A 57,671-nucleotide genomic window follows, 5' to 3' on the forward strand; every position below is an offset into this window, starting at 1 on the left:
ACTGAGCGAAGCGAGGGAAGCGGCTGAAGCCGTGCCCGCGGAAAGCGTCCGCCTGGAGCGAAAATCCGGATTAGCATTTGTGGTCCGGATTTTTTTCTGCCAATCAGGTCACACTAATTGATAATCATTATAAATATTGCCATTCAACCATTGATGGTTCAAGAGTTGTTCACAAAAACTACAGAATTCGACATCGTTATATGGTATAATCGATATGTTTAAAAGAACGGGAGAGGTGTGAACACCCAATGTATACAATCGTAGTCGGTGTCAATCACCGGACGGCTCCAGTAGAAATAAGAGAAAAGTTATCTTTTGTTGAGACTGACTTGCCGCGGGCAATGCAAACTTTGCAAAAAGAGAAAAGCATATTGGAAAACATCATCATTTCTACGTGTAATCGGACGGAAATTTATGCAGTAGCGGATCAAGTCCATACGGGACGTTACTACGTAAAACGGTTTTTAGCCGATTGGTTTAACATGGAGCTTGAAGATCTTTCCCCTCATTTGCTTATTTATGAAAATGATGCAGCAATCGAACATTTGATGAGAGTAGCTGCTGGAATTGATTCGATGGTTCTTGGTGAGACACAGATTTTAGGACAAGTCCGTGACAGTTTCTTGAAAGCACAAGAAATTGGAACGACTGGAACAGTTTTTAATGAACTATTTAAAAGAGCGATTACGGTGGCTAAACGCGCGCATTCCGAAACGGCAATTGGAGATAATGCAGTATCCGTTTCCTATGCAGCTGTTGAACTTGGAAAGAAAATTTTTGGTTCATTACAACAGAAACATATCGCCATTTTAGGTGCAGGGAAAATGGGCGAGCTTGCTATTAAAAATCTGCATGGTAGTGGTGCAGGAAAGGTCACGGTCATAAACCGAACACTTTCTAAAGCTGAAGAAATGGCTGAACAATTTGGTGGTGTTGCCAAATCGATGCAAGAGTTACAATGCTCATTACTTGAAGCGGATATATTGATTAGTTCTACAGGTGCTACAGACTACGTCATTGACTTTGAACTGATGCAAATGGTGGAGAAACTTCGTAAAGGGAAACCATTCTTTATGGTTGACATAGCAGTTCCTCGAGATCTGGACCCGCGTATTGGAGAGTTGCCAAATGTCTTCGTGTATGACATTGACGACTTACAAGGGATTGTTGAAGCGAATTTAGCAGAGCGTAAACGGGCTGCGGAAGAAATTGGCCTCATGATTGAAGAGGAAATCGTAGTATTTAAAGAATGGATTGCAACTTTAGGTGTTGTACCACTTATTACAGCCTTACGGGAAAAAGCGAATGCAATCCAATCTGAAACGATGGATAGTATACTAAATAAAATGCCTAATTTGTCAGAGCGTGAGAAGAAGGTATTGAATAAACATACGAAGTCAATTGTCAACCAGCTCTTAAAAGAACCGATTCTACAAGCGAAAGAACTGGCAATGGATGGACAGGCTACAGAAAAGTTGGCGTTGTTTAAACAGATATTTGGTTTGGAAAATGAGCCGGTTTTTCAAAACGCACGACAAGCAGAGGAACACGTTAAAACGAAAAAAAATGTAAGCGTACAAGCAAATCCAATTGCATAAATCTTTACCTGTTAGTGGAAGCGAACACAATGATGATGCGAAGAACTTGTTGCATTTCCATCTATTTTAAAAACATGAGGGATGAAATACGATCTTCATGTGAAAGGCAGAGAGTGCATCATGGCTGAATTAACAATGGCGAGATTTCATGAAGTGATCGTCATTCTTTATGCGGTGAGCCTTGTTTTTTATTTTGTTGACTACTTGAATAAAAACAGATTGGCTCACCGCAGTGGTTTTTTCATTTTATCGATCGTATATATGATGCAAAGCGGCTACCTGCTATGGCGACTTGTTGAGACCCAACGTTTACCAATCCTTTCCCTTTACGAAGGGATTTATTTTTATGCATGGCTACTGATCAGCTTATCAATGGTTCTTCAACTTGTTTCGAAAGTCGGTTTTGCCGTTTTCTTTTTGAATGGAATAGGCTTTGTATTTATGACGATCTATACATTTGCACCTTTACAGCTTGAGCAGTCGCCAATTGGCGATTCACTTATATCCGAATTATTAATTATTCATATAACTTTTGCAATCTTTTCTTATGCAGCTTTTTCCATGTCTTTTGTTTTCTCAATTCTCTACTTGTTAGTTTATAAGTTGTTGAAACAGAAAAAATGGTCTAAGCAGTTTGGACGCTTACCTGCACTTCAAACTTCTTTGACAGGTATGAAAGCCTCCATTTATGTAGGAATACCAATCTTATTTGTTAGTTTGATCTTAGGGACACAGTGGGCATTTGTTGCACTGGATGATTGGTCACTTACAGATATTAAAATTATTGGCTCATTTTTTATCATTTTCATTTATAGTTTAGTATTGTTCTTACAACGAAGAGGTAAACTGACAGCAAATGATTTTGCTTGGGCGAACGTCTTCGCTTTTCTATTTGTTATCGTCAACTTTTTCTTAGGGAGCAAGTTGTCCCAATTCCATTTTTGGATGTAAGACGCAAACAGAAACACTTACTCGTTTTTATGAGCAATTAATAAACTTACCACCGGAAGGAAGATACAATTGAGAAAAATCATCGTAGGTTCACGAAGAAGTAAGCTTGCATTGACACAAACAAATTGGTTCATCGATCAGATGAAGGCCGCAGGAGCTCCTTTTGAATTTGAGGTGAAGGAAATCGTCACAAAAGGTGACCAAATCCTGGATGTTATGCTATCCAAAGTCGGTGGTAAAGGCTTGTTCGTAAAAGAAATTGAACAAGCATTGTTTAACAAAGAGATCGATTTTGCAGTCCACAGTATGAAAGATATGCCAGCCGTTCTTCCGGAAGGATTAACGATTGGTTGTATACCGCCACGTGTTGATGCACGGGATGCTTATATCGCAAGAGGGCATGTTAAGTTCATGGACTTGCCGATCGGAGCAGTTGTCGGTACATCGAGTTTACGTCGTAGCTCACAATTACTCTTGCTACGACCTGACTTGGACATTAAATGGATCCGCGGCAATATTGATACGCGTCTTAAGAAAATGCAAGATGGCGAGTATGACGCGATTTTATTGGCTGCAGCTGGTTTGAAGCGTATGGGCTGGAGTGACGATGTCGTGACAGAGTATATGTCGATTGAAGACTGTATACCTGCAGTTGGACAAGGAGCTTTAGCGATTGAATGTCGCACAGAAGATACAGAGTTGCTAACGGAATTGAAAAAAATGTCAGATGACAAAACGTGGAATGAAGTTGATGCTGAGCGAACGTTCTTATCCGAAATGGATGGATCTTGCCAAGTCCCAATTGCAGGGTTTGCACACACTGTTGGAGAGGAAATAACTTTTACAGGTTTTATCGCTTCTCCTGATGCGAAACAAGTCTATAAAAAAACAGTCAGTGGAAAAGATCCGATTGCGTTAGGAAAATCTGTTGCATCTACTTTGCGTGCGGAAGGTGCTGCCGAAGTCATCCAGAAAGTGAAGGCTGAAATGGATGCCTAAACGGTACCCTTTGCAAGGTGAAACGGTCATATTTACCGGGACACTAAAATCACCAGATGCGCTAGAACTTGTGAAGGAATATGGAGGCAATCCTCATTCTTTACCACTCATCCAGGTGAACGAAATTGAACAAACAACAGATAATGAGCGACTGTTGGAAGCCGCACACTATGATTGGCTTATTTTCACAAGCCAAAATGCGGTTCAGGTGTTTCATGAAAAAATGCTTCGTCATGCTATAAAATCTGCACAAATTCCATGTAAAATTGCTGCGGTAGGTAGCCAGACTGCTTCTGCTTTAGAGAAGATCGGGTTTACTGTTTCTTTTATCCCTACAACTTTCAGTGCGGATGTGTTTGTCCAGCAGTTTAAACCAGAAGGAACAAACCTCTTACAAGTACTGTTTCTTAGAGGCTCTCTCGCAGGAAGTATTATACGTGAGGAATTGCCGTTTCAAGTGGAGGAATGGACAGTTTATGAAACAGGTGCGAAGCCCGCTTCTATCATTTCGATTGTGGAATTGTTAAAAACGGAGAAGCACTGTACAATTTTATTTGCTAGCCCATCTGCCGTGCATGTTTACGAACAAGGCGCTGCACCGATAATCGGTTGGGAAGGGTTCACGATAGGCGCAATAGGGCATGTAACAGAAAAAGCGTTGCTTGCTGCAGGAGCGACCGTTCACGTGAAACCAGAGACCTATACGTTAAAGGAACTCGTCAACGCTTTGGCGAGGCGAAAGGAAGTAATTCAATGACACAGCTACAATTTCGACGCAATCGACGTCTTCGTAATTCTTCTACATTACGTTCGATGGTAAGAGAGACACACTTACGTAAAGAAGACTTCATTTACCCTTTATTTGTAATTGAAGGGGAAAATGTTAAAAACGAAATCAATTCAATGCCCGGTATTTATCAATTATCACTTGACCGACTACTAGAGGAAATGAAAGAAGTGCATGCATTAGGCATTCCTTCCGTCATTCTTTTCGGTATCCCGGCAGAGAAGGATGCAGTTGGAACAGGTGCCTACGCCGCTGAAGGAATTGTGCAACAGGCAACACGTCTCATTAAAGAAGCGTATCCTGATCTTATCGTCATTGCAGATACTTGCTTATGTGAATATACCGATCATGGTCATTGTGGTGTTGTCCATGGCGACAAAGTATTGAATGACCCATCGTTAGACTTATTAGTAAAGACGGCAATTAGTCAGGCTGAAGCGGGTGCCGATATTATTGCACCATCCAATATGATGGACGGATTTGTCATTGCGATCCGACAAGGTTTGGACGCTGCAGGCTTTGAACATATTCCAATTATGTCCTATGCAGTAAAGTATGCTTCTGCTTATTACGGTCCTTTCCGTGATGCGGCTGACTCTGCTCCGCAATTTGGTGATCGGAAAACGTATCAAATGGATCCGGCAAATCGTATGGAAGCGCTTCGAGAAGCGGAATCAGATGTTGTAGAAGGTGCAGATTTCTTAATCGTCAAACCTGCATTATCGTACTTGGATATTATGCGTGATGTGAAAAACAATGTGTTATTGCCTGTAGTCGCTTATAACGTCAGTGGAGAATACTCCATGGTGAAAGCAGCTGCACAAAACGGTTGGATTAACGAAAAAGAAATTGTGCTGGAAACGTTGACGAGTATGAAACGTGCAGGTGCAGATCTCATTATGACATACCATGCTAAAGACGCAGCGCGTTGGTTGGAGGGAAACTGAATGGGTAGAAACTATGAACAATCCAAACAAGCTTTTGCTGAAGCGGTTCAGCTTATGCCTGGAGGGGTGAATTCTCCAGTTCGTGCATTTAAATCGGTCAATATGGACCCGATTTTCATGGAAAGCGGAAAAGGACCAATCATTACCGATATCGATGGGAATGAATATATCGATTATGTGTTATCATGGGGTCCGCTTATTTTAGGTCATACCGATGAGGATGTCGTTGAGGCTATTAAAAAGGTTGCTGAAACGGGTACGAGCTTCGGTGCACCGACGCTATTGGAAAATGAATTGGCACAAATCGTTATCGATCGAGTTCCATCCATCGAAGTTGTTCGTATGGTTTCATCGGGAACAGAAGCGACGATGAGTGCACTACGGCTTGCTAGAGGGTACACAGGAAGAAACAAAATCTTGAAGTTTGAAGGATGCTACCATGGGCACGGCGATTCATTGCTTATTAAAGCGGGTTCCGGTGTTGCAACACTCGGTCTTCCAGATAGTCCAGGGGTGCCTGAAGGAGTAGCAAACAATACAATTACGGTCGCATACAACGACTTAGACGGTGTCAAGCAAGTGTTTGAACAATTTGGCGATGACCTTGCGGGTGTTATTGTCGAACCGGTTGCAGGGAACATGGGTGTTGTTCCACCAGAACCTGGTTTCCTTGAAGCATTGCGTGAAATGACAGAAGCAAATGGCACGCTACTCATTTTTGATGAAGTAATGACCGGCTTCCGTGTAGATTACAATTGCGCACAAGGATATTTTGGCGTAACACCTGACCTTACTTGCCTTGGTAAAGTCATCGGTGGAGGCCTACCAGTCGGCGCATATGGTGGTAAACGCGAAATTATGGAAAACATCGCGCCAGCAGGAACGGTTTATCAAGCAGGAACACTTTCAGGAAATCCACTCGCTATGACAGCTGGTATCGCGACATTGAAAAAATTGACGCCTGCCTCCTACGATCATTTTAAAAAGCTTGGCGATCAATTGGAAGCGGGCTTCCGTGAAGCAGCGACGAAATACAATATTCCGCATACTGTTAACCGTGCTGGGTCTATGATTGGCTTCTTTTTCACGAACGAAAAAGTTTACAATTATGACCAGGCAAGAACATCGGACTTGAAACTGTTTGCAGAATACTTCCGTTTGATGGCGGAAGAAGGCATATTCCTACCACCATCCCAATTTGAAGGCATGTTCTTGTCCACTGCACATACAGAAGAGCATATTGAAAAGACGGTTCAAGCTTTCCATAAAGTATTTGCACAATTAGCGAAGTAAGATAAGCTAGGGCACACATTTGAGTGTTGCGATTGAGACCTGATACTAAACAAAACCGTGTGAGAATCCAAGACATGAAAACTTGGTTTCACACGGTTTTTGTGTTGATGCAAAATGAATCATATAGATTTCTTGGTTAAATTTAAAGTTAAACGTGTCATTCTTTTCCGCGCAACTTCTACTTTCAGTTACTTCGCATATAATGGCAAAGGAACGATACTGGGGAGGGAATCGGAGAATGAAAACATTACAATGGAATATGGAAGAAGTATTTTATTTCCCATCTGAAGTTGGCGTCCCTTCAGAAAATGGGACAGTCAAAGTGAAAGCAGGATTTACTGAAAATCGAACGGACGATGCTGTACGATTGACAGGGATCTATCATATTGCTGCAAATGTCGATTTTGCTGAAGGTCAACGACAGGACGTCTTACCGGAAGAAACCGTCTATGTAGATGATGTGGAATTGGACGGACAATCAGGGTATTTTGAGTATGCTGTGCCATTATACGTGGATTTACCACCTGAAGTGACGCAGCCTTTAAAGGTGGAGGCGACGGATGTCCAAACTGCAACCGATGAAAACGGTGCATTTAAAGTTTCTTGGTGTGTTACATGCTCGTACGATGATGCGGTCGCTGAAGCGGAAATTGAAGAAGAGGCGGTGGAGGACAAGGCGACAGCGCAGCATTCAGCAGAAGCAACTCAAACAGAAGCCTTTGACCAAAAGCACCAAGCGAGTCAGGAAGTGGCAGTGTATGACAGCAGTTCGCTAACGACAAAAGATGACGTACTGTCATACATCGCCACATTGCCTGATGAATGGACGTCAACCACTTTTCGTTCAAATGATGTCTTTGTACAGCAGGAAAGCTAATCCAGCGAGTATGCATAATAATAAAAAATCACCTGTCGTCGGTACGATTAAAAGGCGGATCAATTGAAAAATGGCAATTGGGATAATGATCCCTTTGCAATAAAATCTTGTTTTTCGTAACCATGGCGGTAGTAAATACGGGTTGTAACCTCGTCTCATCATTTCATCCTTTCTAATTGTACTTGACGCAAGCTCCTCCAGTCAGCTACAATAAGCGTAACTAGATAATGATGCGTTGATTGGGATAGTACGCAACATCATTCATTTCAGAGAGGGTCTGGTCGCTGAGAGGGCCTATGAATGGGTTGAAGAAAGTCACCCAGGAGCAGTTTCCGTGAAATTACGTAGCGGGAGCCGGTTTGAAGCCGTTACTTGTTATTGAGGTGCAAATGATCGCTATTTGCACGAATAAAGGTGGTACCACGGATAACTCCTTCGTCCTTTTCGACGAGTGGAGTTTTTTTGTTGCCGTTTTTATGCAAAAGCGTATCAGACAAGTCACAAGGAGGAGTTTACATGTCAACAGAAAACATTTCGATGCCAACAAAATATGAACCGCAATCAATTGAAGCAGGTCGCTATGAATGGTGGCTTCAAGGCAATTATTTTGAAGCGCAACCAAAGAGCGGAAAAGAGCCGTACACAATTGTCATTCCACCACCAAACGTAACGGGTAAACTACATTTAGGGCATGCTTGGGATACGACGCTTCAAGATATTTTGATCCGTATGAAGCGTATGCAAGGCTATGACGCGTTATGGTTACCGGGTATGGACCATGCGGGCATTGCGACACAAGCGAAAGTGGAAGAAAAACTCCGTGCCGATGGAATTACACGTTATGATTTGGGACGTGAAAAATTCCTTGAAGAGACATGGAAGTGGAAAGAAGAATATGCAGGGCATATCCGGGCACAATGGGCAAAATTAGGCCTTGCACTTGATTACTCAAGAGAGCGTTTCACGCTAGATGAAGGTCTTTCTAAAGCAGTACGAGAAGTGTTCGTAAAGCTGTATGAGAAAGATTATATTTACCGTGGCGAATACATTATTAACTGGGATCCAGCGACGAAGACGGCACTATCCGATATCGAAGTGATTCACAAAGACGTGCAGGGTGCATTCTATCATATGCGCTACCCACTCGCTGATGGAACAGGTAGTATTGAAATTGCTACGACGCGTCCTGAAACGATGTTAGGGGACACGGCAGTCGCAGTACACCCAGAGGACGACAGGTATAAGCATTTAATTGGCAAGATGGTGAAATTACCGATTGTCGGAAGAGAGATTCCAATCGTTGCGGACGATTATGTCGATATGGAATTTGGAAGTGGCGCTGTAAAGATTACACCTGCTCACGACCCGAACGACTTTGAAATTGGAAACCGTCATGACCTTCCTCGTGTACTTGTCATGAATGAAGACGGCTCTATGAATGAGCTTGCTGGCAAATATAACGGAATGGACCGTTTTGAGTGCCGAAAAGCAATCGTTAAGGACTTGCAAGAGATGGGTGTGTTATTCAAAATCGAAGACCATATGCATTCTGTTGGACACTCGGAAAGAAGTGGGGCAGTCGTCGAACCGTATTTGTCGACACAATGGTTTGTACGCATGGCGCCTCTTGCAGAAGAAGCGATTAAACTTCAACAGAGCGAAGGGAAAGTCAACTTTGTTCCAGAGCGATTTGAAAAGACGTATTTGAATTGGATGGAAAATATCCACGACTGGTGTATTTCACGTCAATTGTGGTGGGGCCATCGAATTCCTGCTTGGTACCACAGAGAGACAGGTGAAGTATATGTAGGGCATGACGCACCAGCTGACATCGAAAATTGGCATCAGGAGGAAGACGTACTTGACACTTGGTTCTCCTCTGCGTTGTGGCCGTTTTCAACGATGGGTTGGCCGGATGTAAACAATGAAGAATTCCAACGTTATTATCCGAACGCTGCCCTTGTAACAGGATATGATATTATCTTCTTCTGGGTTTCTAGAATGATCTTCCAAGGACTGGAGTTTACGAATGAACGTCCGTTTAAAGATGTGTTAATACACGGTTTAGTGCGAGCTGAAGATGGTCGCAAAATGTCTAAATCACTTGGTAATGGTGTCGATCCGATGGATGTGATTGATCAATACGGTGCAGATGCTTTGCGCTACTTCCTGGCAACAGGCTCTTCTCCAGGTCAAGATCTACGTTATTCAACAGAGAAGGTTGAAGCAATTTGGAACTTCGCCAATAAAATTTGGAACGCATCCCGTTTTGCGTTAATGAATATGGATGGCATGACCTATGACGAAATCGATTTGACAGGTGAAAAATCCGTTGCGGATGCTTGGATTCTTACACGACTCAATGAAACGATCGAACAAGTAACAAAACTTGCAGAGCGTTATGAATTTGGGGAAGTGGGCCGTGCATTGTACAACTTCATCTGGGATGATTTCTGTGACTGGTACATTGAAATGGCGAAATTGCCATTATACGGTGAAGACGAAGCGGCGAAGAAAACGACTCGTTCGGTACTCGCATATGTTTTAGACAACACAATGCGTTTGCTACACCCACTTATGCCGTTCATTACAGAAGAGATTTGGCAAAACTTGCCTCATGAAGGCGAGTCCATCACAGTTGCGGCATGGCCGGTAGCTGATCCAGCGTTGACGGACACTGCGAAAGCGTCAAATATGAAATTACTCGTCGATCTCATTCATGCGGTCCGTAACATCCGTGCTGAAGTGAATACACCGATGAGCAAGAAAGTTCCACTTTATATTGCGGCGAAAGACGAAGCAGCAGTAGCTGTTTTGGAAGCGAACCGTAATTACATCGAGCGCTTCTGTAATCCAGAAACACTTGAAATTGGCGTCGGCATCTCGGCACCAGGCAAATCAATGTCAGCTGTTATCACTGGCGCTGAACTATTCCTTCCTCTCGAAGGTCTTCTCAATATCGATGAAGAAATCGAACGTTTGAAGAAGGAACTTGCGAAGTGGGAAGGCGAAGTGAAACGTGTCCAAGGCAAGTTATCGAATGAACGGTTCGTTTCAAAAGCCCCTGAAGCTGTCGTTGAAGAAGAACGTGCGAAAGAGAAAGATTATCTAGAAAAGAAAGCAGCCGTCGAACGCCGTATCGAGGAACTGCAAGAGATTTAAATGGAATGAGAAATCGAAGTTGAGTGCATTTGCTCAACTTCGATTTTTTTTATCGCGAGAGAGTGAGTTCTAAGTTTATTGGCTTGGACTGCATGCATCCGTTTGTCTGGCGCCGAACAAATTTGTAAATCAAAAATCGCATGAAACTAATTTCCCGTTAGCTTCATGCGATAGATAAGACGAACTAGTATTACACACTGTCCAATTTCCGAAATGCAAGGAATGAAAGAATTACGCCCAAAAAGAGGAGTCCATAGGGCAAAACAATATGCTCAATCCTAGGGTCTAACAAGAGAATGCCACCGACGATTGAAAGATGCAGTCCAAACAACATTGCGCCTACTGGCGAGTTGGACTTTTTCATTGTCCGGACGAAAAAGATCGTTGCAAAAACGAAAAGTGGTACGCCTATGAGAAGTGTTACAAACACAGTAACCATGGGGCTCATTGTATCATCCTTTTCTAAATAATCATCAATTACTTCAACGTATTCACGATGTATGCTATTAATTTCTCAGCAACTGAAAAATCATGCGTTACATACAGAGAACGTGCGCCGACGGGGTCTTCAATTTCATTTAAGAGCCAACTGCCATCGGGACGTAGCAAAAAATCGATTCCAATATAATCGCTTTTTAATGCACGAGCAATCTGTTGTACTTCTGTCACTTGATCGTACGACAAACAATATTTTTCTACGGTTCCGCCTAACGTAAAATTTGATTTGAAAGATTGCACACCTGTGCGTTTTACCGCACCAAGCACTTCATCACCAAGCATGAAAACACGTACGTCTTGCGCATTCGTTTCAATGAATGGTTGATAAATGAATTGTAACTGAGGGTTTTGTGTTGCGACATCTAATGCTTCTTGTCGCGAGTGACAAAGGTAAACGTTATTTCCGCCATAGCCATCGACCGATTTTAGGACAACCGGGTACGAATCGATTTCGTCAATTGCCTGTAATTTTCTTGTCGGTACACTACGTATGCCAAGCAACGAAACGAATTCATACGTCTTTAACTTGTCATTCGCAATTTCATTCACTTGCGAGCGATTAATAACCCGATGGCCCATTGACTCCCATTTGTAGGCCAAAGCAGGTGTGCGATCGCGGAAAAGAACGAAATCTGCTCCTTCACATGGTCGTTCATCATCTACGATTAGTCGTAATGAAATTCCTGCAGACTTGGCGTGTTGTTGTAAATCTTCAATGAAGGCGTAATTGCGTTTTGCTTCAATGGAAGAGTAGTAGAGATACCCTTTCATGAAAGCGTCCTAAGGATGTAGGCAATCATCCGGTCCGCGACGTTAATGCCTGTTACAGTGTAGATGTTGCGAATATGAGCAGCTGCATTCACTTCGCAAACGAGTGGCTGTTCATTCTCTCCAAACAATAAATCCACGCCTGCAAATTCAGCACCGACTGCTTCTGCTGCCCGAATTGCTATTGTCTGTTGTTCCTTTGTCAATTCGATGACTGTTGCGACCCCGCCGTTTGTAATGTTTGCACGAAAATCTGTTTGAGATGAACGATGCATAGCCGCAACAACTTCGCCACCAACAATATTGACACGGATATCTCTTCCTCTACTCGTTGCGATGAATTGCTGAAACACATAATCGACGCCACGCAATGCATCCACTTTTTCAAAGAAATCTTTTTCTGTTTCAATTAAATACACTTTCATCCCGAAAGAACCGTGACCTTCCTTAATGATTAACGGTAAGCCTAATGTTTTAAGGACTTTTTCGTAATAACCTGAACCTTCAATTGTAAAATTCGGATACACTTTTGGGGCAATAATTGTTTCAGGCATTGGGATGTTATGCGTTGCCAATTGAATGTATTGTTTCGCTTTATTGTCACATGTTTCAATGACGACAGGGTCATTAAACACCGCAATTCCAGCATTTTTTAAGTAGGTTGCTAATAAAATATCCTTATCTAAAAAAACAACAAAATGAGGGGGGGAGGCCAACTCTTCATGCAGATTCATTAGGACTTCATAGTTCTTTTTTATAAATGCTTGCACACCTGCGCGCTCAGCAGCTTCTTTCATCAGTTCCGCTTGATCGCGAAATTTATCGCTCGTCAAACTACCATTATAAATAATCCAACAACTTTTCATATCAATTCCTCCGCACATGCTATACTTTACCTAAGCTGATTCTATCATAAGGAGCGAGACAATTGATTCCTAAACTTAATGAGTATAAAGAACGATTTAACATACAAAGTGCAAATGAAATTAAACCCGGCTTAGCAAGCATTCAAGCAGCGTTGCAGAAAGTAGAGAATCCTCAAAGAGATTTACAGTTCATTCACGTCGCAGGCACGAACGGAAAGGGGTCTACTGTCGCGTTCATGGAGTCAATTTTAAATGAGCATGGCTATACGACAGGCGTGTTTTCATCACCCGCGATACAGGATGTACATGATCAAATTCGTATTGCAGGTCGTCCAATTGCAACAGAAGAGATGGACAGTACCTTTGAGAAGATTAGAAGAGCGGGTATTAGCGGTATGCTGACAGACTTTGAGTTGTTGACTGTAGCTGCATTCGTTACATTTGAACGGTTACGACCTGATTATATTCTCCTGGAATGTGGGATGGGAGGCCTGCTTGACAGTACGAATGTCGTTACTCCACTTGTGTCGGTCATTACGTCAATTGCGAAAGATCATGAAGCTTTTTTAGGCACAACGATTGAAGCAATTACTACACAGAAGGCAGGCATTATTAAAGAAGGCATTCCTGTTGTAGTAGGAGAAGTGCCTGTAGAGGCTGAGCAAATCATCCGATTGAAAGCTTTAGAAACGAAGAGTGAAGTTGTTGTATACGGAGAAGATTTCTATATGGATGAAGACAAGCACTTCCATGGGTGTCTACAGGTCTTTATTCCAAAAAGAGAGATGAAAGGTCCGCATCAAGCAATTAATGCTTCACTTGCAATTGAAGCATTAGGGAAAGCGGGTATCTCATTGCATGAAAAACAAGTCGCAAAAGGCATTGCAGAAACATCTCTACCTTTTCGTTTTCAAGAAATCAAACCGGGTGTGTTTGTTGATGGGGCCCATAATCCAGCCGCTGCAAAAAGATTGACCGAAACAATCGAACGTCAATTTCCAGGTGAAAAAGTGGATTTTGTTGTGGGGATGCTAAAAACGAAAGATGTAAAAGCAACGTTGGATGAACTTATACCGGTCGCAGCAAGCTTTACGTTTGTTACATTCCAGCATCCACAAGCTGCAAGTGTAGAGGAATTATTGGAGAATTGTCAATATAATAGAAAAAAGGTGACAAACGCCGACGATAATACTATAATACTAGTAAGGGGAGGTTCAAGAAAGAAGATAGTAGTAGGTTCTCTCTATTTACTTACAAGTCTTTTGGACTATAAATACTAATTTACTTCGTAGAATGATTCTTAAAGGTGAGGGGTGTTTGGTAGTTGTCTAAGGAGACGAAGGTTACACTTTTTCATTTCATCGTGTGGTTGCTAATCGTGCCACCTGGAATCACATTTCTTTTGGCGACACAAATGCCTAAAACGGTTTCACCATTGTATGTCACGTTGTTTGTCTTGTTTGGTTTGTTGACTGTTCTGTTTCCGATTAAGAAAAACGGCAATACGGTTACATTGTTAATGTGGATTACGCTCCCTTCGTTTTTATTATATGGACTTGTAATCGAAGTTATTGTTATGCAACTATCCATACTTGGCGCACTTATTTCTTCAAAAAATCAACAGCAAACGATTCAACGTTTCTTTGTAAACTCAACAATGATGTTCATGTTATCGCTTGCTAGTGCGGCTGCTTTTCATCTTGTGGGTGGACAAATCGGTTCGCTTGAATTTTGGCCAATGTTGCTGAGTGTAATTGTTTATCGTTTGACATACACAACAACAAACTTAGGGTTTATCCAACTGTATATGAGGTTGCGAAAAATGAAATTGCCTTTCTCCGCTAAAGAGATTGGTGATGAATATGCTACAACCGTGCTTATCTTACCTTTAGCTCTATCCTTGTACTTCATGTTGCAAATTGTCGGGATTGGCACATTTTTATTAATGGGTTTACCGTTTTTTTGTACAATTGGTATGATACGGATGTATAGTCAATCGGAAAAAGTGAACGGGTTACTTGAGAATGCCGGAAGTATCGGTACAGAACTATCGTTGTTAACGGATAGAAAACGTGTAACAGAGCAATTCGTTCAACAAACGTGCAAGTTGTTCAATGCGGATAGTGTGTTGTTTTTTAAGTATTATGAAGGATGGTTGGAATTGGAGATTGCATTTGCAAAAGATCGATTTGTCGAGTTGCATTATGGTTCGATTCCAGTAGGTGAGGGTGTGGTCGGGAAAGTGCTTGAAACGAATGAGCCGGTCATTTGTTCCAAAAGAAAGGAATGGCAAAATTTCGCCACAGAATTTGTACCGATGGAATTAGAGAGTATGCTATGTATTCCGCTATCACATAACGGTCTAACGATAGGCGTGTTATCACTAGGTTCTAATCGTCGAAATGCATTTAAAGATTACCAACTAAAAGTATTAGAGTTATTAGGATCGTATTATATTGTAGCGCATGAAAAATCGGGTTATGTACAAGAGGCAAAAGTAAAAAGTGAGCGGTGTGCTTTAACAAATCTTTATAACTATCGCTACTTGGAAGAACAATTGCGTATAGAAATGCAGCGTATCCATACGGGGGAACTCGACCAATTGTCACTTGTCATGTTGGATATTGATCGGTTCAAAGGGGTCAACGATACATACGGCCATCAATGTGGGAATGATATACTTTGTCAACTCGCGAGCATTCTAGAACAGGAAATTCCTCCAAATGGTACCGTAGGGCGATACGGAGGAGAAGAATTCGTTTTCATTTTACCAAGTTATTCAAAGCAGGATGCATTGGAATTTGCTCATGCGATACGTCACCGCATAAAGGAGCATCCGTTTACGATAATCCCGGACCTAGCGGAGAACAAGCAGACGATTGAGTTATTCATTACAACAAGTATTGGCGTTTCAAATGCGCCAACCGACACAGACGAAGCCATTTCGTTGTTTCGAAATGCAGATCGAGCATTATATATTGGTGCAAAACAGTCGGGCAGGGACAGGGTTGCGGCGTACAGTAAATAATTGGTCGGGGGGTCTCGTGAATGAAGATGACAATTACACAAAGACGAATCATACATGTCATGTGGCTTTGTATTGTGCCGGCGGCGTTTTACGTGGCCTATCAGTTTTATCCGGCCAATGAAATTGACTATTCGAACTTACTGATGCTTGCATTCGTTCTTCTTGCAATTATGAATTTGCCGATTGCTTGGCAACATGTATCCATGACGCTGGAACGTTGGGTCCTCTTTACTGTGTTTTTTCAGTATGGAATTATTGCGGAAATGGTTTTCATGCAAGTTGGAATGATCATGCTGATTTTTACATTGAAATCTTCAACCCCTAAACTATTACGATTTACATTTAACTCTATTAACTTTGCAGTCACTTCGTTACTCAGTAGTTTCGTTTACTATGCAGTTGGCGGTTCCTTGGAGTATATGTCGTTTAGTACATTCATGATCGCCGGGTTCGTCTATGCTTCGGTCTATTCATGGTTCAATAGTTTATTGCTCACCGCTTTCTTTCGGATCTTCAAACAAGAGACGGGGAAAATGGGCAAAATTATCATCTGGGACTATGTAACGTCTATTCTTCTGTTGCCCTTTGCCATCATTAGTTGTTATTTGTTTCAGCAGTTTGGAAACAAATCGATGTTATTAGTTGGTATCCCTTTCATCCTTGTACTCCTTGTTACAAGAAGTTATTTGAGGTCGAACCAGCAAAACGAAGTATTATCATCTGCGGCCATGATTGGACATGAGCTTGCAGAACAGTTACGTGTGGATGAAGTGCTTCATTCGTTTCTCGGAAAAATAAAAACGGTCATCCCTTATGAAAGTGCGTACATTATTGACCGTCGTATCGGCGAGCAGTTGGTCCTTCTCACTTCGACTGAGTGTGTGGACTACGTGGAGGGCCCTCAAAAGGTTTTGGTCCCTCCAAAGAAGACAGAGCAGGATGGTTTGAGTAGCGGACGCACGAAGAAATATTCTACACGCAAAGATTTACAAACACTACGAGGATTTACATTCCCAATTGCTGTTGAAAGTGCCATGACTGCACCCATTGTTCGATATGGAAAAACGGAAGCCTATCTTCTCGTAACGTCGACACGGGAATATGCTTTTAACGATGTTCCTACTAAAATTGTGGATTTGTTAACAGGTTATTTAGCTGTAGCCGTTGAAAAAGCACGTTATTACGAGCGGACAGTAGAGAAAAGTGTGAAATGTGGGTTAACGGGTTTATATAATTTCCGTTATTTAGATGAAAAGATGGACGAAGAACTCGTACGATACCATACAGGAGAAATCGGAACTCTGTCGACAATTATTTTAGACATTGATCGATTCAAAGGAATTAATGATTCATATGGTCACCAAAGTGGAAACGACTTATTAGTTGCTTTTGCTTCCATTTTGCAGAATTATACTCGTGACGGAGTGACATTGGCGCGTTATGGTGGTGAAGAATTTGTCTTCATTTTGCCAGATTGGTCAAAGGAAGCAGCAATTGCTTTAGCGGAAACAATACGAAAAGAAGTAGAAGAGACGACGTTTACCATACTTCCGGACTTATCGCCAGATCGGGAGCCGACAATTGTCCAAATGACTTGCAGTATCGGAGTTGCTTCCCTTCCGGAAGATGCTGCGGACGGCAAAGATCTTTTACGGAACGCAGATCGCGCTCTTTATATTGGTGGTAAACAAGCAGGAAGAAATAAAGTAGGCGTGTATGAGGAAAACCCGAAAATCAATGCAGCAACATAAAGTGTGTCGATAAACAGTGTAAGACCAATTACGAATTGTAATGGTTTTACACTGTTTTTTTTGAATGAAAGCTTATACAATTTCATCCGTCTTGTGTCGTTCATTCTATGAATAAATAACTAATTTCGTTGTGTAGTTGCTAAGTTCAACCAAGTTTTGTATGCTGTAAGTAATAGATTTACAGAAAGGGCGGATTCCTGTGAAAAGTAGAAGGAATGTAATGAATTCACAAGGAATGACACTTGTAGAAGTGTTGGCAGCTCTCGTGTTGTTAGGCATTGTCTTCGTCGGTTTTATGACCATTTTTCCACAAATGACGATCTTTAATAATAAAACCGAAACAAAATTGAAAACGATGAATGAAGCTCGAATTCTGTTAGACGATTTTAAACAATCCAGTCATACATATAGCGATTTTAATAATGGAAGTAAGTATGTGGAGCAAGAGGGGACTTGGACCAAAGTCGTTCCAAGTGGAAATGGTTTATCTACCACTTACCGAATTACAAAGTCCCGTGATGTAGCTTCGGATGGGTTAACTGGACAAGTAAATCTCCATCAGGTCTATATTGCCATTCAAAAGGATGGGAAAGTAAAAAGTGAAACATTTGGCTACATTGAAATTGCAGATGAGTAAAAAAGGGGGGGCGATGATGGCTAAACAACAAGGCATGACGCTCATTGAAGTCCTCGTTACGCTTGTTCTAACGTCTTTAGTCATCATGCTCATTTGGACGACCATTTTGACGAGTATGAAATATAACGTGATGGAGTCCAAAAAGATTCGGATGCAACAGGAAGTTAACTACCTCATTACAAAAATTCAACAAGTACACCGTAAAAACGATTGTTATGAACTGCAAATAGAAGAGACACGTGTAGAAATGTCAAGCTGTCAGGGGGAGCTCCTTTATGGAGAGACGTTTAGCAATGGCTTTGGCTTTGAACCACAAAGCATCTCAGACATTCAACCGAGAGAAGTCAATTTAGATTTGTCTATCACGATTTTTGACTTGACGAATGAAGCGCAAGGCAAACAAAGAAGTCTCACAGTGGATACAGTCTTTGCTAGATATAAAGACCAATAAGTTAGGAGGAGCGACGATGAAAAGGACAACCAATGAACAAGGTTACGCATTATTGCTCGTTCTATTTTTAATATTTTTTATTCTCCTCGCGAGCGCTGTATTCATCAAAGGTTCTATTAGCAATGCAAAGCAAGAAAAGAAAGTAGATATGAATCATTTATCCGTCGTGGCGGCTGAGATGGGTGTGGACTATTTTACTGCTGCCTATACAAATCAGTATTATGCAATCTTACATAAACATTTGGAAACGTATAGAAGTCAATTTCAATCAGAGAAAATAAAGTTGGAAAAAGATTATAAAAACAAACCGGAAGAGTTGAATAGACAAATAGAATTGTTAAGAAGAAAATTAAGGGGGGAATTAACTAAGAAGATAGAACAGTCCTTAAAGGATACTGTGATAGCAATTCCTCAAAAAGATATTCACTTCATGAAGAAAACAAGTGATTTAGACGTTATAAAGAGTAGTGATGAGGGAATTACTATTCAAGGTATCGTTCGTGGTGAATACGAGAGTGGTAAAGAAGCCCCTTTAAATTATCTACTAACTTTCCGCATTCCAGCGGATTGGACAGGTGCGAGTACTAGTGAAACTATTCCTACTGGGCTACGGTCTTGCCCAAAAGGTGATGAAATAGAAGGAAAGAAGTGTGTGATTAACAGTAATGGAACGCATCAAAGAAAAGAGCTAGAAATCGAAGAATCACAAGTCTATGTTACAAGTAACTTAATGATAACTGAGGATTTCGATATTGAAGAGAATTCTAAAGTTGTAATTAATGGATTTTTAAAAGTACATGGGAAAAAAAATGATGAAGATGAAGGCGAATTTGATATCGAGGATTCTGAAACCTATGTATCCCAAGATGTCGATGTTAAAGGTGAATTAGAAATGGAAAATGCTTATTTGTATGTTGGTAAAGATTTGATGGTTTCAGATGACTTGGAATTAGAAGATGACTCTAAAATTTGTGTGGAGAAAAATGTGAAAATTAGTGGCGATATTGATATTGAAAAAGGGTCCATAATATATTATAAAGGTAATCTTGTACAACCAAAAAGTCATAATAGAATTATTAAGTTAAGTGAGAGTGAATTTAATAGTCAGTGTAAGGTGATTTCAAATACTCCTGAACAAACAACATGGGATCCACCTAACGTTTCTGTAAACTATTAAAACAGTATTGAATAGAGGTGTATGATGAGAAAATCAATCATTGGAGTTAGCATCGTGGTCATTATAGCTTCAGCAATATACGCACTTAACGCCACAAATGTGCTTGCTAGTTCTATTTTTTCAACAAAGGAATTTTCTGATCATACGTATGTTGGTCCGTTCTCCGTATCCAATGTGAAAGTAAAGAAGGCAAAGGAGCAACTTGCCACAGATTTTGCGTTGTTACAACAACAAATGCAAGTCGATGTCATGTACCAAGACTATTCGGTCGTACTTCCTGAAGAGCTCATTTCTTTTGATGTTGAGCAATCCATCGAGCAAGCTGAATCAGGGAAGGACAATCCAATCATTGCGCACGTGAATCAGGAAGGACTAGAGACGGTATTACGCAATGAACTTGCAATTTTGTCGTTATCTGACGCATCCATCACGGCAATTGCTAAAGGAATTGAAGGGGAATTGGTAACAGGAATTATCCCTCAAACAGTTGACTTGGTCGACTACATACAAGAAGAAGATAAGAGAATGGCCGAGGTCGCTACAGCTACTTATGAAATGAGTCATGTGAGTCCATCTTTTAGTCGAGCAATAAAAGCGCTAAATGAACTGACGATTGAACCTTTTGAAACCATTTCATTACTTGAACTGCTCACACAATCTAGTGTAGGTGCACTAACAGAAGATGAATTGCACATGATTGCCTCTTCCTTGTATACGGCAGTCCTTCAAACAAATTTTACAATCGATGAAAGAACGATTGGTACCAGTCTATCCAATGATGTGAAAATCGGTTTTGATGCAACGATCAATGAAGCATTGAATCTGGATTTGAAATTTACAAACCCGAATCGCTCAACTTTCATTCTAAAAACAACATGGCAGAATGGGGACTATCATCTGTCCATTGAAGGACTTCCTTTTTATTACACGTACGAACCATTTGTTTTGGAGGAAGAGAAATTCGATTTTCGAACGATCATACAATACAGCGCGTTCGTTAATCGTGGACAAGTCATCCTTGCGAAAGAAGGAAAAGAAGGTGTGGAAGCGACTGTCCATCGCACAATTTCACATAATGGCGATGTCGTAACAACAGAGCTAATTGCAAAAGACTTTTATGCTCCCCAAGCACGCGTTGAACTACATCCATTACAAAGTGAGACAAACTCTTCGAATACAAATAACACAACGAATGAGAATTCTTCAGCTACAGGGGAAAATGGACAAAACGGTACGAGTGGAGGGTCTGCAACCACGGGCGAAGGAAGCAATGAAGGTATGCAGGATAGTTCTTCAGTAGGTAATCAAGTTGAAACACCCGTTGGAAAACCACCTGCAACAGGTGAAAGCAATCAAAACGGCAACAACGAGCCGGAATATGATAAAAGCGGTCTCCCGCTGACAAGTAAGTGAAAAGAGGGGGTTGCAAATGGCGACAACACGAAAACGGTTAGGCGATTTACTCGTTGAATCCGCGCTAATAACAGACGCTCAACTTCAGACTGCATTGGCAGAAAAACCAAGGGATCAGAAGCTAGGGGACGCGCTTTTACAAAGAGGCTATATTACGGAACAGCAATTGATTGAAGTATTGGAATTCCAGTTAGGCATTCCCCACGTCAATCTATTCAGATACCCTTTCGATCCAAAGTTGTTCAATGTTGTCCCTAAGGACTTTGCGAAACGCAATTTACTCGTACCTCTTAAAGCGGAAGGAGATCGATTGTTTGTCGCAATGTCTGACCCGATGGACTATTTAGCAGTAGATGATTTGCGATTATCAACAGGATTCCATATTGAAACCGCCATCGCGTCGAAAGACGATATATTAAAGACGATTTCTAAGTACTATGACGACGATTCATTAGAAGAGTTTTTCATCGATCAGCCGGATGATGCAAAAGAGCAACAAGACGAATTGACCGATTTGGATTCGCCGATTGTTCGTCTTGTCAATCAACTTCTATCTTCAGCAATTACACAAAAGGCGAGCGATATACATATTGACCCCCAAGAGCATCAAGTTGTCATCCGTTTTCGCATAGACGGCATGCTGAAAACAGAAAGATACTTGCCGAAACATATGCAAGCGATGCTCATCGCCCGGATTAAAATCCTTTCGAGTCTCGATATAACGGAACACCGTGTACCGCAAGACGGGCGCATTAAAGTGACAATCGACTTCAGACCGATTGATTTGCGTGTGTCGACATTGCCGACTGTTTTCGGAGAAAAGGTCGTTATGCGGATTTTGGATTTAAGCAGTTCATTGAACGACTTGACGAAATTAGGATTCAGTGATGTGAACATGAAACGATTTTTAAAAGAAATCGAACGGCCAAATGGGATTGTCTTAATTTCAGGACCGACGGGTTCAGGGAAATCATCGACATTATATGCGGCACTTAATCGGCTCAATCAAGAAGAAGTAAACGTTATCACCGTCGAAGATCCCGTTGAATACCAGCTTGAAGGGGTCAATCAAATTCAAGTGAATGCTACGGTCGGATTGACGTTTGCAAATGGTTTACGTTCAATTTTAAGGCAAGATCCTGATATTGTGATGGTTGGTGAAATCCGTGATCGGGAAACTGTTGAAATTGCAATCCGCGCTTCCCTCACTGGGCATCTCGTATTAAGTACGATTCATACGAATGATTCCATTGCGTCAATTACGCGTTTAATTGACATGGGTGTGGAGCCGTTTTTAGTAACAGCTTCTGTCAATGCAATTGTCGCGCAACGTCTTATCCGGCGCGTCTGTCGGGATTGTGGCAAGCCGATGCCAGCCTCAAATCGTGAAAAAGAGATTTTTGCAAAACGTGGGAAGTCGATTGAAACGATTGTTCGAGGACCTGGTTGCGCAGCTTGCAATATGACGGGATATCGCGGCAGGATTGCAATTCACGAAGTACTTGTCATCAATGATGAAATGCGGGAAGTCATTAATAATCATGGAACACCTGCACAGCTTCGTGAAATTGCAATGCGTAATGGCATTATCTTCTTAATAGACGACGGACTCGAAAAAGTACAACAAGGTATGACAACAACCGAAGAAGTGCTTCGTGTAGCACTCATCGAATAGAGGCGATAGTATGACTGAAACACTTAACGCAGTGTTAACAAAAGCGGTAGAATTGAAAGTTTCCGATATTCATTTAACTGTCGGACAGCCACCTGTTTTTCGGATGCATGGTGAGTTGAAGCGTTATGGCGATGTACCGGTCGACGAAACGTATACAGAAGCAGTGGCGAAAGCGACCATCCCTGCGAAGTTGTATGAGACTTTCGTAGAAAAAGGCCAAATCGATTATTCGTATGAATTAAAAGGAATCGCACGTTTTCGGGTAAATGCTTTTCAGCAAAGAGGCGCGATCTCACTCGCATTCCGAACGATTCCAACAAATATACCATCCATTGACGACCTGCAAGTACCGAATGTCTTAAAACAATTGGCACAAACGCCTCAAGGACTCATTTTAGTAACCGGTCCGACTGGTTCAGGGAAATCGACGACGTTAGCAGCAATGATTCGATACATGAACGAAACGATGCGCAAACATATTATTACACTGGAAGATCCGATTGAGTATGTCCATACCCACGAATCTTCCATCATTGATCAACGTGAAGTCGGTTTTGACACACAATCGTTTGCAGATGGATTACGTGCTTCGTTACGCCAAGATCCAGACGTCATCCTTGTAGGAGAAATGCGTGATCTTGAAACGATTTCTACCGCAATTACAGCTGCAGAAACCGGGCATTTAGTGTTGGCGACACTTCATACGTGGAGTGCAGCTTCGACAATCGATCGGATTATTGACGTGTTTCCACACGGACAGCAAGCGCAAATACGCGTGCAACTGGCCGGCGTGTTGACAGCGGTATTGTCTCAACGGTTGTTTCAGACAGCAGACCGAAAAGGACGGAAAGTCGCAACCGAATTAATGATTGCAAACCCTGCGATTGCCAACTTAATTCGCTCTGAAAAAGTGCACCAAATTCCAAACGTCATCCAAACAAATCGTGCGATGGGTATGCACATGATGGAATCTTCCGTAAAACAGTTGCTTGAACAAGGAGCAATTTCATATGAAACCGCCATGCCCTATTTAAAAGGTGATGAGTAACGATGGCTCGCTTTAAATATGAAGGCCGAGATGCCCATGCCAAAAAGTCAGGTGTTATTACGGCTGCGAATAAAAGAGAAGCGGCGATGAAACTAAAAAGCCAAGGAATCCGTGTAACTGACTTGACGGAGCAAGCGGAAACCGTATTGACGAAAGAAATTCATATTGGCAAACCAATCAAACGAACACAGTTCATTATGTTCCTTCGTCAATTTTCCACACTGCTTCGAGCAGGTGTGACGATTGTTGAATCAATCCGCATCTTGTCCATGCAAGTGGAATCCAAACCGTTTCAAAAAATCTTAGTGTCGATTGGCGATGATTTACGCGGCGGCGGTTCATTATCGGAATCACTTACGAAGCATCCGAAAGCATTCGAACCATTGGTCATCAACATGGTAAAAGCAGGAGAGTTATCAGGTTCTGTTGACGATTCATTGGATCGGTTGGCAGAGCACTACGAAAAGGCTCACCGTACAAAACAAAAAGTCATTTCAGCGATGTCTTATCCAATTGTCGTTGGAATCGTCGCAATCGGTGTCGTCATATTCCTCTTATCGTTCGTTGTACCGATGTTTGTCGACTTGTTTGCGAGTATCGGTGGAGAATTACCATGGCTCACACAATTTGTGCTAAAAGCGAGCGACTTCATGTTGGCGTACTGGTACTTATTTGTGCTACTAGTCGCTGGACTCGTTGTTGGTTTCTTACTGTTACGTAGCAATAAAGAAGGCAAATTCCTGTTAGATTCATTTTTATTACGCATTCCGATTTTTGGAGATTTATTGAAAAAATCCGCACTAGCAACCTTAACACGAACATTAAGCTCATTGTTTACAAGTTCAGTGCCCATTTTACAAGCATTATCCATGACGGAGAAAATCGTCGGAAACGAAGTAATATCGCGCGTCGTGGCACAGTCCAGGTTGTCTTTAGAACGGGGCGGCTCATTAACCGAACCGATGGCCAAACACTGGGCATTCCCGCCCTTAATTCCTCACATGATTGCAATCGGCGAGCAAACAGGTTCACTCGACGCCATGCTCGCAAAAGTGGCGGATTTCTATGAAAAGGAAGTAGAAGCGGCAACCGATCGTTTAAAAGCACTGATTGAACCGATAATGATTATTTTACTAGCCGGTCTAGTAGGCACAATCGTACTTTCGATTCTCTTACCGATGTTTACAATTTTCACTGAAATAGATAGTATGTAGCGGATGCTGTCGAAAAATAAATAGTTTCAAAGAAATCTAGGAATTTAGTTCCGTTTTTGTCGAAAGTTTGCTATTCTTAAAAGGTACACAAAAGTACGCACTTATAGGGAGGAATTCATAATGAAAAAGTGGTTACAAAAACGTTTGAAAAACGAAAAAGGGTTAACACTTGTCGAGCTTTTAGCCGTCATCGTCATCCTGGGGATCATCGCAGCAATCGCAGTACCGTCGATTGGTGGAATAATTGATAATACTAAGATAAAAGCTGTTCACTCTGATGCACAGAATATTATTTCTGCCGCTAGTTTATATTATATTGATAACCCTGAGATTAAGACTGAGGTCACTTTAGAAACGCTATTAACTGAAAAGTATATTAGTGATGCTGGAAGTTTTGAAGCTAATAAAGCATCCGTTAAAGTAAGTAATGATAGGAAGTTCACTTCTACTGCTGTAACTCCAGTAACCGGTGTTTCTGTTACATATACAGCAGCAACTAGTAAAGATATAACAAATGCCGGTACTAAGAAAAAAGAAAATGGAACAGTGGTAATCTCACGATAAGGTAATGCTCGCAAAAGCCGTTCTTCGTGACGGCTTTTCCTGAGGGGACAGCGCGAGCTGAAGACCCCGGAGGAGCGTGTTTTTGCGACGAGGAGGCTGAAGCCGTGCTCGCGGAAAGCGTGCGCCGAAACGGAGGTCAACGGTTTCTAAGCTACACTAAGGGAATTATTCTTAGACAATGTTTTAAAGGAGTCCTATCATGCAATTATTCTCCCGCCGCAAACAACCGGCAACACTCACAATTGAAGAAAACGCAATCCGTTACGTCCGGTTGAAGTCGCGGGAACCCCTTGTGATCGACACGGCTGAAGAAATCCAGCTCCCGCCGAACACAATCGTCGAGGGCAAAATTGTCGACTCCGAAAACATAACGATGATTTTAGAAGGGGTCGTAAAGGAATGGGGCATCGCCAAGCGTGATGTCCAATTTCTTGCCCCTGATACATATGTAATGATCCGTAAAGTTCCGTACCCTGAAGACATCCAACCCGATGAATTGAAAGGGCATTTTTTCATTGAAATCGGTTCAACGATTTATTTGCCGTTTGATGATCCTGTTTTTGATGTGGTCCCTTGCGATTTGAACCCTGCTGCACATGAGGCGATTTTAATCGCGTCCAAGGAGAGCATTCTTGACCAGTATGAACACGTACTAAAAGAAGTAAAGCTCCATCCAGTCGTTGCCGATATCGGACCGCTTGCGCTGTACCGATTGGCGCATAAAGTGCATGCATTCACGGGTGATGAACACGTCATGCTAGCGGATCTCGGTGAGGGCAAGTTAACGGTTTCTACTTTCCACCACCATTATCCACTGTTCATGCGTCCTGTAGACCTTCATCAATCTGCAGACCTTTCCGTTGTGACAGACGGACAAGTGGATGCATCTATCATTACGCCGACGTCCATCGTGATGGAACTAGAAAAACTAGTGAATTTTTATCGCTATAATTTACAGAATGGGACTGCCTCCATTACCCATCTACTCGTTAATGGGGAGTATGACCAAATGGATGCACTACTACAAGCTATTCGGCAACGGTTTTCAATCCAGGCTGATCGTTTGTTGCAACAGCCATTTCAACTGGCAGATGGACGCGAACTACCAGCAACATTCAATCGTGCGATCGGATTGGCATTGAAAGAGGTGTAAAGATGCTCGTTGATATTAATTTATTGCCCGAAAAAGAGAGGGAGCGCTCTACGCTACTACTTGCTGCACTTATACTAATTGGTGCGGCTCTTCTTTTATGGGCTGTTTTTTTTATAAGCTCTCTACAGTTGGCGAAGTCTACCACACAAGTAGAGGGTCAAATTGTTGAGTTGCATGCTAGACAAGAAGCTATCCGTGAACGCTTGCAACCAACAGATACAGTGAGCGACCGTGATCAGTTAGCAGCAACTGTGACATGGGCAGAATCCTATCAGTTTGCAACTTTACCATTGCTGCGAGAAATGATTGCCTTATTGCCGGACAGAGGCTTTTTTGTTACATTCCAGTTTACTGCTCCGAATCAGGCCACAATCGCGGTTCAATTTGATGATAAACAGGATGCGGCACATTATTTGACGCGTATTCAAGCTTCTTCACTTGTGAACACATCGATGATTGAATCTTTAGTTGCCGAGGAGTTGGAGGAAGGTGACGGTAAGAATGAAAACGTCCTTCCGCGTTTCCTTGCGACGTACGTTGTCGAATTTGTAGACGAGCGCGGAATGGTTATTGAAACAGAGGACGCTAATCCGGATTTGGAAACGGAGATAGAGGAAACCGACATAGAGGAAGTGGATGGAGAGGTGGACGCGGATGAGTAATTTGACGAAACGGCAAAAGGAAAAAGCACTCATTGGATTAGCTGCCCTCTTTCTACTAGCACTCGGAGCATATTCGTACGGTAAGCTGTACAGTCCTGCAAAACAGGCGAATGAACAAGCAATTCAATCGTTGACTAACGAACGAGATATCCTTTTCGCATTGCAACGCCAAGAAGCACAACAGGTTGGAGAGAAAACGTTTAGTTCAAGAAACTTACAAGAAAGAGTTCCTGTCAAACCTTTGGAAGACCAAATACTTCTACAAGTGCATGAAGCAGAAGTTAAGTCTGACACGTTCATACATGAAGTAAATTTCACTTTAGATGAAACCGTGTTGGACAATTCTCCTGAAGAAGTCGAAAAAGTCCACGCGTTGCTGACTGAAGTGCATTTACAAGCTGATGCTTATTCCAAAGTGGATCGCTTTATTGAGGAAATTGAAGCATTGCAGCGAATTGTTGTTGTGGAATCGATTGAATTCTCTGCGCCTGTTGAAGAGCGTACGAGTAATGACGACGATGTGCTAATGGATTTGACAGTCACGTTTCGCGCATTTTATCGACCAGACCTTGTGGAACTTCTAGAAGAGTCGCCGAAAGTCGATGCACCGGAACCGTCCTCTAAAAAAGATCCTACTCCTATTAATCCAATTCCGTCGATGGAGGAAGAGTGATGAATGTATTATGGGGAAGTGTATTTTTCATTTATGGATGCATCTTCGGCTCCTTTTTCAACGTCGTTGGCTTACGTGTTCCGAAAAAGGAATCAATCATTACCCCTCCATCACAATGTACACATTGCGGGAAGAAGCTCGGAATGATCGATCTGATCCCTGTTCTCTCTTTTATCTTATTAAAGGGGAAATGTCGTCGTTGTGGGACGGAGATTAGCCCGATCTATCCCTTTATGGAGTTCGTGACGGGGGGATTGTATGCACTTGCGTATGTGCAAATCGGTTTTAGGTTAGAGTTAATCATTGCGATTTTATTCATTTCATTACTCGTAATCATTACCGTTTCGGATGTTGCGTACATGCTTATTCCTGATAAAGTGCTTCTTCCGTTCGCTATTACTTTTCTTATCGGCCGTTGGATTATTCCGACGAGTCCGTGGTGGGACAGTTTGCTTGCGGCAGCCGTTGGATTTAGTGTGTTGTTTCTAATAGCGATTGTGTCGAAAGGTGGCATGGGTGGCGGAGACATTAAACTGTTCTTTGTCATTGGTCTTGTGTTAGGTACCATCAATACACTCGTTACGCTATTCCTAGCCTCACTCATTGGTTCTGTCGTCGGAATTTATATCCTTAAAAAGACCGGTAAAGGACGAAAAACGCCAGTGCCATTTGGTCCTTCAATTGCAATTGCGGCCATCGTTGCATACTTTTGGGGAGCAGACTTTGTCGATTGGTATCAGCATTTATTCATTTAGGTCGATAAATTTCTTTGGACAAGGCGACATACGTCTTGTTCTTTTTCATGTTTGTTTTGATATGGTTGCTTAAAACGAGGTGAGCAGACGTGAATTTTAAGAAGAAATATTCGAAAATGACAGTTCTGGCAGCAATGATCCATGGAGTAGTGATTGGCATTGCGGCTGTTGCCATCGTTGGCTTTATCATTGTCGGGACAAGTGGAAAAGGGAAAGAACAGGCAGTGGAGAAGGGAGTTGCCACGCAACCGGAAAAAAAGGGAGAAGAGGAGAAGACTCCGGTTTCAGGTGAGGTGGTACCAACTGGCGATCCGTTGAAAATGGTTGCGAAACAACATGGTGTTTTCTCATCAGCAGACGCGGCAAAAGAATTCATTGCAACAGACGCTGCATTAGCAAAAGCGGCTGTCATTGAGGCGGACGGTCAATTTTTTGTTTGGAGTGCAATCGGCCTTGCGGAAGATGAGTTGATTGTCAGTGAAGCGGAAGGGACATTCAGAAAACCGTTTTATGCTGAAACATCGGCTTGTTCAGCAATCGGAGCTGGGAAATTGACGAAAGCGTTAAGTGAGACCGATTTAGCGCAAATTAAAATTTTGACGACCTCAGGAGAAGGGGAGTCTGACGAAAAAGGTGTGGCAGACTTTAGAAAGAATTTGGTTGCTGTGACGGCGTTTACGTCAGATTTGCAAGTGATTCGTTTGCAATTATTAGCCCATTATACACATAAAGATGGGTGTGCCAAAATCAGTTTTTGATAAGTTTTGCAGTCCATTAATAATTTTTGGCCGTTTAGAGAAAATTTTTATTTGCCACCTCCTCGTATATGATAAAGTAAAAGGAGGGAGTAAAGTGAAGTTCACTGTACAAAAGCCAATCATTTTAGCATCAGGCTCACCAAGAAGGCAGGAATTGTTGACGTTAGCAGGGATTCCTTTTGACGTGCAAGTTAGTCATGCAGAGGAAGATATCGAATTGATTGAACAAGATTTTGGTAGGTATGTGGAGCAGTTGGCAGTAAAGAAAGCTTCCGTCGTTGCAGAAAATCATCCCGAGGCGCTCGTCATTGGTGCAGATACGATTGTCGTCTTTGAAGGAGCGATTTATCCGAAGCCTTCATCAGCAGAACAGGCGGTAGCGTTTTTGAAAGAATTCTCCGGTAACACACATTCAGTTTTTACAGGTGTTTGTTTATTGGAAGGTGGAAAGTCGAAATTATTTTCGGTAGAAACGAAAGTGACGTTCCGTTCCATTGACGAAGCATTATTACATGCTTATGTCCAATCGGGGGATCCGATGGACAAGGCTGGCGGATATGGTATCCAAACAGCTGGTGCATTGCTCGTTGAAAAAATAGATGGCGATTATTTAAATGTTGTCGGTCTGCCTTTGTCAAAGCTAGTTGAGCTGTTAAGGAAAGAAGGGCACATCCGTTTGAAGGAGGGTGAACAATTCCTTGACAGTTGACGTGAAAAAACAAATGATGATCCGGGATGTACATATCGCTGACAGACCGCGTGAAAGGCTGATTCGACAAGGAGCAGCAAGCCTTTCGAATCAAGAACTTGTTGCGATTCTTTTGCGGACAGGTACACGAGAGGAATCCGTTCTCATGCTTGCAAACCGTATCCTAAAAACTTTTGATAAAATTCAAGATTTAAGAGACGCGACCGTCGAAGAGATGATGGCTGTTAAAGGTATTGGACAAGCAAAGGCTGTCCAAATTCTTGCTGCCGTGGAAATCGGAAAGCGACTTTATCAGAAACATTCCGAGGGGCGTTATGTCATCCGGTCTCCCGAAGATGCAGCAGCTTATTTGATGACAGATATGTCTTCGCTTTTACAAGAACATTTTGTCGTTTTGTTTCTGAACGTGAAAAATGAAGTGTTGCATAAACAGACAATCTTCATCGGTAGCTTAAACTCATCAATCGTACATCCTCGTGAGGTTTTTCGCGAAGCTGTAAAACGTTCAGCAGCTTCAATTATTGCTGCGCACAACCATCCTTCCGGGAATCCGGCGCCGTCACCCGAAGATATCGAGGTGACGAAAAGGTTAGTGGAAGCAGGTTCGATCATCGGCATCGACTTGCTCGACCATGTCATCATCGGGGATCATAAATTCATCAGCTTGAAGGAAAAAGGATATATGAACTAGAAATAAACGCCTATTTTGATAGATTACAATTCGACATAAAATCACAAAAAACGTCATAAAGCCAATAAATAAAAGGTTTTTTAACTAGTCTAAGAGTAATGGAAATCGTTCACACACTTATTAATCTGTCAGCTAAAACGATTGACACTGTGAATTTGTTCGCCAATCCGTTATAATGTGGTTTATGATTTGAAGAAGACCATATTTAAGCGGTCGAATAGAAAGGAAGAACAAATTTGTTTGGATTAGGATCTAGAGATGTCGGTATTGACCTCGGCACAGCTAATACATTGGTTTTTATTAAAGGAAAAGGGATTGTTCTTCGTGAACCTTCTGTCGTTGCAAAAAATACTGTTACGAATGAAATCGTAGCCGTCGGTTCGGCTGCTAAAAATATGATTGGCCGGACACCAGGCTCCATTGTAGCAACACGTCCAATGAAAGATGGTGTCATTGCGGACTTTGAAATTACGACAGCGATGATCGAGCATTATATGCGTGAAGCGACAAAAGCTGCGGGCAGTTCTTGGAAAAAGCCCAACGTAATGGTTTGTGTACCATTTGGGATTACATCTGTTGAACAACGTGCGGTTATTGACGCTGCAAGACAAGCTGGCGCAAAAGATGCGTATACGATCGAAGAGCCTTTTGCAGCAGCAATCGGCGCTAATTTGCCTGTTTGGGAACCTACAGGAAGCATGGTCGTCGATATAGGTGGGGGTACGACTGAAGTAGCGGTTATTTCACTTGGCGGTATTGTCACTAGCGAATCAATCCGCATTGGTGGAGACTCCATGGATGGTGCAATTATTAGCTACATTCGTAAAGTGTATAATTTGACGATTGGTGAACGCACTGCTGAAGCCATTAAGATTGAAATCGGTTCAGCGAAAGTATCAAACAAAGCTGAGAAGATGGAGATTCGTGGGCGTGATTTATTGACTGGTCTGCCGAAAACGCTGGAAATCTCTTCAGATGAAATTGTAGAAGCGCTCCGTGAGTCAATTCTACAAATTATCGAAGGTGTTAAGAAAACGTTAGAAGCGACACCACCGGAATTGTCTGCAGATGTCATGGAACGTGGAATTGTGCTGACTGGTGGCGGTGCGTTACTCGACAATTTGGACAAGGTTATTTCTGATGAAACGAATATGCCTGTTTTCATTGCTGAGGATCCATTGGATTGTGTGGCAATCGGGACAGGGAAAGCACTCGATAATTTTGAGTTGATTAAGAAAATGCAAGTTCGATAATTTGAGGGAGGATTTATGCAATGCCACGATTTTTTTCAAATAAACGGTTGATTTTATTGCTTGTAGGCGTAATCGTCCTAGTGGCATTGATTTCCTTCTCTCTTCGGGACAGGCAGAATGCCACCCTTCCAGAAAAAATTGTTAAAGATGTTGTCGGTTTCGGTCAATCGTTGTTCTCGAAACCGGCACATTACTTAACCGGCACTTTGGATAAGATTGATGGACTATTGAATACATATGAAGAAAACAAGAGTTTAAAAGCAAGACTACAAGAATATGCCGCTACACAAGCCGAATTATTGGACGTGAAAGCGGATAATGAAAAATTGCGTGAAATCGTCGGTAAGCAAGATAGTCTACGGGATTATAATCCGATTCATGCGACCGTCATTTCGAGAAACCCTGATCAGTGGGAGGAAAAAATTATCATTGATAAGGGAATTGAACACGGCGTCCGACTGAATATGGCTGTCATTACAGCAAACGGTTTAGTTGGGAAAGTCGTGCTTGAAAGTGCGTTCACGTCTACAGTTGAATTACTATCCACGGAAAACCCAAATTTCCGGGTTTCAGCGATGATTCCGGGAGAGACACCTATTTTTGGCTTGATTGAAGGATATGACACGACGCGTGGCGAATTGATTATGAAACGAATCGATTCCAACTTTGAAGTGAAGGAAGGTCAAAAAGTTGAATCGTCAGGACTTGGTGGGATTTTCCCTAAAGGTTTATACATTGGAGAAGTGACTGAAGTATCGACGGATGACTTTGGTTTGACAAAATTGGCATATATCCGTCCGGCTGCCGATTTTTCGATGCTCGATCATGTGATGGTGGCAGATCGGGTATCCACAACAGAACCAAAAGAAGGCACTGACGGAGCGAGTTCTTCGGACGGCAAGGGGGACGATGGATCGTGATTAGGTTCATAATCCCTCTTATTGCTGTCGTGTTATTTTTTTTGGAACCTGTTTTCAGTCTGTTTTCACCGGTTTCGATTGGTCATGTAGAATATACCCTTGTACCACGATTAGTCATCGTCTATTTAATCTTTATCGCCGTTTACTTCAATCGTAAACGAGCAATCTACTATGGAATCGTATTTGGACTCTTGTATGATATGTATCACATTGATATTATTGGAGTATATACTTTTTTATATCCGGTACTATGTTATCTTGCGTATTTGATTATCCGACAAGTGCATCGCCACATTTTGACGGTGATGGTGCTGTCTTTAGTGATGATTGCATTGCTTGAGTTACTTTCTTATTCATTCGCAAGTGTCATTGCCCTCACGTCAATAGGGTTTGAAGAATTCATAGTGAGTCGACTCGTTCCTACAATGATTGCTAATACAATTTTTGTTGGGATGTTTGGGTACTTCTTCAAACGACTCCTAATAAGAGAGAGCTACTAAACACCGGTCTATAAACAAGAAATTGTGAGGGACGCAAATGACGAAACAGCACTATGTAACGATAAAAGGGACAAAAGACGGACTTGTCCTCCGACTAGACGACAAATGCGCTTATTCGGACATGCTTGCAGAACTCCGCAATAAAGTGAGCGAAAATAGTCTGGACGGTCTTGCTGAAGTGAAAATCCATATTGGAAATCGCTACTGTAACGAAGAAGAACTAAAGGAAATCATGAATGTCGTCCATGAATCACCGCATTTACGGGTTTCGAAGATTCAAAGTGAAGTCATTTCAATTGAAGAAAGCAATCGAAAAATTTTGGAGAACCAATCCGAAACGTTCATTGGAATTGTCCGATCTGGGCAAGTCGTGAAGGCTGACGGAGACCTTGTCGTTATCGGTGATGTCAATCCGAATGGACGTGTCGTTGCTGCTGGAAGCATTTATATATTAGGACGACTGAAAGGGATCGCTCATGCGGGTGCGAACGGCAATGAGGAGGCTGTCATTGCAGCATCTTGGCTAGAAGCAACGCATTTGATGATAGCAGATAAAATGGAAACGATGACGGATGAACTGACAGTATTGTCTGAGCAACCTGAGATGGAGTGTGCGTACATTCATCCAAATGGCTTCATCGCCATAGATCGTTTGCAGGAGCTTCGGATTCTCCGACCTAATTTGTCAACATTTAAAGGAGGGAGCTAGTGTGGGAGAAGCAATTGTCATAACGTCTGGAAAGGGAGGAGTCGGAAAGACGACTACCTCTGCTAATCTTGGGACTGCATTGGCTCTGCAAGGTAAGAAAGTCTGTCTCGTTGATACGGACATCGGACTGCGTAACCTGGATGTCATTTTAGGGCTTGAAAATCGGATCATCTATGATCTCGTGGATGTCATTGCAGGTAGGTGTAAAATTCACCAAGCACTTGTGAAGGATAAGCGGTTTGAAGAAGGGCTGTTTTTATTACCCGCAGCGCAGACAACCGATAAAAATGCGGTTACTCCTGAGCAAATGAAGGAATTAATTACCGAGTTGAAGAGAGATTATGATTACATTTTAATTGACTGTCCAGCCGGTATTGAGCAAGGGTACAAAAATGCGGTTGCAGGGGCTGACCGTGCAATCGTCGTCACGACACCTGAAATTTCTGCTGTCAGAGACGCTGATCGGATCATCGGTTTATTGGAGCAAGAAGAGATCGAGCCGCCTAAACTGATCATCAATCGGATTAAAAGCCGCCTCGTCAATAGTGGAGATGCGTTAGACGTCAATGAGATTACGACGCATTTATCCATCGACTTACTTGGAATCGTGTTGGACGATGAAAATGTCATTTCTTCATCAAATAAAGGGGAACCAGTCGTGATGGACCCTTCCAATCCTGCTGCAATTGGTTACCGGAATATTGCCCGCCGTATTTTAGGTGAATCGGTGCCGCTAATGTCGCTGGATGAAGGGAAAGCAGGCTTTTTCGGGAAATTAAAATCATTATTTGTAAAGTGAACACAAATCCTTGACATGACCTGTCAGGGGTTTTTATTATTGCGCTAAAAAATTGGCAGGCTTTATGAAGTTGATTTGCTAATAAATTTTCTGACAAAAAGATTGTTTCAAGTCTTTTGCCCATAATATTCCCGAACGTCCCATCATATACTGAGAAAAAAGGTGGTGTGACGGGGTGAAATGGAAGACGAAATGGATTCTTGCTATTCTTTTGGCAATTGGTGTGTTCAGCTTTGCTAAGTTGGAAGAGATGGGCGTCGTGAACAAACCGATAACCCAATATATAACAACTGGAAAGGACTTTATCGTCATGAAAAAATGGGTATCTTCATTGATCGATAATGACGATGAAGATGCAATTGTTGTATCCGCGGAGCCGGTGGAAGAACTGCCATTTGCTGCATACGAATCGATGCAACCGTATAAAGACGGGGTAATTGTCTCGTATACACACGCGATGCCGATTACAGCTCAAGGTGACGGACTTGTTGTGTTTACAGGTTCTACGCGGCAATCCGGTAAGACTGTAACCGTGCTCTATGATGATGGTGATGAGGTGACATATGGGTTTGTAGGATCCATTCAAAAGTTGCCGTATTCAACTGTGAAAAAAGGGGACACGCTCGCTTTGATGGATGAAGAAGCCATCTATTTGAAAGTGAAAAGAGAAGGGGTTATTTTAGAAGCGGGTGTATTAGCTACTTATTTCTCGGATACGAACGAATGAAGTTTCGTTTACATCCGATACTTGCCCCATTTTTTCTCTTCTTAGCTTTTACTGGAGGTCTGTCCTATTATGCGCTCATTTTCATATCGCTACTTCTCCATGAAGCAGGTCATTTAATTGCAGCACGAATGTGTGGAATGAGCGTGCAATCTTGTACAATAATGCCTTATGGTGGAGAGTTACGAATTCATAATCGCTTTATGCATGGAAAGATGCAACGGATTTTTGTAGCGATCAGTGGACCACTTGCTACCATGATGGTCCTTCTCCTAGCAATGGTGTTTTCATTTCCAGGAGATGAGCAAGTTGTGCATATTCAATTCGCAATTTTACTCATAAATTTACTACCCATTTTACCACTTGACGGTGGACAAGCTATAAGTGCGCTTCTTGAAACGGCAGACAAAAAATATGAAGTGAGAACGGGGTACTTGCTTTTCTCAATTTTCGCGCTGCTATTCAGCATTGCTTTCATGTCTTTTAGAATGCCAGAGACGATTCTTTTCCTATTACTAGCTCTTTTTCTACTGAGCCAAAATGTGTCCGCTTTTCAATTTCGAAAATATGAACAAGCTTATGAGAAGTTGATACGAAAACAGTTGACGCCATAGCGTAGACGTGATAATATTTTACTGTTATTGTTTGTAGCACCCGTGCTACAACCGCACTGATAAGGTACAAGCATCTTTCGGGATCACCTTTGAAGGCGAGTCTGAGTCTATAGAGGAGGTGCAAGTATGTACGCAATTATTGAAACTGGTGGAAAGCAAATCAAAGTCGAAAAAGGCCAAGAAGTCTACATTGAGAAAGTAGTCGGCGAAGCTGAGGAAACTGTAACATTCGACAAAGTTCTATTCGTAGGTGGAGATGACGTGAAAGTTGGCGCGCCATTCGTTGAAGGTGCTTCTGTAACGGCTAAAATCGTTAAGCATGGTCGCGGTAAGAAAATCACGGTATTCAAATACAAGCCGAAAAAGAACTACCACAAAAAGCAAGGTCATCGTCAGCCATACACTAAAGTTGTCATCGAAGGCATCAACGCGTAAGCCGGCATGATCAAAATCATGATTAATGAACAACCATCTGGCCGGATCGCCTCTTTTGAGATGAAAGGCCATGCCGATTACGCTGAACATGGAAAAGATCTCGTCTGTGCAGGTGCATCTGCAGTTTCTTTTGGAGCTGTCAATGCAATTATTGCACTCACTGGCATCACGCCTGATATCCGACAAGGCTCGGACGGAGGGTATTTGAAAGTGGAGTTTCCCGAAACGGAAAAAGATGAAGAAATCCAATTGATCGTGAAGGCGATGATTGTTTCATTACAGACGATTGAACAAGATTACGGGCAACATATAAAACTTATTTTTTCCCGATAGGAGGTGGCACTTATGTTACGTTTGGATCTCCAGTTTTTTGCATCGAAAAAAGGAGTAGGTTCTACAAAGAACGGTCGTGACTCCGAATCGAAACGTCTTGGCGCAAAACGTGCTGATGGACAATTCGTTTCAGGCGGCTCTATCCTTTATCGTCAACGCGGAACAAAAATTCACCCAGGTGAAAACGTTGGTCGCGGTGGTGACGATACACTTTTTGCAAAAGTTGACGGCGTTGTTCGTTTCGAACGCTTTGGCCGCGACAAGAAAAAAGTTAGTGTATACCCTGTAGCTCAAGAAGCTTAATGGTATCGTATTTAGAAAGGACTGCATTTTACCGTGCAGTCCTTTTTATTTTTTGACGAATCACAAGGTCAAAATGCTATACTGTATAGTATGAAACTCTGGCGGTGATAAAATGGGGTCCGAAAATCTTACAATAGGAAGTGCATTGAAATTTGCACGGCACGATTTTTTGAATGAGTTACAGCTCATGCTTCTTTATTTGGATCTTGGAAAAACAGCTGAAGCAAGAAAGACGTTGTTGGAAACAACAGAACGCATGCGGCACGTTTCCTTGTTAGAGAAGCTTCAATTGCCTGAAACGGAACTTTTGCTAAGTACATTCGATTGGATGTATACGGTTTTTTCAAAATCACTGACGTGTCATATTGAAGCGGGGCCACGGGCTGTCGAGGATGAAGCCGTTGTGTCTTATTTGAAAGCGTTATTGAAGACGATTGAAGAAGGCGTCGATCCACTCAGTGACTATCATATCGATGTACTCGTCAAAGCTACATCTGAAGAATGGTCGATTCAGCTGACAGTAACAGGATCACTTACACATATCCCGCAATTCGTACATGAACAGAGAGGGTTTCTTGTACGCGAGTCGAAGCAAGAGCAGCAATGGACGTTCACGCTAAGTGGACGATAGGAGGAAAATACATGTTTGTCGATCACGTAAAAGTATATGTAAAAGGTGGAAATGGCGGCGATGGGATGGTCGCATTCCGCAGAGAGAAATACATCGCCTATGGAGGACCTGCTGGTGGAGACGGAGGTAAAGGTGCGGATGTCGTTTTTATCGTCGATGAAGGATTGCGTACGTTAATGGACTTTCGTTACCAACGTCATTTTAAAGCGACACGAGGGGAACATGGAGCAACGAAGAATATGCATGGAAAAGGTGGCAAGGATCTTGTTGTCAAAGTACCACCTGGGACGATTGTCAAAGACGCAGAGACGGGGCATATCATTGCCGATTTAGTGGAACATGGTCAAACTGCTGTTATCGCCAAAGGAGGCCGCGGTGGGCGAGGGAACTCCCGTTTTGCGACACCTCAAAACCCTGCACCTGAGCTTTCGGAAAAAGGAGAACCAGGGGAAGAGAAAGAGATCATCCTTGAATTGAAAGTATTAGCGGATGCCGGATTAGTCGGTTTCCCAAGTGTAGGGAAGTCCACGTTGCTCTCTGTCGTTTCAGCAGCAAAACCGAAAATTGCTGATTATCATTTTACAACACTTGTCCCGAATCTTGGAATGGTTGAGTTGGAAGATGGAAATACGTTTGTTCTTGCGGATTTGCCAGGCTTAATTGAAGGGGCGCACGAAGGGATTGGTCTAGGTCACCAGTTTTTACGTCATATTGAACGAACACGTGTCATTATTCATGTTGTCGATATGTCCGGTTTGGAAGGACGAGACCCGTATGGAGACTATGTCACCATTAATGAAGAACTGGAAAAATATAATCTTCGCTTGATGGAACGTCCGCAAGTCATCGTTGCAAACAAAATGGATATGCCGGATGCTGAAGAGAACCTTGTTCAATTTAAAGAAAAATTGAATGATGAAGAAGCATTGATCTTCCCGATTTCTGCGATTACACGCGAAGGATTGGATCGGTTATTGTTCAAAGTTGTTGAACTTCTTGAGACAACACCTGAATTTCCGATGCACGAAATTGAAGAGGAGGATGAAAATCGCTCTGTTCTTTATAAACATGAATCTGAAACGGCAAACTTTAAAATTACACGTGATGATGATGGAGCGTTCGTTCTATCCGGTTATGCACTTGAACGCCTATTCAAGATGACCGATTTCAATTTCGATCAATCTGTTCGGAAATTTGCACGTCAAATGCGTGGTATGGGAATCGATGATGCACTTCGCGAACGTGGCGCAAAAGACGGAGATACGGTACGGATTCTCGACTTTGAATTTGAGTTCTTAGAATAAGCATTCATGTTTTATTGAAACACTGCTAGGAGGCATGACATGAAGCCATTGGGGGAAGGGCAGTTTTATTTAGTACGGGAAGATGTACTGACCGAATCGATGCAAAAAATGCTTGAAGCGAAGCGTCTGCTTGCAAGCGGGGAAGAGAAAACGATTCAGGAAGCAACGAGACGTGTTGGACTCTCTCGTAGTGCCTATTATAAATACAAAGATACAGTCTTTCCGTTTGAATCGATAGCACGTGAACGAGTGTTGACAATTTTTATTCAAATGGAAGATCAAAAAGGGTCGCTTGCAACATTGCTTCAACTAATTGCTGAAACGAGATGCAATGTTTTGACGATCCACCAGACAATTCCTGTGCAAGGCCGTGCGAATATCACATTGTCATTGGATGTTACCGAAATGCTCATCAAGCTGGAAGAATTCATGCAAAAATTAAAAACACCGAGTTTTATCGACTCGGTCCATTTAGTTAGTTCAGGTGCCCTTTAAAAGCTGAATGGAAAACACTTGTCAGCCCACCTGCTTGTAAAAGCGGGTGGACGTGCAAGTGGAACAATAGTACAGCAATTTCTATTTACAGCAACTTTCATCAAATGAATTTACTACATAAGATGTTCTGGATTTGGAGGAAGATAGACGATGCGAAACATTGATTATAAGCCAACTGTAGCGTACTTAGGGCCTGAAGCATCTTTCACGCATGTGGCAGCCTCATATTTGTTTGGAACAGACGGATTGGTGCCTCAACCGACGATACCAGATTGTATTGAAGCGGTGACAGCGGGACGAGTGGCATATGCAATTGTCCCACTCGAAAATGCATTGGAAGGCTCCGTGCCAATGACGATCGATTATTTATTCCATGGAAGTGAATTATACATAAATGCAGAAATTTCCACGCCGATTGAACAGCATTTAATGGTGAACAACTGTCAGAAAGATGCAGTAAGCAACTTGGATTCCATCCAGTCGCATCCACATGCACTTGCACAATGCCATAAATATTTGCAATACCATTACCGTCGTACACCGCTATTGCAAACGACTTCGACGGCAGCGGCTGCTAAACACGTTGCTGAAAATCCAGATTTACGTATCGCGGCAATCGGTAATCGATTAGCGGCAGAAAAATACAACTTACATATTGCGGAAGAAAACATTCACGATTTTCATTTTAACCACACACGTTTTGTTGTGTTGTCATTACGGAAAGGGTTTTTGGAAGTTGAAGGCCATCAGGAAAAACCTAAAACGACCTTCATGGTAAAACTGCCTGAAGATGATCGTTCCGGGGTGCTTCATCAAATCTTATCTGTATTTGCATGGCGGAAATTGAATTTAAGTAAAATTGAATCACGGCCGTTGAAAACTGGCTTAGGAAACTACTTTTTCATAATCGATGTGTTGGAACACGAAGACCATCCGATGATGCAAGGAGCCATGGAAGAACTGGCAGCGTTGAATTGCAACGTCCGCTCATTCGGTTCCTATTATTCGTTTGAACAGCAACCTTCACGCTAATGGTAAATTAGCTTGGAGGTTTTTCATTTTTAGCGTCCAATAAGTTTCTTAATGAATAATACCCCTTCCTCGTTAATATACATAGTAAGAGAGAGGGCGCCTTTCATGAATTTGCGTCACATAGTCGGGCGTTCGTTCATACGATGAATTGATGGAAGGGGGATTTTTTAAATGGATGTCCATATTGTAGTAAAGGGAGATACATTGTGGAAGATTGCACGACAATACGGTATCTCTTTTGAAGATTTAAAAAGAGTGAACGCTCATCTGGCAAACCCTGATTATATTGTACCGGGGATGAAAATATTTTTGCCGATGAAGAAAAAAGACCAAATGCCCGGGATGAAGGTGCCTGATAAAAAAATGGATCAGGTTAAGCCTACAAAACCGATGAGCAAACCGGTGACGGAGACAAAGCCTGTAAAGCCAAAAGAACCAATCCCATTGCCGCAGACAAAGCCTGAATCAGTAAAACCAACACCAACGCCAAAACCTACACCGATACCGCCTGCAACAAAACCGACGCCACCACCTGTACAAATGCCGTCTGGGGAACAAAAACCCGCACCACAACAACCTGCACCTCAGATGCCGCAAATGGTGATGCCGCACTATTACCAGCCAATTATTCCGGTACCTTGTGGCTGGATGCCGATTTACGATGCCGATTGCTATCCAATGCAACATCATCAGTTTACACAACCTATGCAAAAGCTGGAAATGTCCATGCCGGCCGAACAAGCAAAACCATCGCAACCAACTACTCCTGCACAAATGTGGATGCAACCTCCAGCAATTGATAGGAGTGAAAGCATGGACGAATCTGACATGGATGAATCACCAATTTACCCAGGGATGGGTATGGGAACACCGCCAGCCTATCCGACGAGCGGCTGGGAGATGATGGAGTCCACCATGATGGATCAGATGGAATCTTCCAATCAGATGGTTTACAGACCACCAGGTCCAGGCTATGTCCCGCAAATGATTTCACCAGATTATCAACAACCGTATAACATGATGTATCCTCAAGGTGCTTATTCGCAATGTTATCCATGTCCACCGATGGTTCCTTACGGATGCCATCCTCATCATGGTTATTATCCAATGATGCCTATGCAAGGCATGTATATGCAACCAATGCAACAACAAATGCCAATGACAAATCCATACGGCCAAATGGATAACAACGGCTGCGGATCGTGCTGACCGGCGTATGACGCTGGAAAAAAACATCCGAAAGGTAAAAGAGAACGTTTGGAAGTTGGTCGAAGGAGAAACAGCCTATTCTTTAAAGAAATACAAATCCCGGTCCACTGCCGTCAAAGTGGAATACATCCATCGGCAATTGCACGCAATCCGATTTCCACACATCGTGCCACTCATGACGACAGAAGATCCGTTATTCATCATGCAACCATGGATCGAAGGAACAAAGCCGGTCAATTTCAGGAAAAGAATTGACCGGACGGATTCGTTGCTAGCCTTGCATGCGTTGCATAAGACAATCGAGCAAATTGATTGGGATGCATCGCCATTTTTGCATAGGTATCAATTGCTTGATAAATGGCAAGACCGATTGGATCGCTTTGTAGAACATCGCCCTGCTTGTGAGAAGTTTCTCGATCAACATGCAATTAATGAAATGATTGCTTTTGGAAACAATGCCATGTCGGTACTAAAGAAGAAAGTTAAGAATCAGGCAGGACACACACTCCTACATGGTGATGTCGTTCATCACAATATATTACGGGATGAAAATGGCCTGATCCGTTTTATTGATTTTGACTTGGCATGCACAGGGCCACCAGGGATTGAATTAGCGCTATGGACACATCGTGTCATGCCGAACATTGGATATAATGTGGAGTTTTTGTTCGGTGAGCAAGTCGCGTTGAATGATATGGACAATGCATCCAAAGCGATGTTGCTTTACCCGAACGAAGTGTTTAGGGAGTGGTTGCATCTTTTGTCCTTGCCGCCAGATAGCCAAGAGCGACTGGCGAGAAAACTGATTCCTTTTACTGAAAATGCGGTCTCAGCGTGGCCGAAGTTATGGTATGATATTATGCGTATGATGAAATGAAACAATTGTTAGTACCATTTATGTTGGAAGACAATTGTCTAACGAAAAGTGAACAGATATGCGCTATAATAAATGAATGTGTAGTAATATACGGACCATTTATAGCTACGTGTGAAGCCAGGTTTACAACACTATGGTTTCATGCGTTTTTTATATGGATCAACGATTTTGTCAGTCGTTTTAGGAAATTCAATTTCACTTTCGAAACATAGACAAATGCTCTCAACTCTAGGTAGAAAACGCGTTCGTATGCTATAATGTTTTCTATACAGTAGGGGGAGAATAATTTGTACGATTATATTAAAGGATATGTCACACGGGTAACACCGGAATACATAACACTGGAGCAAAGTGGCGTCGGCTGGCAGATCATGACGCCAAATCCATACGCTTTTCACCAATCCGAAGAAGTGCAACAAGTGTTTACCTACTTACATGTACGAGAAGATATGCAATGGCTACTCGGATTTAAAACGTTGGAACAACGCGAATTGTTCAAGAAGCTCATTACGGTTTCAGGAATCGGACCAAAAGGCGCATTGGCGATATTAGCAAGCGGTGTGCCAGCTCAAGTTATCGGGGCAATTGAGCGCGAAGATGAGACATTTCTTGTGAAGTTTCCAGGTGTCGGAAAAAAGACTGCCCGACAGATGATATTAGACTTAAAAGGCAAGTTGGGCGATTTGTTCACGGAAATTGAAATGCCGGATACAGACGTAACACTCCTATCAATGGCGGAAAATGATTCATTGGAAGAAGCGATGTTGGCATTGCAGGCACTTGGCTATTCCCAACGCGAACTATCGAAAGTAAAACCGACATTGCAAAAAGAAGAAGAGCTGGATACGGAAGCTTATATGAAACTTGCCTTAGGTTTGTTATTAAAGCAAAAATAATCGTCATTTCTAGGAAAGGAGGAGGGCAAAAAGATGGAGCGTGTCATATCTAGCGAGCAATCCAATTATGATGACAACTTCGAACAATCATTGCGTCCACAAAGGTTGCAGCAATACATCGGTCAAGAGACAGTGAAGGACAACCTCAGTATTTTCATTGAAGCTGCGAAAGGAAGAAGTGAAAGTTTGGATCATGTCTTGTTATATGGCCCGCCAGGACTAGGAAAAACGACTTTAGCTGCAGTCATAGCAAATGAAATGGGTGTCAACGTCAAGATGACAAGTGGGCCTGCCATCGAACGTCCGGGAGATTTAGCGGCCGTGGTTTCGTCATTGGAGCCAGGAGATGTGTTGTTCATCGATGAAATCCACCGTTTGAATCGTTCGATCGAGGAAGTACTCTATCCGGCGATGGAGGATTTTTGTTTAGATATCGTTGTTGGAAAAGGTCCATCTGCCAAATCCATTCGTCTGGACTTGCCTCCGTTCACATTGATCGGTGCAACGACAAGGGCGGGTTCGCTATCTGCACCGTTGCGTGACCGTTTTGGTGTGCCCCTACGCCTCGAGTATTATGGTGTGGAGCCTCTAAAAGAAATCGTCATACGCAGTGCAACACTTTTTGAAGTGGAAATTGATGAGGCGGCGGCGGTTGAAATTGCAAGACGGTCTAGAGGAACGCCCCGTATAGCGAATCGTTTGCTCCGAAGGGTTCGGGATTATGCCCAAGTGAGAGGCGATGGAAGTATCACAATGGGCATCTCAAAAGAAGCGTTAGAAATGTTACAAGTCGATTCGCATGGTCTTGACCATATTGACCATAAGCTAATCCGAAGTATGATTGAACGGTTTACAGGCGGGCCGGTAGGCATTGATACGATTGCGGCAAGCATCGGTGAAGAGTCCGTAACAATTGAAGATGTGTATGAACCGTATCTATTGCAAATCGGTTTCATTCAACGGACGCCGCGCGGAAGAATTGCGACACGTCTTGCATATGACCATTTCGGATATGCTGTACCTGAAGGTCGAACGTAAGAAAAAACGAAACTATGATAGAGGGAGTATTTCGGAATAATGGATGTAAATGATTTTGATTTTGAATTACCAGAAGAGCTGATTGCCCAAACACCACTCATTGATCGAACAGCGAGCCGGTTAATGGTGCTGGATCGAGTTACTGGTGCAGTGAAGCATCGGCAATTCCGTGACATCATTGATGAATTAAACGCGGGAGACGTTATCGTACTAAATGATACACGTGTCCTCCCAGCGAGATTAATTGGTGTAAAAGAGGAGACAGGGGCTTCCATTGAAGTACTTCTTCTGAAAGAGAAAGGGTCCGATGAGTGGGAAACGCTCGTAAAACCTGCAAAACGAGTTAAAGTTGGAACAGTTATCACATTTGGTGACGGCCGGTTGACGGCACAGTGTACAGCGACGATGGACCAAGGTGGGCGGGTATTCAAATTCCGCTATGATGGGATATTCTATGAGATTTTGGATGCTTTAGGGCAAATGCCATTGCCTCCTTACATCACAGAAACATTGGACGACCAATCTCGCTATCAAACCGTATTTGCAAAAGAACGGGGTTCTGCTGCCGCACCGACTGCAGGTCTACATTTCACTGAAGAGATTTTACAGGCAATCAAAGAGAAGGGCGTCGGTGTTGAATTCATCACCTTACATGTCGGCTTGGGCACATTCAGACCGGTTAGTGCAGATACGATTGAAGAACATACAATGCATGCGGAATACTACAACGTAAGTGCGCATACAGCTGAAGCCATTAACAAGGCGAAAGCAAATGGTGGTAAAGTGATTGCCATTGGTACGACTTCTGCCCGAACGCTCGAAACAATTGCAACATTACACGATGGGAAAATTGTGGAATCAAGCGGTTGGACTTCCATCTTTATCTATCCGGGCTATACATTCAGCATTCTTGACGGGATGTTGACAAATTTCCATTTGCCGAAATCAACATTGATCATGCTCATATCCGCATTAGCTACACGTGAACATGTATTAGCAGCATATCGTGAAGCGGTTCAAGAAAAATACCGTTTCTTCAGTTTCGGTGATGCCATGTTCATTAAACCACATACAAAGTAAGAGGGAAAAAGCAAGATGCCCTTTGAGAAAGGAAATTATTCATGCCAGCAATTACGTACGAACATATAAAAACGTGTAAACAGACAGGTGCGCGCCTTGGGATTGTCCATACGCCACACGGTTCCTTTGAGACACCGGCATTCATGCCTGTTGGCACACAAGCGACCGTGAAGACGATGTCTCCTGAAGAACTGAAACAGATGGGCGCAGGCATCATCTTAAGTAACACCTATCATTTATGGCTCCGTCCTGGCCACGAAATTGTGAAGGAAGCAGGTGGTCTGCACAAATTCATGAACTGGGATCGACCGATTTTAACGGATTCTGGAGGATTCCAAGTATTTTCTTTGAGTGATTTTCGTAAGATAGAAGAAGAAGGTGTGCATTTCCGCCATCATCTTAACGGCAGTAAATTGTTTTTAAGCCCTGAAAAAGCGATGGAAATCCAAAATGCTCTCGGCTCCGATATTATGATGGCGTTTGACGAATGTCCTCCTTTTCCGGCTACCTTCGACTACATGAAAGCAAGTGTTGAACGGACGTCCAGATGGGCTGAAAGATGTTTGACTGCCCATGCCCGACCAAACGATCAAGGACTGTTTGGCATCGTGCAAGGAGGAGAATTTGAAGAGCTGAGAAAACAAAGTGCGAAAGATCTCGTTTCTTTAGACTTCCCGGGGTACGCAATTGGTGGATTATCGGTCGGGGAACCAAAAGATATTATGAATCGCGTACTGGAGTTCACAACGCCTTTATTGCCACAGGACAAGCCACGCTATTTAATGGGGGTTGGTTCACCAGATTCATTAATTGATGGAGCAATCCGCGGGGTGGACATGTTTGACTGTGTATTACCGACTCGAATTGCAAGAAACGGTACGCTGATGACGAGTGAAGGCCGAGTTGTCGTGAAAAATGCAAAATACGAACGTGACTTTGGACCGTTAGATCCGAATTGCGATTGTTATGCATGCAAAAACTATAGCCGAGCATATATCCGTCATTTAATTAAGGCAAATGAAACCTTTGGCATCCGTTTAACGTCCTATCATAACCTCCATTTCTTATTGAATTTAATGGAGCAAGTAAGGGACGCGATCCGCAACGATCGTCTCGGTGACTTCCGGGAAGAGTTTTTTGAACAATACGGATTTAATAAACCAAATGCAAAAAACTTTTGAATCTTGTATAATAACCAAGAGAAGAGGGGGGAAACGAAATGAATGATATGTTAGGTACTTTACTACCAATTATTGCTATGTTCGCAATCATGTGGTTTTTATTGATTCGACCAGCGCAAAAGAGACAAAAGCAGACAAAGCAAATGCAAGATAGCCTTAAACGTGGCGATAAAGTCATTACAATTGGCGGTATCCATGGAACAGTCGACGCTGTCGATGATAGTTCCGTGTTCTTGAAAGTTGCTGACGGCACAACTTTACAATTCGATAGACAAGCTGTCGGTCGTGTTGTAGAATCGAGTGCTTCTTAAAACAATTTAGTGCTTCTTAAAACAATTTAAAGAGCTTTTCTGAAAACGAGAAGAGGTGGTCTACAGGTACTCCCTGCAGACCGCCTCTTTTGTGTATATTCCTATTCAAGTAAAGGCATCCTTCCAACTAGGGAGGGATTTGAATGAGTGACTTGCTCATTATTAGCTTAAGAACGGTCTTAATGTATGCCTTAATTGTCGCCATCTTACGCGTTATGGGGAAACGTGAAGTAGGTGAGTTAAGTGTCATCGATGTCGTCATCTTTGTCATCATGGCGGAAGTTGTTGCGTTTTCTTTAGATTCGCCAGATAAAAAACTAAGTCATTCAATCGTACCATTGCTCCTCTTGTTAGCCATTCAGTTATTGACTTCACTTATCTCTTTGAAAAGTAAAAAATTCAGAGATTTAGTGGACGGCGATCCGACCGTCATTATTGAGGACGGCATCATACAAGAAGAAGAGATGCGCAAGCAACGGTATAATTTAGACGACTTATTTCAACAACTTCGTGAACAACAAATTGGTTCTGTCCGTGAAGTTTCCTATGCCTATTTAGAGCCGTCCGGTAATTTGTCAATCTTCAAATATGAAGACACACAACCTGTTTTAGCACTCATTTCTGACGGTATCATTCAAAGTCGACATGTAAAACTGATTGGTAAGACGGAAGAATGGTTGCTCAAAGGCTTGGAAGATGTAGGCGTCAATCATGTTGAACAAGTGTTTTATTGTTCCTACGAAGAAGGGAAGCTCCATTATCAATTAAAAAATAAGTATCAGTAAACCTTTGTGAGTCTTTTTAACATGCGTACATCGTTTTTCTTCACTTGACCGAACAATAAAAGAAGTACAAGTAAGAAAGCCGTAGTAATTAAGCATTCCACTAGTAATCCAAATTGGCCAATCGGTATGAAAATTGGTCGCATGACGGCTGTCATGATAAAGGACACGTAAGGTAGAGCAAACATTGTAAATCCAGCACCAGCAGCCTTATTTTTACGCAATGTTGCAATATGAAGGAAAGAAGTGACGAGCACACCAAAGCCGATTGCTAAAACGGCTCCTGTTTCTTGCAGTCCTGCTTGGGAAGCTAATACAAACATGACACCTAATTTTGCGATGCCTCCGTAGACGGAGTTCATCATACCGGCTTTCGCATCACCAGTCGCTTGTAAGATGGAATAGAGTGGACTTTGAATGTAGTAAAAAAAGAAAACCGGTGCGAGCAAGGACATATAGGAACCGCCTTCAGAAATATGAAAAAGCTTTTCTGCTAAATCCTGTCCATGAATGTAAAATACAGCTGCAGCAAATGCGCCTGTCAAAGCAGAAAGCCTTAATGCCAATTGAATCCGTTCTTGGAGTTTTTTGCGATTACTCGTAGCTGCAGCACCACTGACAGCTGGCACGAGGACAACCGATAATGCATATGGAATAAATGATGGGAATAAAAGCAAAGGGATTAACACACCTGAGATAATGCCGTAAAGGGAAGTCGCAGCTACAGCACCTACACCGGCAAGAGAGAGTGCACGTAAAAAGATGATCGGTTCTAAAAACCATGTAAATGTTCCGAACAACCGACTGCCGGATGAAGGGAGCGCAATGGAAAGAATCGGGTTCATCGGAAACTTCTCTTTTTTGTCACTTGGTTTACGGTCACTACGTTTATGTTGTGCGTATTTAAAATACAAATAAGCTGCAGATAGCATTTCTGCAAGTAATGTAATGCCCATAGCATAAGCAGCGTTTAATCCCGTATTTTCAGGTACGAGTACCATTGGCAACAACAATGTGATTAAAATGATCCGGAATAATTGCTCAATGATTTGAGACCAAGCCGTCTCTTCGATTCTGACAATCCCTTGGAAATAGCCGCGAATTAATCCACCAATTGCTGCAATTGGAATGATCGCAATCCCAACATAGATTGTCGTGGATGAAGCCGCGTTTCCAAGTAACGTCTCAGAAAGATAAGGTACGAAGAGGATGGATAGTGGGATGAAAACAGCGCCAGTAAAGATTGTAATGACGGTTGCAGTTTTCATAACTGCCGGTAGTCTCGCAGTTTCACCTTTTGCTTTTAATTCTGCAATCACTTTTGCGACAGCAATGGGTACGCCTAATTGGACGAGTGATAAGAAAAAGATGAAAGCAGGGTACGCAGTCATATAAATACCGACGGCTTCTTCACCTGCAACACGCATGAATTGGATGCGATAGACGAATCCTAATAGCTTTGTCATGAATACTGCGATCATCAAGATAGCTGTGCCACGTATGAAAGTGGACATTCGTAAACAACTCCTTCTCAATTCCGGTCATATCGTATACACTAAACCTATGCATAGGTTTGTCTATTTACGACTGAACGGGAAAGGAATGGTGGAGATGACGATTCAATTCGAGCAACTATTCAAGCAAGCGCTACCTGCAGTTCAAAGTAAGCGGAATGAACTTCGGCTATATGGTTATCCAACTGTAACCGATGAAGAGATTTGGAAATACTGCATTCAGAAAAAGTGGCGGAAGAAAAAAGTGGAAGATATGCCCATACATGAAGTGGTCAGTGGCATCTTACGGTTAACGGCTGCGGAATTTATGACGTATACACAAATTGAGCAACAACGAGACTCAAACTGGTTTTCGGATTTAAACAGCGATGAACTCCAATTGCTTCTTTCACCAAAGAAAGCAGAGTGATTTGACGTTTTTTGGATGACCAACTATTTGACAGATGCTAGACTCTGTCTCATAATTGGAGTGTTGTATTTTATAAACTGTACATAGGTATTGCACCATCGCTCCACGTACAGAGGGGGAACGGAATCGATGAAAAAAAGAAGCCGGATTGTAGCCTTTTTATTATTGCTCGTCATGTTAGGCTCTCTAGTAGGAACTACAGCTAATCCGATACTTAAAGATGTTAGACTAGGCCTTGACCTACAAGGCGGATTTGAAGTGCTTTATGAAGTCGAACCACTTCGGGATGGACAAAAGATTACGGAAGATATCGTCAAAGATACTGCCGGGGCATTGCAGAACCGGGTGAACGTCCTTGGCGTCAGTGAACCAAGTATTCAAGTGGAATCGGACAACCGTATTCGGGTTCAGTTAGCAGGCGTTGAAGATCAGGAAGCAGCTCGTGAGCTTTTATCGACACAAGCAAACCTGACGTTCCGTGATGCGGATGATAACCTACTTTTAGATGGTAATGACCTGAAGGAAGGAAAAGCGAAAGCGAACTTTGGCGACACAGGAAATCCAATTGTCACTTTACAAATGAAAGATCCAGAGAAATTCGGGGAAGTAACGGCTCAAGTGTCCAAAAACCCTGAAAATGTTATGGTCATCTGGATGGATTTTGAAGAAGGTGTGGACTCCTACAGAGAGGAAAGAATGAAAGCGAAACCGAAATTCATTTCAGCTCCTGGAGTAGACAAGGCGATTTATTCATCAAATGTTGAGATCTCAGGTAGTTTCACGGTGGAAGAAACAAAGAACTTGGCAGGTATTTTGAATGCCGGTGCACTTCCTGTTCACCTTGAAGAAATCTACTCAACGTCTGTCGGTGCACAATTCGGTACACAAGCGTTGGATAAAACGATAACAGCAGGTATCGTAGGGATATCACTCATTTTCTTATTTATGCTGATCTATTACCGAGTGCCTGGTTTTGTAGCGGTCGTTACATTATCGGTCTACATTTATTTAATTTTACTCGTCTTCACGAAAATTAATGGTGTCTTGACATTACCGGGTATCGCAGCGCTTATGCTCGGAGTCGGTATGGCGGTTGACGCGAACATTTTGACATATGAACGGATTAAAGAAGAGTTACGTGTCGGAAGATCCGTACGTACATCGTTCTTAACAGGGGCGAAGTCAGCATTTACAGCGATTTTGGACGCGAACATTACGACATTGCTTGCGGCGGTTGTCTTATTTATCTTCGGGACAAGCTCTGTTAAAGGGTTTGCGACAATGTTGATCATTAGTATTCTTGTCAGCTTCTTAACGGCTGTATGGGGTTCACGTCTATTACTTGGATTGCTTGTACACAGTGGGATGCTTGACGGCAAGACAGGTCTGCTGGGCATTTCGAAAAAACGGATCCATTCTCCGGCAGAAGAGTTAGATACGTTTGACTTGTCCACTAAGTTTGACCGTTTCGACTTTGTTCATTCTCGTAAAAGATTTTATGTGCTTTCCATCGCGTTGATTGCTTCAGGCATAATTGCGCTTGGCATTTTCAAATTAAACTTAGGAATCGATTTCTCAAGTGGTACGCGAGTTGAAATCTTATCCGATAAGTCATTGACGACTGAACAGATTTCGAAAGAACTTGATGAAATCGGTCATCCATCTTCTGATATTGTCATTTCAGGTGATACCGATAATATCGGGGTCGTCCGTTACAAAGACGATTTTAGTAAAGACACAGTCAATACTATTAAGCGTGATATTAAAGCCCAATTTGGTCATGAGCCAAACGTTTCAACCGTTTCTGACACAGTTGGAAAAGAATTGGTGAAAAACGCATTGTATGCATTAATGATTGCGGCACTGGGCATCATTATTTACGTAGCTTTCCGTTTTGAATGGCGTATGGGCGTATCGTCCATTATTGGGTTGGTGCATGATGCATTCTTCATGGTAGCCGTATTTAGTATTACTCGTCTTGAAGTCGATATTACGTTCATTGCGGCCGTCCTTACGATTGTCGGTTATTCCATCAACGACACAATTGTAACGTTCGATAGAATACGTGAGAATATGAAAAAGGTCGGTAAGATTGACAATGCAAATGAACTGGCTGACATTGTGAATAAATCACTTCGACAAACGCTTGGCCGTTCAGTCAATACTGTATTGACAGTGGTTTTCGTCGTCGTTGCTTTAATTGCCCTCGGTGCAGAAGCAATTCGTCCTTTCTCCATCGCGTTACTAATCGGTTTAATCGCGGGTACGTATTCTTCCATCTTCATATCGGCACAAATTTGGTATGACTTGAAGAAGAAAGAATTGCTGAAAACGGGTGGTTTGAAAGTCGAGAAAGAGAAAAAGCAATGGGGTTCTGACGAGCCGGTTGTGTAAATACATGTGTTTCAACTTTTTACCGAACAGGGTATACTTTGTGTATACCTTGTTTTTTTTTAGGTAAAGGGAGGGTTTAGAAATGAAGCAACAATGGGCCATTATTTTAAGTATTCTTTTTGCAATTCTCATCGCATTTTTTGCTGTATTGAATGTGGAACCAGTACGTGTAAACTATCTATTTGGCACTGCACAATTACCGCTCATCCTTATCATCCTATTCACAGCGTTACTCGGTGCAGCAATTAGCGGATTCATGGCGATGATTAAAACGATACGGATGAATCGACAAATTAATGAACTGAAGAAAGAAATGACCGCAAAAGAAATTACAATTGCTACTCAACAAAACGAGTTGGCTGCTTATCAGCAAACAGATGAACCGAGTAATCGTATTCAAACAAACGATTAGACGCTAGCGAGGCTGGGACAAAACTCTAAATAGACCGTTCCTCTGCGCTCCAAAAGGCACGCTTTCCGCGGGGCGCGCTTGAGCCTCCTCGTCCGCTGCGCTTCCTGCGGGGTCTCAACATTCGCGCTACAATCCCGCAGGAGTCGGCCTTTTTCCGCTCCGACTCACTCAAGAATTTGAAAAGAAACATTGGAAAAATATAAAAAAACTGCATGACGGCGAATTAGCCTACTTAATGCAGTTTTTTTAATGTTATGTCCCAGCCTCGTTCTATTGGATAGCATATTTTTCATTAGACCGTTCCTATCGGTTTACCTTTAAGTCCCTTCGGTTATTCGATATAATGAAAGGTAAGGATGTGAGTCAAATTGATAGAATCGGCTAAAACGTGGACAATTAATCGTCCAGATGAACAAACTGTTACGGCATTAATGAACGGCCTTAGCTTACCTTCAGTCCATGCGAAAATCCTAGTATCCAGAGGACTTACTGATGTCGAGCAAGCTAAGTCCTTTTTACATATGAATGAAACCAACTTGCACGATCCGTTTTTACTGCATGAAATGGACAAAGCTGTTGAGCGGATTCGACAAGCGATAGAAGGTCAAGAGAAAATAACGGTGTATGGTGATTATGATGCCGATGGCGTAACGAGTGTGACAGTCTTGACGACTGCATTGGAACGGCTTGGTGCTCTTGTAGACTTTGCAATCCCGAATCGGTTTGAGCATGGTTACGGACCGAACACGGAGTTATTCAAGCAACTTCATGCATCTGGCACGTCGCTAATCGTTACAGTGGACAATGGGATAGCTGGTTTGGATCCAATCGCATACGCGAATTCGGTAGGGATGGACGTCATCGTTACCGATCACCATGAAATCGGACTGACAATGCCTGATGCATTGGCAATCATTCATCCACGTCATCCAGAGGGAGAGTACCCATTTGGAGAATTGGCAGGGGTTGGTGTCGCTTTTAAACTGGCCTGTGCTTTACTAGGTGAAATTCCTGAAGATCTTTATGAGATGGCTGCGATTGGCACCGTAGCAGATTTGGTGCCTTTGAAAGATGAAAACAGATTCATTGTTAAAGAAGGGTTAAGAAGAATGCGAGCGTCGAAGCGCCCGGCGATTCAAGCGCTTGTGAAAGTGAGTGGAACCGAGCAACAAAGTCTTTCAGAAGAGTCGCTCGGTTTCATGATAGGCCCACGGCTAAATGCACCTGGACGTCTTGGGAGTGCAAACGATGCAGTCCATCTCTTAAAAGCTACAGATGCAATGGAAGCGATGACGTTAGCAGAAAAGCTTGATACGTTGAATAAAGAACGTCAAGCAATCGTCAGTCAAATTGCAGAAGAGGCTGAACAAGCAATGATAGAAATGTATGGCGACATGCTGCCATATGTCATTGTTCTAGCAGGGGAAGGATGGAATCCAGGAGTAGTAGGCATCGTCTCTTCCAGGTTGACTGAAAAGTATTATCGACCTTCCATTGTACTATCGGTAGATATTGAAACGGGAACCGCAAAAGGTTCTGGACGCAGTATCGCCGGTTTTGATTTATTCAAAGAGTTGTCTAAAAACGCATCCATTCTTCCGCACTTCGGCGGGCATGAAATGGCTGCTGGTATGTCGTTGTCACTTGATGATGTAGATCAATTGAGAGAGAATCTAAATGAGCAAGGAAAAATGCAGTTAACGGATGCATTACTCACGCCAACTCTACAGATCGATGTACCGTTAACGATTGAAGAGATAGACGTTGAAGTCCTTGAAGAATTAGAACACTTGCGTCCTTTTGGCATGTCTTTTGAAAAGCCGGTATTTCTCATTGAAAACCTTTCTGCTTCATCCATCCGAAAAATTGGAGCTGCAAAGAATCATTTGAAGCTCGAGTTGACGGATGGAGCAAATACGCTAGATGTGATCGGATTTGGCAATGGGGCAATTGCTGATGAGATCAGTCCGGGTGCTAAATTATCCGTAACGGGAGATTTGCAAGTGAACGAATGGAATGGTCGGAAGAAACCCCAATTGTTACTACAGGATCTTCAATCGAATGACCGGCAATTATTTGATTTGCGTGGTATTCACGAACCGACTCGTTGGGCTTCCATCATTCCGGCAAAGAGTGCTCTCTACATCGCATTTCAGGAATCGACTATCGAGCAATACCAAAAACGTTTGCCAGATCGTCCAATCCATCTACATGGTAGAGAAGCATATAAAGAAATCGATCATGTAATAGTATTGGATGTTCCAACAGACTTGGAACAATTGAAGACGGTTTTATTAGCTACCAACCCTAAACGTATTTATGCTCATTTCCATTTGCCTGAATCCAAGTATTTTGAAGGAATGCCTAACCGCGAACAATTCGGTTGGTATTATAGTTTCTTGAAAAAGCGTGGGAGTTTCGATGTGCGTAATCATGGCCAGCAATTATCCAAACATAGAGGGTGGAAAATTGACATACTATATTTCATGACAAAGGTGTTTTCTGAGCTAGGATTTGTTAAGATAGAGAATGGTGTTGCAAATGTCATAGACAATGCTGAGAAAAAAAGTCTTTCTGCAGCTCCTTCCTATCGGCAACGGGAGCAGCAAATTGAACTCGAAAAAATGCTTGTATATGCATCTTATATCGAATTGAAAAAATGGTTTGATGAAATTTTCCAAGAGACAGCCAATAGGGAGGAACAATTATGGATTTAAAGAGCTTTGTAACAATTGTACCGGATTATCCGAAAGAAGGAATTAGTTTTAAAGATATAACAACCATTATGGATAATGGTGAAGCGTATAAATATGCGACAGATCAAATTGTTGAATATGCAAAAGAACTTGGCGTAGACATCATTGTTGGTCCTGAAGCAAGGGGATTCATTATCGGCTGTCCAGTCGCCTATGCGTTGGAAATCGGCTTTGCACCAGTCCGCAAGCCTGGTAAATTGCCAAGGGAAACGATTGCAGTCGAGTATGACTTGGAATATGGCAAAGACTCTTTAACGATTCACAAAGACGCAATCAAACCTGGACAACGCGTGCTAATCGTCGACGACTTGCTTGCAACTGGTGGTACAGTCGGTGCGACGGTAGAACTTGTGGAAAAGCTAGGTGGCGTCGTTGCTGGATGTGCTTTCTTGATTGAATTGACCTATTTAAATGGTCGAGACAAACTAAAAGGCTACAATGTCCAAGCACTCATGACGTATTAAGTGCATCTGCTGTCATCTGCACATACTGTAAATAAACGCGTGAAACCAAGAAGGTAGACAATTGGTTTCACGCGTTTTTCGTTTTTCATTGTGACGGAAATGGGTCGTCTAGCTGATTAGGACGCTTTTTTTCCGATAAGTACTTTACATTCGATGGCATTTATACATACAATAGAATTATCTTTAATTTTTTTGCGGAAATAGTCGAAAGGAGTCATAAAATGGCGAAGAACCGTGACATGACGGCAGAAGAAATATTTGAATTAATTGCCTCCTATATGAATGAACAGCATGTCGCGTTCGTCAAGAAGGCATATGAATCGGCGAAAATTGCGCATGAAGGACAATTTAGAAGTTCAGGGGAGCCTTATATTCTTCACCCGATACAAGTAGCGGGCATTTTAGCTGAACTACAAATGGACCCGTCAACTGTAGCTGCCGGATTCCTACATGACGTTGTGGAAGATACAAATGTCTCAAGAGAAGATATTATTAACGATTTTGGTGAAGAGGTTGCCATGCTTGTAGATGGCGTGACAAAACTTGAAAAGCTAAAATTCAAATCGAACGAAGAGAAACAGGCAGAGAATCACCGAAAGATGTTTATAGCGATGGCGAGAGATATCAGAGTCATCCTCATTAAGCTTGCTGACCGCCTGCATAATATGCGGACATTGAAACATGTCAAAGAAGAAAAGCAACGGCGGGTAGCTGCTGAAACTTTGGATATTTTCGCTCCGTTGGCACATCGTTTAGGAATTTCCACGATCAAGTGGGAGCTGGAGGACACTGCACTTCGGTATTTGAATCCTCAGCAATACTATCGAATCGTTAATATGATGAAGAAAAAGCGGGACGAACGTGAAAAGTATTTGTTAAATGTGATGGACGTCATTCGTGATGAAATAAAGGACATGGAGATCGAAGCGGAAATCAATGGCCGTCCAAAACATCTGTATTCCATCTATCGCAAAATGATTTTACAGAAGAAGGAATTTAACGAAATCTATGACTTGCTTGCCATCCGTATTATCGTCAAAAGCATAAAAGACTGTTACGCAGTACTTGGCATTATCCATACGTTATGGAAACCGATGCCTGGACGTTTTAAAGATTATATTGCCATGCCTAAACAGAATTTGTATCAGTCCATTCATACGACTGTCGTTGGACCTGCGGGCGATCCGTTAG

The 57,671-nt window shown here is 42.4% G+C and carries 58 protein-coding genes and 2 other annotated features (1 of these 60 only partly in view); of the genes, 54 read left to right on the forward strand and 4 right to left on the reverse strand.

Translation table 11 applies throughout. The annotated features are described in order from the left end of the window. Positions 1-248 precede the first annotated feature (248 nt). From hemA to NRI27_RS02705, 8 genes are all read left to right on the forward strand, one after another. A complete protein-coding gene (hemA, locus tag NRI27_RS02670; RefSeq protein WP_371389438.1) occupies positions 249-1,598 on the forward strand; it encodes a glutamyl-tRNA reductase in 1,350 nt (449 codons plus the stop codon). A gap of 120 nt (positions 1,599-1,718) precedes the next feature. Next, positions 1,719-2,549 carry a cytochrome c biogenesis protein CcsA gene (gene ccsA / locus NRI27_RS02675; protein WP_317942334.1) on the forward strand — a complete coding sequence of 277 codons (831 nt, stop codon included), beginning with the start codon at positions 1,719-1,721 and terminating at the stop codon, positions 2,547-2,549. 69 nt (positions 2,550-2,618) lie between these two features. Further along, positions 2,619-3,548 carry a hydroxymethylbilane synthase gene (gene hemC / locus NRI27_RS02680; protein WP_371389439.1) on the forward strand — a complete coding sequence of 310 codons (930 nt, stop codon included), beginning with the start codon at positions 2,619-2,621 and terminating at the stop codon, positions 3,546-3,548. After that, a complete protein-coding gene (locus NRI27_RS02685; RefSeq protein WP_371389440.1) occupies positions 3,541-4,305 on the forward strand; it encodes a uroporphyrinogen-III synthase in 765 nt (254 codons plus the stop codon). The genes hemC and NRI27_RS02685 overlap by 8 nt, the downstream gene beginning before the upstream one ends. Further along, complete coding sequence (hemB, locus tag NRI27_RS02690) at positions 4,302-5,282, forward strand: porphobilinogen synthase (protein WP_371389441.1); 981 nt, start codon at positions 4,302-4,304, stop codon at positions 5,280-5,282. The genes NRI27_RS02685 and hemB overlap by 4 nt, the downstream gene beginning before the upstream one ends. Then, positions 5,283-6,575: a glutamate-1-semialdehyde 2,1-aminomutase gene (gene hemL / locus NRI27_RS02695; protein ID WP_371389442.1), complete on the forward strand. Its 1,293-nt coding sequence runs from the start codon at positions 5,283-5,285 to the stop codon at positions 6,573-6,575. Between the two features lie 238 nt (positions 6,576-6,813). Then, positions 6,814-7,452: a hypothetical protein gene (locus NRI27_RS02700; protein WP_371389443.1), complete on the forward strand. Its 639-nt coding sequence runs from the start codon at positions 6,814-6,816 to the stop codon at positions 7,450-7,452. Between the two features lie 226 nt (positions 7,453-7,678). Then, positions 7,679-7,898: a binding site (T-box leader), on the forward strand. A gap of 70 nt (positions 7,899-7,968) precedes the next feature. Next, positions 7,969-10,614 carry a valine--tRNA ligase gene (locus NRI27_RS02705; RefSeq protein ID WP_371389444.1) on the forward strand — a complete coding sequence of 882 codons (2,646 nt, stop codon included), beginning with the start codon at positions 7,969-7,971 and terminating at the stop codon, positions 10,612-10,614. 190 nt (positions 10,615-10,804) lie between these two features. On the opposite strand, the gene NRI27_RS02710 is transcribed toward NRI27_RS02705, so the two are convergent. The 3 genes from NRI27_RS02710 to NRI27_RS02720 are packed head-to-tail and all read right to left on the reverse strand — an operon-like array spanning position 10,805 to position 12,746. Further along, complete coding sequence (locus tag NRI27_RS02710; protein ID WP_371389445.1) at positions 10,805-11,062, reverse strand: hypothetical protein; 258 nt, start codon at positions 11,060-11,062, stop codon at positions 10,805-10,807. Positions 11,063-11,091: 29 nt separating this feature from the next. After that, positions 11,092-11,883 carry an ATP-grasp domain-containing protein gene (locus tag NRI27_RS02715; protein ID WP_371389446.1) on the reverse strand — a complete coding sequence of 264 codons (792 nt, stop codon included), beginning with the start codon at positions 11,881-11,883 and terminating at the stop codon, positions 11,092-11,094. Beyond that, on the reverse strand, positions 11,880-12,746 hold the full coding sequence (locus NRI27_RS02720; RefSeq protein ID WP_371389447.1) for an ATP-grasp domain-containing protein: 867 nt from the start codon (positions 12,744-12,746) through the stop codon (positions 11,880-11,882). Before NRI27_RS02720 ends, NRI27_RS02715 begins: the two co-directional genes overlap by 4 nt. A 62-nt stretch (positions 12,747-12,808) precedes the next feature. Between NRI27_RS02720 and NRI27_RS02725 the strand changes: the two genes are divergently transcribed. From NRI27_RS02725 to NRI27_RS02920, 40 genes are all read left to right on the forward strand, one after another. Beyond that, positions 12,809-14,026: a bifunctional folylpolyglutamate synthase/dihydrofolate synthase gene (locus tag NRI27_RS02725; RefSeq protein ID WP_371389448.1), complete on the forward strand. Its 1,218-nt coding sequence runs from the start codon at positions 12,809-12,811 to the stop codon at positions 14,024-14,026. 44 nt (positions 14,027-14,070) lie between these two features. After that, positions 14,071-15,774 (forward strand): sensor domain-containing diguanylate cyclase, encoded by a 1,704-nt coding sequence (locus NRI27_RS02730; RefSeq protein WP_371389449.1) that lies wholly within the window; start codon positions 14,071-14,073, stop codon positions 15,772-15,774. A 20-nt stretch (positions 15,775-15,794) separates the two neighbouring features. After that, entirely contained in the window at positions 15,795-17,525 is a 1,731-nt protein-coding gene (locus NRI27_RS02735; protein ID WP_371389450.1) for a sensor domain-containing diguanylate cyclase, read from the forward strand. 220 nt (positions 17,526-17,745) lie between these two features. Then, positions 17,746-18,162: a PulJ/GspJ family protein gene (locus NRI27_RS02740; RefSeq protein ID WP_317942276.1), complete on the forward strand. Its 417-nt coding sequence runs from the start codon at positions 17,746-17,748 to the stop codon at positions 18,160-18,162. A gap of 16 nt (positions 18,163-18,178) precedes the next feature. Then, positions 18,179-18,613, forward strand: coding sequence for a PilW family protein (locus tag NRI27_RS02745; RefSeq protein WP_317942275.1), 435 nt, complete (start codon positions 18,179-18,181; stop codon positions 18,611-18,613). A gap of 16 nt (positions 18,614-18,629) precedes the next feature. After that, positions 18,630-19,790 (forward strand): hypothetical protein, encoded by a 1,161-nt coding sequence (locus NRI27_RS02750; RefSeq protein WP_371389451.1) that lies wholly within the window; start codon positions 18,630-18,632, stop codon positions 19,788-19,790. 24 nt (positions 19,791-19,814) lie between these two features. Beyond that, entirely contained in the window at positions 19,815-21,203 is a 1,389-nt protein-coding gene (locus tag NRI27_RS02755; protein ID WP_371389452.1) for a VanW family protein, read from the forward strand. 16 nt (positions 21,204-21,219) lie between these two features. Continuing rightward, a complete protein-coding gene (locus NRI27_RS02760; RefSeq protein ID WP_371389453.1) occupies positions 21,220-22,878 on the forward strand; it encodes a GspE/PulE family protein in 1,659 nt (552 codons plus the stop codon). 10 nt (positions 22,879-22,888) lie between these two features. Beyond that, entirely contained in the window at positions 22,889-23,926 is a 1,038-nt protein-coding gene (locus tag NRI27_RS02765) for a type IV pilus twitching motility protein PilT (protein WP_317942271.1), read from the forward strand. Positions 23,927-23,928: 2 nt separating this feature from the next. Next, entirely contained in the window at positions 23,929-25,140 is a 1,212-nt protein-coding gene (locus tag NRI27_RS02770) for a type II secretion system F family protein (RefSeq protein WP_371389454.1), read from the forward strand. A 120-nt stretch (positions 25,141-25,260) separates the two neighbouring features. Beyond that, positions 25,261-25,704, forward strand: a complete 444-nt coding sequence (locus tag NRI27_RS02775; protein ID WP_371389455.1) for a competence type IV pilus major pilin ComGC — start codon at positions 25,261-25,263, stop codon at positions 25,702-25,704. A 199-nt stretch (positions 25,705-25,903) separates the two neighbouring features. Then, the gene (gene pilM, locus NRI27_RS02780) at positions 25,904-26,857 is read left to right on the forward strand and encodes a type IV pilus biogenesis protein PilM (protein WP_371389456.1); all 954 of its coding nucleotides are present in this window, start codon (positions 25,904-25,906) and stop codon (positions 26,855-26,857) included. A gap of 2 nt (positions 26,858-26,859) precedes the next feature. After that, on the forward strand, positions 26,860-27,519 hold the full coding sequence (locus tag NRI27_RS02785; protein WP_371389457.1) for a fimbrial assembly protein: 660 nt from the start codon (positions 26,860-26,862) through the stop codon (positions 27,517-27,519). Next, positions 27,494-28,192 (forward strand): pilus assembly protein PilO, encoded by a 699-nt coding sequence (locus NRI27_RS02790; RefSeq protein WP_371389458.1) that lies wholly within the window; start codon positions 27,494-27,496, stop codon positions 28,190-28,192. The genes NRI27_RS02785 and NRI27_RS02790 overlap by 26 nt, the downstream gene beginning before the upstream one ends. After that, positions 28,192-28,947: a prepilin peptidase gene (locus NRI27_RS02795; RefSeq protein ID WP_371389459.1), complete on the forward strand. Its 756-nt coding sequence runs from the start codon at positions 28,192-28,194 to the stop codon at positions 28,945-28,947. The genes NRI27_RS02790 and NRI27_RS02795 overlap by 1 nt, the downstream gene beginning before the upstream one ends. Before the next feature lie 89 nt (positions 28,948-29,036). Further along, complete coding sequence (locus tag NRI27_RS02800) at positions 29,037-29,705, forward strand: hypothetical protein (RefSeq protein WP_371389460.1); 669 nt, start codon at positions 29,037-29,039, stop codon at positions 29,703-29,705. A 94-nt stretch (positions 29,706-29,799) separates the two neighbouring features. Next, positions 29,800-30,414 (forward strand): Maf family protein, encoded by a 615-nt coding sequence (locus NRI27_RS02805; RefSeq protein ID WP_371389461.1) that lies wholly within the window; start codon positions 29,800-29,802, stop codon positions 30,412-30,414. A gap of 13 nt (positions 30,415-30,427) precedes the next feature. Further along, on the forward strand, positions 30,428-31,105 hold the full coding sequence (radC, locus tag NRI27_RS02810; protein WP_371389672.1) for a RadC family protein: 678 nt from the start codon (positions 30,428-30,430) through the stop codon (positions 31,103-31,105). A 236-nt stretch (positions 31,106-31,341) separates the two neighbouring features. Beyond that, the gene (locus NRI27_RS02815) at positions 31,342-32,358 is read left to right on the forward strand and encodes a rod shape-determining protein (protein ID WP_317942262.1); all 1,017 of its coding nucleotides are present in this window, start codon (positions 31,342-31,344) and stop codon (positions 32,356-32,358) included. 20 nt (positions 32,359-32,378) lie between these two features. Next, on the forward strand, positions 32,379-33,278 hold the full coding sequence (gene mreC, locus NRI27_RS02820) for a rod shape-determining protein MreC (RefSeq protein ID WP_317942261.1): 900 nt from the start codon (positions 32,379-32,381) through the stop codon (positions 33,276-33,278). Continuing rightward, a complete protein-coding gene (mreD, locus tag NRI27_RS02825) occupies positions 33,275-33,778 on the forward strand; it encodes a rod shape-determining protein MreD (protein WP_317942260.1) in 504 nt (167 codons plus the stop codon). The genes mreC and mreD overlap by 4 nt, the downstream gene beginning before the upstream one ends. 37 nt (positions 33,779-33,815) lie before the next feature. Beyond that, entirely contained in the window at positions 33,816-34,487 is a 672-nt protein-coding gene (minC, locus tag NRI27_RS02830; RefSeq protein ID WP_371389462.1) for a septum site-determining protein MinC, read from the forward strand. A gap of 1 nt (position 34,488) precedes the next feature. Beyond that, positions 34,489-35,286, forward strand: coding sequence for a septum site-determining protein MinD (gene minD / locus NRI27_RS02835; RefSeq protein ID WP_317942258.1), 798 nt, complete (start codon positions 34,489-34,491; stop codon positions 35,284-35,286). A 175-nt stretch (positions 35,287-35,461) separates the two neighbouring features. Further along, positions 35,462-36,013: a peptidoglycan DD-metalloendopeptidase family protein gene (locus NRI27_RS02840; RefSeq protein WP_317942257.1), complete on the forward strand. Its 552-nt coding sequence runs from the start codon at positions 35,462-35,464 to the stop codon at positions 36,011-36,013. Beyond that, the gene (locus NRI27_RS02845; RefSeq protein ID WP_317942256.1) at positions 36,010-36,624 is read left to right on the forward strand and encodes a M50 family metallopeptidase; all 615 of its coding nucleotides are present in this window, start codon (positions 36,010-36,012) and stop codon (positions 36,622-36,624) included. The genes NRI27_RS02840 and NRI27_RS02845 overlap by 4 nt, the downstream gene beginning before the upstream one ends. Positions 36,625-36,663: 39 nt before the next feature. Beyond that, positions 36,664-36,737 (forward strand) — a sequence feature (ribosomal protein L21 leader region). Between the two features lie 13 nt (positions 36,738-36,750). Continuing rightward, positions 36,751-37,059 carry a 50S ribosomal protein L21 gene (rplU, locus tag NRI27_RS02850; protein WP_317942255.1) on the forward strand — a complete coding sequence of 103 codons (309 nt, stop codon included), beginning with the start codon at positions 36,751-36,753 and terminating at the stop codon, positions 37,057-37,059. Between the two features lie 6 nt (positions 37,060-37,065). Further along, entirely contained in the window at positions 37,066-37,392 is a 327-nt protein-coding gene (locus tag NRI27_RS02855; RefSeq protein WP_317942254.1) for a ribosomal-processing cysteine protease Prp, read from the forward strand. 12 nt (positions 37,393-37,404) lie between these two features. Continuing rightward, on the forward strand, positions 37,405-37,695 hold the full coding sequence (gene rpmA, locus NRI27_RS02860; RefSeq protein WP_041075331.1) for a 50S ribosomal protein L27: 291 nt from the start codon (positions 37,405-37,407) through the stop codon (positions 37,693-37,695). A gap of 112 nt (positions 37,696-37,807) precedes the next feature. Further along, complete coding sequence (locus tag NRI27_RS02865; RefSeq protein WP_317942253.1) at positions 37,808-38,326, forward strand: Spo0B domain-containing protein; 519 nt, start codon at positions 37,808-37,810, stop codon at positions 38,324-38,326. Positions 38,327-38,337: 11 nt separating this feature from the next. Continuing rightward, positions 38,338-39,630 (forward strand): GTPase ObgE, encoded by a 1,293-nt coding sequence (obgE, locus tag NRI27_RS02870; RefSeq protein ID WP_371389463.1) that lies wholly within the window; start codon positions 38,338-38,340, stop codon positions 39,628-39,630. A 39-nt stretch (positions 39,631-39,669) separates the two neighbouring features. Next, positions 39,670-40,125, forward strand: a complete 456-nt coding sequence (locus NRI27_RS02875; RefSeq protein WP_317942251.1) for an ACT domain-containing protein — start codon at positions 39,670-39,672, stop codon at positions 40,123-40,125. Between the two features lie 150 nt (positions 40,126-40,275). Next, positions 40,276-41,157 (forward strand): prephenate dehydratase, encoded by an 882-nt coding sequence (gene pheA / locus NRI27_RS02880; RefSeq protein ID WP_371389464.1) that lies wholly within the window; start codon positions 40,276-40,278, stop codon positions 41,155-41,157. Between the two features lie 171 nt (positions 41,158-41,328). Next, on the forward strand, positions 41,329-42,366 hold the full coding sequence (locus NRI27_RS02885; RefSeq protein WP_371389465.1) for a LysM peptidoglycan-binding domain-containing protein: 1,038 nt from the start codon (positions 41,329-41,331) through the stop codon (positions 42,364-42,366). 7 nt (positions 42,367-42,373) lie between these two features. Next, entirely contained in the window at positions 42,374-43,243 is an 870-nt protein-coding gene (locus NRI27_RS02890) for a phosphotransferase (RefSeq protein WP_371389466.1), read from the forward strand. Between the two features lie 287 nt (positions 43,244-43,530). Then, entirely contained in the window at positions 43,531-44,139 is a 609-nt protein-coding gene (gene ruvA / locus NRI27_RS02895) for a Holliday junction branch migration protein RuvA (RefSeq protein ID WP_371389467.1), read from the forward strand. Between the two features lie 33 nt (positions 44,140-44,172). Next, entirely contained in the window at positions 44,173-45,177 is a 1,005-nt protein-coding gene (gene ruvB, locus NRI27_RS02900) for a Holliday junction branch migration DNA helicase RuvB (protein ID WP_317942246.1), read from the forward strand. A gap of 39 nt (positions 45,178-45,216) precedes the next feature. Further along, positions 45,217-46,257, forward strand: a complete 1,041-nt coding sequence (queA, locus tag NRI27_RS02905; RefSeq protein ID WP_317942245.1) for a tRNA preQ1(34) S-adenosylmethionine ribosyltransferase-isomerase QueA — start codon at positions 45,217-45,219, stop codon at positions 46,255-46,257. A gap of 41 nt (positions 46,258-46,298) precedes the next feature. After that, entirely contained in the window at positions 46,299-47,438 is a 1,140-nt protein-coding gene (tgt, locus tag NRI27_RS02910) for a tRNA guanosine(34) transglycosylase Tgt (protein WP_317942244.1), read from the forward strand. 38 nt (positions 47,439-47,476) lie between these two features. Next, positions 47,477-47,749 carry a preprotein translocase subunit YajC gene (yajC, locus tag NRI27_RS02915; RefSeq protein WP_371389468.1) on the forward strand — a complete coding sequence of 91 codons (273 nt, stop codon included), beginning with the start codon at positions 47,477-47,479 and terminating at the stop codon, positions 47,747-47,749. Between the two features lie 143 nt (positions 47,750-47,892). Beyond that, positions 47,893-48,534 (forward strand): DUF421 domain-containing protein, encoded by a 642-nt coding sequence (locus NRI27_RS02920; RefSeq protein ID WP_317942242.1) that lies wholly within the window; start codon positions 47,893-47,895, stop codon positions 48,532-48,534. Here NRI27_RS02920 and NRI27_RS02925 read toward each other — a convergent pair. Continuing rightward, the gene (locus NRI27_RS02925) at positions 48,528-50,045 is read right to left on the reverse strand and encodes a putative polysaccharide biosynthesis protein (protein WP_371389469.1); all 1,518 of its coding nucleotides are present in this window, start codon (positions 50,043-50,045) and stop codon (positions 48,528-48,530) included. The two genes, NRI27_RS02920 and NRI27_RS02925, sit on opposite strands and share 7 nt — an antisense overlap. Positions 50,046-50,142: 97 nt before the next feature. Between NRI27_RS02925 and NRI27_RS02930 the strand changes: the two genes are divergently transcribed. The 6 genes from NRI27_RS02930 to NRI27_RS02955 all read left to right on the forward strand — a co-directional run. Continuing rightward, on the forward strand, positions 50,143-50,454 hold the full coding sequence (locus tag NRI27_RS02930) for a post-transcriptional regulator (RefSeq protein WP_371389470.1): 312 nt from the start codon (positions 50,143-50,145) through the stop codon (positions 50,452-50,454). A 129-nt stretch (positions 50,455-50,583) separates the two neighbouring features. After that, positions 50,584-52,848 carry a protein translocase subunit SecDF gene (gene secDF / locus NRI27_RS02935; protein WP_371389471.1) on the forward strand — a complete coding sequence of 755 codons (2,265 nt, stop codon included), beginning with the start codon at positions 50,584-50,586 and terminating at the stop codon, positions 52,846-52,848. Between the two features lie 82 nt (positions 52,849-52,930). Beyond that, positions 52,931-53,260, forward strand: a complete 330-nt coding sequence (locus tag NRI27_RS02940; RefSeq protein ID WP_317942238.1) for a LapA family protein — start codon at positions 52,931-52,933, stop codon at positions 53,258-53,260. 368 nt (positions 53,261-53,628) lie between these two features. Beyond that, positions 53,629-55,977 carry a single-stranded-DNA-specific exonuclease RecJ gene (recJ, locus tag NRI27_RS02945; RefSeq protein ID WP_371389472.1) on the forward strand — a complete coding sequence of 783 codons (2,349 nt, stop codon included), beginning with the start codon at positions 53,629-53,631 and terminating at the stop codon, positions 55,975-55,977. Continuing rightward, a complete protein-coding gene (locus NRI27_RS02950; RefSeq protein WP_371389473.1) occupies positions 55,968-56,480 on the forward strand; it encodes an adenine phosphoribosyltransferase in 513 nt (170 codons plus the stop codon). The genes recJ and NRI27_RS02950 overlap by 10 nt, the downstream gene beginning before the upstream one ends. Positions 56,481-56,701: 221 nt before the next feature. Further along, positions 56,702-57,671, forward strand: partial view of a RelA/SpoT family protein gene (locus tag NRI27_RS02955; RefSeq protein ID WP_371389474.1) — the 5' end (the start) only. It continues 1,223 nt past the right edge of the window; the window shows 970 of its 2,193 coding nt (coding positions 1-970); the start codon lies at positions 56,702-56,704; its stop codon lies beyond the right edge, outside the window.

It is taken from the genome of Sporosarcina sp. OR05 (assembly GCF_041414805.1).
Lineage (GTDB): Bacteria > Bacillota > Bacilli > Bacillales_A > Planococcaceae > Sporosarcina > Sporosarcina saromensis.

Coding starts and splice junctions, on each gene's coding strand:
- hemA (WP_371389438.1), top strand. CDS start 249: ATGTATACAATCGTAGTCGGTGTCAATCACCGGACGGCTCCAGTAGAA.
- ccsA (WP_317942334.1), top strand. CDS start 1,719: ATGGCTGAATTAACAATGGCGAGATTTCATGAAGTGATCGTCATTCTT.
- NRI27_RS02685 (WP_371389440.1), top strand. CDS start 3,541: ATGCCTAAACGGTACCCTTTGCAAGGTGAAACGGTCATATTTACCGGG.
- hemB (WP_371389441.1), top strand. CDS start 4,302: ATGACACAGCTACAATTTCGACGCAATCGACGTCTTCGTAATTCTTCT.
- hemL (WP_371389442.1), top strand. CDS start 5,283: ATGGGTAGAAACTATGAACAATCCAAACAAGCTTTTGCTGAAGCGGTT.
- NRI27_RS02700 (WP_371389443.1), top strand. CDS start 6,814: ATGAAAACATTACAATGGAATATGGAAGAAGTATTTTATTTCCCATCT.
- NRI27_RS02705 (WP_371389444.1), top strand. CDS start 7,969: ATGTCAACAGAAAACATTTCGATGCCAACAAAATATGAACCGCAATCA.
- NRI27_RS02710 (WP_371389445.1), bottom strand. CDS start 11,062: ATGAGCCCCATGGTTACTGTGTTTGTAACACTTCTCATAGGCGTACCA.
- NRI27_RS02715 (WP_371389446.1), bottom strand. CDS start 11,883: ATGAAAGGGTATCTCTACTACTCTTCCATTGAAGCAAAACGCAATTAC.
- NRI27_RS02720 (WP_371389447.1), bottom strand. CDS start 12,746: ATGAAAAGTTGTTGGATTATTTATAATGGTAGTTTGACGAGCGATAAA.
- NRI27_RS02735 (WP_371389450.1), top strand. CDS start 15,795: ATGAAGATGACAATTACACAAAGACGAATCATACATGTCATGTGGCTT.
- NRI27_RS02740 (WP_317942276.1), top strand. CDS start 17,746: ATGAATTCACAAGGAATGACACTTGTAGAAGTGTTGGCAGCTCTCGTG.
- NRI27_RS02745 (WP_317942275.1), top strand. CDS start 18,179: ATGGCTAAACAACAAGGCATGACGCTCATTGAAGTCCTCGTTACGCTT.
- NRI27_RS02750 (WP_371389451.1), top strand. CDS start 18,630: ATGAAAAGGACAACCAATGAACAAGGTTACGCATTATTGCTCGTTCTA.
- NRI27_RS02755 (WP_371389452.1), top strand. CDS start 19,815: ATGAGAAAATCAATCATTGGAGTTAGCATCGTGGTCATTATAGCTTCA.
- NRI27_RS02760 (WP_371389453.1), top strand. CDS start 21,220: ATGGCGACAACACGAAAACGGTTAGGCGATTTACTCGTTGAATCCGCG.
- NRI27_RS02765 (WP_317942271.1), top strand. CDS start 22,889: ATGACTGAAACACTTAACGCAGTGTTAACAAAAGCGGTAGAATTGAAA.
- NRI27_RS02770 (WP_371389454.1), top strand. CDS start 23,929: ATGGCTCGCTTTAAATATGAAGGCCGAGATGCCCATGCCAAAAAGTCA.
- NRI27_RS02775 (WP_371389455.1), top strand. CDS start 25,261: ATGAAAAAGTGGTTACAAAAACGTTTGAAAAACGAAAAAGGGTTAACA.
- pilM (WP_371389456.1), top strand. CDS start 25,904: ATGCAATTATTCTCCCGCCGCAAACAACCGGCAACACTCACAATTGAA.
- NRI27_RS02785 (WP_371389457.1), top strand. CDS start 26,860: ATGCTCGTTGATATTAATTTATTGCCCGAAAAAGAGAGGGAGCGCTCT.
- NRI27_RS02790 (WP_371389458.1), top strand. CDS start 27,494: ATGGAGAGGTGGACGCGGATGAGTAATTTGACGAAACGGCAAAAGGAA.
- NRI27_RS02795 (WP_371389459.1), top strand. CDS start 28,192: ATGAATGTATTATGGGGAAGTGTATTTTTCATTTATGGATGCATCTTC.
- radC (WP_371389672.1), top strand. CDS start 30,428: ATGATGATCCGGGATGTACATATCGCTGACAGACCGCGTGAAAGGCTG.
- mreC (WP_317942261.1), top strand. CDS start 32,379: ATGCCACGATTTTTTTCAAATAAACGGTTGATTTTATTGCTTGTAGGC.
- minC (WP_371389462.1), top strand. CDS start 33,816: ATGACGAAACAGCACTATGTAACGATAAAAGGGACAAAAGACGGACTT.
- NRI27_RS02845 (WP_317942256.1), top strand. CDS start 36,010: ATGAAGTTTCGTTTACATCCGATACTTGCCCCATTTTTTCTCTTCTTA.
- rplU (WP_317942255.1), top strand. CDS start 36,751: ATGTACGCAATTATTGAAACTGGTGGAAAGCAAATCAAAGTCGAAAAA.
- NRI27_RS02855 (WP_317942254.1), top strand. CDS start 37,066: ATGATCAAAATCATGATTAATGAACAACCATCTGGCCGGATCGCCTCT.
- rpmA (WP_041075331.1), top strand. CDS start 37,405: ATGTTACGTTTGGATCTCCAGTTTTTTGCATCGAAAAAAGGAGTAGGT.
- NRI27_RS02865 (WP_317942253.1), top strand. CDS start 37,808: ATGGGGTCCGAAAATCTTACAATAGGAAGTGCATTGAAATTTGCACGG.
- obgE (WP_371389463.1), top strand. CDS start 38,338: ATGTTTGTCGATCACGTAAAAGTATATGTAAAAGGTGGAAATGGCGGC.
- NRI27_RS02875 (WP_317942251.1), top strand. CDS start 39,670: ATGAAGCCATTGGGGGAAGGGCAGTTTTATTTAGTACGGGAAGATGTA.
- pheA (WP_371389464.1), top strand. CDS start 40,276: ATGCGAAACATTGATTATAAGCCAACTGTAGCGTACTTAGGGCCTGAA.
- NRI27_RS02885 (WP_371389465.1), top strand. CDS start 41,329: ATGGATGTCCATATTGTAGTAAAGGGAGATACATTGTGGAAGATTGCA.
- NRI27_RS02890 (WP_371389466.1), top strand. CDS start 42,374: ATGACGCTGGAAAAAAACATCCGAAAGGTAAAAGAGAACGTTTGGAAG.
- ruvB (WP_317942246.1), top strand. CDS start 44,173: ATGGAGCGTGTCATATCTAGCGAGCAATCCAATTATGATGACAACTTC.
- queA (WP_317942245.1), top strand. CDS start 45,217: ATGGATGTAAATGATTTTGATTTTGAATTACCAGAAGAGCTGATTGCC.
- tgt (WP_317942244.1), top strand. CDS start 46,299: ATGCCAGCAATTACGTACGAACATATAAAAACGTGTAAACAGACAGGT.
- yajC (WP_371389468.1), top strand. CDS start 47,477: ATGAATGATATGTTAGGTACTTTACTACCAATTATTGCTATGTTCGCA.
- NRI27_RS02920 (WP_317942242.1), top strand. CDS start 47,893: ATGAGTGACTTGCTCATTATTAGCTTAAGAACGGTCTTAATGTATGCC.
- NRI27_RS02925 (WP_371389469.1), bottom strand. CDS start 50,045: ATGTCCACTTTCATACGTGGCACAGCTATCTTGATGATCGCAGTATTC.
- NRI27_RS02930 (WP_371389470.1), top strand. CDS start 50,143: ATGACGATTCAATTCGAGCAACTATTCAAGCAAGCGCTACCTGCAGTT.
- secDF (WP_371389471.1), top strand. CDS start 50,584: ATGAAAAAAAGAAGCCGGATTGTAGCCTTTTTATTATTGCTCGTCATG.
- NRI27_RS02940 (WP_317942238.1), top strand. CDS start 52,931: ATGAAGCAACAATGGGCCATTATTTTAAGTATTCTTTTTGCAATTCTC.
- NRI27_RS02950 (WP_371389473.1), top strand. CDS start 55,968: ATGGATTTAAAGAGCTTTGTAACAATTGTACCGGATTATCCGAAAGAA.